Annotated in this window: 44 protein-coding genes and 1 pseudogene; 13 read left to right on the plus strand and 32 right to left on the minus strand. The window is 67.6% G+C overall.

Annotation, left to right across the window (positions count from 1 at the left end; genetic code table 11):
- Positions 1-421 precede the first annotated feature (421 nt).
- Positions 422-1732 (plus strand): MFS transporter, encoded by a 1311-nt coding sequence (locus tag AC3WLN_RS06720; RefSeq protein ID WP_492480281.1) that lies wholly within the window; start codon positions 422-424, stop codon positions 1730-1732.
- An 8-nt stretch (positions 1733-1740) separates the two neighbouring features.
- Here the strand turns inward: AC3WLN_RS06720 and AC3WLN_RS06725 are convergent, their stop codons facing one another.
- The 3 genes from AC3WLN_RS06725 to AC3WLN_RS06735 form a co-directional block, all read right to left on the minus strand.
- Positions 1741-2169, minus strand: coding sequence for an ASCH domain-containing protein (locus AC3WLN_RS06725; protein ID WP_492480282.1), 429 nt, complete (start codon positions 2167-2169; stop codon positions 1741-1743).
- On the minus strand, positions 2147-3190 hold the full coding sequence (locus tag AC3WLN_RS06730; protein WP_492480283.1) for an N-acetyltransferase: 1044 nt from the start codon (positions 3188-3190) through the stop codon (positions 2147-2149). The genes AC3WLN_RS06725 and AC3WLN_RS06730 overlap by 23 nt, the downstream gene beginning before the upstream one ends.
- A gap of 124 nt (positions 3191-3314) precedes the next feature.
- Positions 3315-3743, minus strand: coding sequence for a CoA-binding protein (locus tag AC3WLN_RS06735; protein WP_492480284.1), 429 nt, complete (start codon positions 3741-3743; stop codon positions 3315-3317).
- A gap of 191 nt (positions 3744-3934) precedes the next feature.
- On the opposite strand from AC3WLN_RS06735, the gene AC3WLN_RS06740 reads away from it, so the two are divergent.
- Positions 3935-4387, plus strand: a complete 453-nt coding sequence (locus tag AC3WLN_RS06740) for a PaaI family thioesterase (protein ID WP_492480285.1) — start codon at positions 3935-3937, stop codon at positions 4385-4387.
- Positions 4388-4566: 179 nt separating this feature from the next.
- On the plus strand, positions 4567-5823 hold the full coding sequence (locus AC3WLN_RS06745) for a hemolysin family protein (protein WP_492480341.1): 1257 nt from the start codon (positions 4567-4569) through the stop codon (positions 5821-5823).
- A gap of 184 nt (positions 5824-6007) precedes the next feature.
- Here AC3WLN_RS06745 and AC3WLN_RS06750 read toward each other — a convergent pair whose 3' ends face one another.
- Both AC3WLN_RS06750 and argC read right to left on the minus strand, forming a co-directional pair.
- Complete coding sequence (locus AC3WLN_RS06750; RefSeq protein WP_492480286.1) at positions 6008-6541, minus strand: Ros/MucR family transcriptional regulator; 534 nt, start codon at positions 6539-6541, stop codon at positions 6008-6010.
- A 772-nt stretch (positions 6542-7313) separates the two neighbouring features.
- Positions 7314-8252 carry an N-acetyl-gamma-glutamyl-phosphate reductase gene (gene argC, locus AC3WLN_RS06755; RefSeq protein WP_492480287.1) on the minus strand — a complete coding sequence of 313 codons (939 nt, stop codon included), beginning with the start codon at positions 8250-8252 and terminating at the stop codon, positions 7314-7316.
- A 219-nt stretch (positions 8253-8471) separates the two neighbouring features.
- Here argC and AC3WLN_RS06760 point away from each other — a divergent pair, with 219 nt between their 5' ends.
- The gene (locus AC3WLN_RS06760) at positions 8472-8990 is read left to right on the plus strand and encodes a hypothetical protein (protein WP_492480288.1); all 519 of its coding nucleotides are present in this window, start codon (positions 8472-8474) and stop codon (positions 8988-8990) included.
- Between the two features lie 107 nt (positions 8991-9097).
- Here AC3WLN_RS06760 and AC3WLN_RS06765 read toward each other — a convergent pair whose 3' ends face one another.
- The 5 genes from AC3WLN_RS06765 to AC3WLN_RS06785 form a co-directional block, all read right to left on the minus strand.
- A complete protein-coding gene (locus tag AC3WLN_RS06765) occupies positions 9098-9349 on the minus strand; it encodes a hypothetical protein (RefSeq protein WP_463775820.1) in 252 nt (83 codons plus the stop codon).
- Between the two features lie 80 nt (positions 9350-9429).
- On the minus strand, positions 9430-9909 hold the full coding sequence (rpsI, locus tag AC3WLN_RS06770; RefSeq protein ID WP_056222465.1) for a 30S ribosomal protein S9: 480 nt from the start codon (positions 9907-9909) through the stop codon (positions 9430-9432).
- 2 nt (positions 9910-9911) lie between these two features.
- On the minus strand, positions 9912-10373 hold the full coding sequence (gene rplM / locus AC3WLN_RS06775) for a 50S ribosomal protein L13 (RefSeq protein WP_055952181.1): 462 nt from the start codon (positions 10371-10373) through the stop codon (positions 9912-9914).
- 196 nt (positions 10374-10569) lie between these two features.
- Positions 10570-11079 carry a ferritin-like domain-containing protein gene (locus AC3WLN_RS06780; protein WP_492480289.1) on the minus strand — a complete coding sequence of 170 codons (510 nt, stop codon included), beginning with the start codon at positions 11077-11079 and terminating at the stop codon, positions 10570-10572.
- Between the two features lie 199 nt (positions 11080-11278).
- Positions 11279-11479 (minus strand): hypothetical protein, encoded by a 201-nt coding sequence (locus tag AC3WLN_RS06785; protein ID WP_492480290.1) that lies wholly within the window; start codon positions 11477-11479, stop codon positions 11279-11281.
- 292 nt (positions 11480-11771) lie between these two features.
- Between AC3WLN_RS06785 and AC3WLN_RS06790 the strand changes: the two genes are divergently transcribed.
- Positions 11772-12002, plus strand: a complete 231-nt coding sequence (locus AC3WLN_RS06790; RefSeq protein ID WP_492480291.1) for a hypothetical protein — start codon at positions 11772-11774, stop codon at positions 12000-12002.
- Between the two features lie 42 nt (positions 12003-12044).
- Here the strand turns inward: AC3WLN_RS06790 and AC3WLN_RS06795 are convergent, their stop codons facing one another.
- The 7 genes from AC3WLN_RS06795 to AC3WLN_RS06825 form a co-directional block, all read right to left on the minus strand.
- Positions 12045-12746, minus strand: coding sequence for a response regulator (locus tag AC3WLN_RS06795; RefSeq protein WP_492480292.1), 702 nt, complete (start codon positions 12744-12746; stop codon positions 12045-12047).
- Positions 12747-12756: 10 nt separating this feature from the next.
- Positions 12757-15492: a DUF4118 domain-containing protein gene (locus AC3WLN_RS06800; RefSeq protein WP_492480293.1), complete on the minus strand. Its 2736-nt coding sequence runs from the start codon at positions 15490-15492 to the stop codon at positions 12757-12759.
- Positions 15493-15539: 47 nt separating this feature from the next.
- On the minus strand, positions 15540-16145 hold the full coding sequence (locus AC3WLN_RS06805) for a K(+)-transporting ATPase subunit C (RefSeq protein ID WP_492480294.1): 606 nt from the start codon (positions 16143-16145) through the stop codon (positions 15540-15542).
- A 33-nt stretch (positions 16146-16178) separates the two neighbouring features.
- The gene (kdpB, locus tag AC3WLN_RS06810) at positions 16179-18269 is read right to left on the minus strand and encodes a potassium-transporting ATPase subunit KdpB (RefSeq protein WP_492480295.1); all 2091 of its coding nucleotides are present in this window, start codon (positions 18267-18269) and stop codon (positions 16179-16181) included.
- 65 nt (positions 18270-18334) lie between these two features.
- Positions 18335-18538 (minus strand): hypothetical protein, encoded by a 204-nt coding sequence (locus tag AC3WLN_RS06815; protein WP_492480296.1) that lies wholly within the window; start codon positions 18536-18538, stop codon positions 18335-18337.
- A gap of 3 nt (positions 18539-18541) precedes the next feature.
- A complete protein-coding gene (gene kdpA / locus AC3WLN_RS06820) occupies positions 18542-20257 on the minus strand; it encodes a potassium-transporting ATPase subunit KdpA (protein ID WP_492480297.1) in 1716 nt (571 codons plus the stop codon).
- A 35-nt stretch (positions 20258-20292) separates the two neighbouring features.
- Positions 20293-20382, minus strand: a complete 90-nt coding sequence (locus AC3WLN_RS06825; RefSeq protein ID WP_056184556.1) for a K(+)-transporting ATPase subunit F — start codon at positions 20380-20382, stop codon at positions 20293-20295.
- Here AC3WLN_RS06825 and AC3WLN_RS06830 point away from each other — a divergent pair.
- Positions 20381-20578 carry a hypothetical protein gene (locus AC3WLN_RS06830; RefSeq protein ID WP_492480298.1) on the plus strand — a complete coding sequence of 66 codons (198 nt, stop codon included), beginning with the start codon at positions 20381-20383 and terminating at the stop codon, positions 20576-20578. The genes AC3WLN_RS06825 and AC3WLN_RS06830 overlap by 2 nt on opposite strands.
- 55 nt (positions 20579-20633) lie before the next feature.
- Here the strand turns inward: AC3WLN_RS06830 and AC3WLN_RS06835 are convergent.
- From AC3WLN_RS06835 to AC3WLN_RS06890, 12 genes and pseudogenes are all read right to left on the minus strand, one after another.
- A pseudogene (locus tag AC3WLN_RS06835) lies at positions 20634-21614 on the minus strand (amidohydrolase family protein).
- A 205-nt stretch (positions 21615-21819) separates the two neighbouring features.
- Complete coding sequence (locus tag AC3WLN_RS06840; RefSeq protein ID WP_492480299.1) at positions 21820-23097, minus strand: amidohydrolase; 1278 nt, start codon at positions 23095-23097, stop codon at positions 21820-21822.
- Between the two features lie 469 nt (positions 23098-23566).
- Positions 23567-24238 carry a metallophosphoesterase family protein gene (locus AC3WLN_RS06845; RefSeq protein WP_492480300.1) on the minus strand — a complete coding sequence of 224 codons (672 nt, stop codon included), beginning with the start codon at positions 24236-24238 and terminating at the stop codon, positions 23567-23569.
- 125 nt (positions 24239-24363) lie between these two features.
- Positions 24364-25326: a type II secretion system F family protein gene (locus AC3WLN_RS06850; RefSeq protein ID WP_463775857.1), complete on the minus strand. Its 963-nt coding sequence runs from the start codon at positions 25324-25326 to the stop codon at positions 24364-24366.
- Positions 25327-25391: 65 nt separating this feature from the next.
- Positions 25392-26360, minus strand: coding sequence for a type II secretion system F family protein (locus tag AC3WLN_RS06855; RefSeq protein WP_492480301.1), 969 nt, complete (start codon positions 26358-26360; stop codon positions 25392-25394).
- Positions 26357-27811, minus strand: coding sequence for a TadA family conjugal transfer-associated ATPase (locus AC3WLN_RS06860; protein ID WP_492480302.1), 1455 nt, complete (start codon positions 27809-27811; stop codon positions 26357-26359). Before AC3WLN_RS06860 ends, AC3WLN_RS06855 begins: the two co-directional genes overlap by 4 nt.
- 45 nt (positions 27812-27856) lie before the next feature.
- The gene (locus AC3WLN_RS06865; RefSeq protein ID WP_492480303.1) at positions 27857-29101 is read right to left on the minus strand and encodes a CpaE/TadZ family protein; all 1245 of its coding nucleotides are present in this window, start codon (positions 29099-29101) and stop codon (positions 27857-27859) included.
- Positions 29102-29188: 87 nt separating this feature from the next.
- Entirely contained in the window at positions 29189-29923 is a 735-nt protein-coding gene (locus AC3WLN_RS06870) for a CpaD family pilus assembly protein (protein WP_492480304.1), read from the minus strand.
- A gap of 62 nt (positions 29924-29985) precedes the next feature.
- Complete coding sequence (locus AC3WLN_RS06875; RefSeq protein WP_492480305.1) at positions 29986-31479, minus strand: type II and III secretion system protein family protein; 1494 nt, start codon at positions 31477-31479, stop codon at positions 29986-29988.
- A gap of 34 nt (positions 31480-31513) precedes the next feature.
- A complete protein-coding gene (gene cpaB, locus AC3WLN_RS06880; RefSeq protein ID WP_492480306.1) occupies positions 31514-32311 on the minus strand; it encodes a Flp pilus assembly protein CpaB in 798 nt (265 codons plus the stop codon).
- 124 nt (positions 32312-32435) lie between these two features.
- Positions 32436-32942 (minus strand): A24 family peptidase, encoded by a 507-nt coding sequence (locus tag AC3WLN_RS06885; RefSeq protein WP_492480307.1) that lies wholly within the window; start codon positions 32940-32942, stop codon positions 32436-32438.
- Positions 32943-33217: 275 nt separating this feature from the next.
- Positions 33218-33388: a Flp family type IVb pilin gene (locus AC3WLN_RS06890; protein ID WP_492480308.1), complete on the minus strand. Its 171-nt coding sequence runs from the start codon at positions 33386-33388 to the stop codon at positions 33218-33220.
- A gap of 413 nt (positions 33389-33801) precedes the next feature.
- Here AC3WLN_RS06890 and AC3WLN_RS06895 point away from each other — a divergent pair, with 413 nt between their 5' ends.
- On the plus strand, positions 33802-34314 hold the full coding sequence (locus AC3WLN_RS06895; protein WP_492480309.1) for a pilus assembly protein N-terminal domain-containing protein: 513 nt from the start codon (positions 33802-33804) through the stop codon (positions 34312-34314).
- An 86-nt stretch (positions 34315-34400) separates the two neighbouring features.
- On the opposite strand, the gene AC3WLN_RS06900 is transcribed toward AC3WLN_RS06895, so the two are convergent.
- Together AC3WLN_RS06900 and AC3WLN_RS06905 are read right to left on the minus strand one after the other, a co-directional pair.
- Positions 34401-34856 (minus strand): response regulator, encoded by a 456-nt coding sequence (locus AC3WLN_RS06900; protein ID WP_492480310.1) that lies wholly within the window; start codon positions 34854-34856, stop codon positions 34401-34403.
- The gene (locus tag AC3WLN_RS06905) at positions 34853-36004 is read right to left on the minus strand and encodes a PAS domain-containing protein (RefSeq protein ID WP_492480311.1); all 1152 of its coding nucleotides are present in this window, start codon (positions 36002-36004) and stop codon (positions 34853-34855) included. The genes AC3WLN_RS06900 and AC3WLN_RS06905 overlap by 4 nt, the downstream gene beginning before the upstream one ends.
- Positions 36005-36323: 319 nt before the next feature.
- Between AC3WLN_RS06905 and AC3WLN_RS06910 the strand changes: the two genes are divergently transcribed.
- Positions 36324-37781 carry an AmpG family muropeptide MFS transporter gene (locus AC3WLN_RS06910; RefSeq protein ID WP_492480312.1) on the plus strand — a complete coding sequence of 486 codons (1458 nt, stop codon included), beginning with the start codon at positions 36324-36326 and terminating at the stop codon, positions 37779-37781.
- Between the two features lie 19 nt (positions 37782-37800).
- Positions 37801-38745, plus strand: a complete 945-nt coding sequence (locus AC3WLN_RS06915; protein ID WP_492480342.1) for an EcsC family protein — start codon at positions 37801-37803, stop codon at positions 38743-38745.
- A 30-nt stretch (positions 38746-38775) separates the two neighbouring features.
- Here the strand turns inward: AC3WLN_RS06915 and AC3WLN_RS06920 are convergent, their stop codons facing one another.
- Complete coding sequence (locus AC3WLN_RS06920) at positions 38776-40158, minus strand: leucyl aminopeptidase family protein (protein ID WP_492480313.1); 1383 nt, start codon at positions 40156-40158, stop codon at positions 38776-38778.
- A gap of 130 nt (positions 40159-40288) precedes the next feature.
- Here AC3WLN_RS06920 and AC3WLN_RS06925 point away from each other — a divergent pair, with 130 nt between their 5' ends.
- From AC3WLN_RS06925 to AC3WLN_RS06940, 4 genes are all read left to right on the plus strand, one after another.
- Entirely contained in the window at positions 40289-41143 is an 855-nt protein-coding gene (locus AC3WLN_RS06925; RefSeq protein WP_492480314.1) for a tetratricopeptide repeat protein, read from the plus strand.
- 144 nt (positions 41144-41287) lie between these two features.
- Positions 41288-43024 carry a heparinase II/III family protein gene (locus AC3WLN_RS06930; protein ID WP_492480315.1) on the plus strand — a complete coding sequence of 579 codons (1737 nt, stop codon included), beginning with the start codon at positions 41288-41290 and terminating at the stop codon, positions 43022-43024.
- A gap of 90 nt (positions 43025-43114) precedes the next feature.
- Complete coding sequence (gene purH, locus AC3WLN_RS06935) at positions 43115-44713, plus strand: bifunctional phosphoribosylaminoimidazolecarboxamide formyltransferase/IMP cyclohydrolase (RefSeq protein ID WP_492480316.1); 1599 nt, start codon at positions 43115-43117, stop codon at positions 44711-44713.
- 58 nt (positions 44714-44771) lie between these two features.
- Positions 44772-46148, plus strand: coding sequence for a DUF2252 domain-containing protein (locus AC3WLN_RS06940; RefSeq protein WP_492480317.1), 1377 nt, complete (start codon positions 44772-44774; stop codon positions 46146-46148).
- Positions 46149-46173: the final 25 nt, after the last annotated feature.

A 46173-nucleotide genomic window follows, 5' to 3' on the forward strand; every position in this document is an offset into this window, starting at 1 on the left:
GTGCAGGCGGGCGCGGGGACGGGCGGCGGAGCCCGGGCTCCAGCTCCGCAGGTTTTGCCGAACTTGCCGGCGTCGGCGGTCCTGGAGTGCACGCCTCCGGCGCGCCCCTGCGGGTCCGGGCTCGCCTGCGGCACCCCGGAATGACGGCGAGGTGCCGTCTGCGATCCCTGGCACCCCGTCATCCCGGGGCCGCGCAGCGGAACCCGGGACCCAGATCCGCAGGTAGTGCCGAACCTGATGCCGTCGGCGGCTCTGGATTGCACGCCTCCGGCGCGCCCCTGCGGGTCCGGGCTCGCCTGCGGCGCCCCGGAATGACGGTGTGAGGTCACCCCCACCCCCGACCCACAAGGGGGAGGGGAACCCGCGATCCACCCCGACCCGGCGCTATCCTGCCGGTCTCCGCTACGCTATGGCCGCGGCCATGAGCCAGACAGCCCTCCGCCCCGCGACCCGTCCGACGAATCCCGCCGAGGCCGTGCCGGCGGCGCGCATCCTCATCGCCAGCTTCGTCGGCACCGCGATCGAGTTCTACGACTTCTACGTCTACGCCACCGCCGCCGCCCTGGTGATCGGGCCGATCTTCTTTCCGCCCGGCGATCCGGCGGTGCAGACGCTGGCGGCCTTCGCCACCTTCTCCATCGCCTTCATCGCAAGGCCCCTGGGCGCGGCCTTCTTCGGCCATTTCGGCGACCGGGTCGGGCGGAAGGCCACCCTCGTGGCCTCCCTGATGATCATGGGCCTGTCGACGGTGCTCATCGGCTGCCTGCCCTCCTATGCCACCGCCGGCTGGTGGGCGCCGCTGGCCTTGTGCGTCCTGCGCTTCGGCCAGGGCGTCGGGTTCGGCGGCGAATGGGGCGGGGCGGCCCTGCTGGCGGTGGAGAACGCGCCCCCGGGCCGGCGCGCCCTCTACGGCATCTTCCCGCAGCTCGGGGCGCCGGTGGGCTTCATCACCGCCAATCTCGGCTTCCTGGGGCTCGCCCTGAGCTTAAGCCCCGCCGACTTCCAGGCCTGGGGCTGGCGCATCCCGTTCCTGGCCTCGGCCGCCCTGGTGGGCGTCGGGCTCTATGTCCGGCTGAAACTCACCGAGACCCCGGTCTTCAAGGCCGCCCTGGAGAAGGCGGCCCCCGAGAAGGTGCCGTTGGCGGTGATCTTCACCAAGTACCTCCGCGCGACGCTGCTCGGCACCTTCGCGATGGTGGCCTGCTACGCGGTGTTCTACCTCTCCACCGTCTTCGCCCTGAGCTACGGCGTCTCGACGCTCGGCTTCACCCGGCCGACCTTCCTGCTCTTCGAATGCGTCGCCGTGCTGTTCATGGGCCTCGGCATCCCGCTCTCGGGCTGGGCCGCCGACGCGTACGGCCGCCGCCCCGTCCTCCTCTCCGGCCTCGTCTTCACCGCCAGCCTCGGCCTGCTGATGGGCCCGATGCTCGGCAGCGGCCAGGGCGGCCTCGTCCTCGGCTTCCTGTGCCTCGGACTCTTCGCCATGGGCTGGCTCTTCGGCCCCATGGGCGCCCTGCTGCCCGAACTCTTCCCGACCCGCGTGCGCTACACCGGGGCGAGCGTGACGTACAACCTCGCGGGAATCCTGGGAGCCTCCGCCGCGCCGTATCTGGCGCAGCGGCTGAGCGAGTGGGGTGGTGTGGGTTGGGTGGGGCTTTATTTGGCGGTGGCCGCTGGGGTTAGTTTTGTGGCTGTAGCTTCGATGCAGGAGACAAAAAATGGGACAATTTGATGCGAGTATCAATATACCATTTCGATTTGTCTATTTTCTTCTACGCGATAGGGTAAGGACTCAAGGGGATAATACATGAAAGATTGCGGAGGAGTAAAGGATGGAATTATTGATTTTGGATCTATCGGATTGATGTATTGGGTCACAGATCCAATGCTCAGCGCATGTGCTAATTTTCGACCATCAAAGTACTTATTGTAGTCTTTACGACTGATCCCTGCAAATTTATGTGTTTTATCCCACATTTTATCTGGACTATCTGTCAATATATTATCAATCCGAAACTCTCCGACAATTTTTTGCACAGGTGAAGTCATATACATCACAACTACATTTACATTTCTATTTGAGTGTATAACTCTGCGGAACTCATATCGCTTCTCACCACTCAAAATTTTTACTACAAACTCAGGCTTAATCGACAATAATACTCGCATTTAGTACACCAAGATTTGCAAGTTGTCGGACTTGATCTTCATCGAGTTCTCGCAGGTCCCACCGTGGCTGCTCGGTTATACCGACCTGATCCAACATCTTGTCACGTATAACGCGTTTAGTAAAAGCCGCGTTATACGTCATGCGGGCTATATAGTGTCGCTTTGGGTCAGAATAGATTTTGCGCAATTCTGCAACAGAGAACACACTGTGTGGCACAGAGAATTTTAGGAACTCCGCTAAATTTGCAAAATCTTTTTTACGCTTGATCTCTTCAATTACGCAAATAGAAGTGATCACTGATCGGAATCGCGCCTGTCCAATTCGATCGGTAGTTCTATACATTATGACGACATCACCGCGTTTCATCCGAGTGAGCGGCATTTTTGCGATATAAACTTTATGGATTGTATTTGTATAGCTTATATCTTGAACTAAATTGGCATCCTCGTTGTGCAAAATCGAGTCTGGAAATAGTTTTGTATGATATTCTGGATAAATTGCCCGCAAGAAATAACGGTGTCCGGCCAATGATATATGAGGATAATCCTTGATTATATCACCCGTGTAATTTTTCATCTGCCTTGAAAAAACAACTTCGTCTTCTTTCATTGCGCATTTCGAAAACCCGTATTTTTCGAAGAGCTTGATCAATCCTACATGCTTTGGGAATATTGTCACATAAATTTCACTCACGCCCTCTGCGATGGCAGTATCAAACGCCTTCTTCAAAACTCGTTCGCCAAGCTTCGTCCCATGCGCGATGATCTTGAGTGTGCCGATTTTGAGTCTTTTAGCGGCCGGTAAAATAGGGTCGACATCGGAGACTTCCCCATTCTCTACCTTAAGGTAAAGAAATCCTCGGATACCGGCCTTTGAAATATTATCGACTACGTAGCAATTCTGCTTAAGCTTGCTATTGTACCACTTATCAAATCCTTTATAATCGTCTCTTAGAGAGTCAAAAAAATCGTCTTTTAGATCGATGTCTTCGAACTTCGTCAGGCGTAGATTATTGAGCATCGGGCTTCTCAAAAACTCTGATTCTAAATCTCCTAAGAAAATAAGAATAAAACAGGAACAGGCAATTTCAACCTGAGATTACGTTCTTGCAGCAACTTTTTATCGTGTGAACGGGGAAACGGGCCTAAGTGCGAAATATCTCAATCTTCGGACACCGATCCATCACCACAACACACCCCGCCGCCTCAGCCCGCGAGGCTGCGGACTCATCCCGCACCCCGATCTGCATCCAGATGAAGCGCGGCGGCTGGGGGAGGGCGAGGGCCTCGTCCACCACGCCGCCGGCGGCGTCGGAGCTCCGAAAAATCTCGACCATGTCGACGGGTTCGGCCAAGTCGGCGAGGCGGGCGATGACGGGCTGGCCGAGCAGCGTCTGCCCGGCGAGCCCGGGATTGACCGGGATCACCCGGTAGCCGCGTCCCAGCAGGAAGGCCATGACGTGGTGGCTCGGGCGGCCCGGGTTGGCCGAGGCGCCGACCAGCGCGATGGTCCGGGTCTCGCTGAGCACCCTGCGGATCAGGGCGGGGTCGTAGACGTCGTGATTCTGGCGCATCCCCGATCTTGTCGGACAAGCGGGGGCGTGCTGCAAGGCTTCGCGGAGATCCGGGATTCGGGCGCGTCGCGCGCGGAGCGGGCGCCGCAAGGCTTCGCGGGTCGTCCGCAAGATCTCGTGCGTTCCCCCGAAGTCTTTGCGCGCAGGGCATCGGTCGTTCCGCCCGGCCCGGTGAACCGGAGATCCCGTCCATGTCCGAGACCCCGTCCGACCCGCTGCCCCAGGCTCTCTCCCTGGCGCAGACCGTGGCCTTCCTCGAATCGGCCTTCCCGCAGATGGAGGCCGGGGGCCGGACCTACCACCTGGTCGAGGTCGGCCCCGGCCTCGCCCGGATGCGGATGGACCACCACGAGCGCCACCTGCGCCCCGGCGGCACGGTCTCCGGCCCCTCCATGATGGCGCTCGCCGACTACGCCCTCTACGCGGCGATCCTCGCCAGCCTCGGCCCCGTGGCCCTCGCCGTCACCACCAGCCTCAACTTCAACTTCCTGCGCCGGCCCGGCCCCCACGGGCTCCTCGGCACCGCCCGCCTGCTCAAGCTCGGCCGGCGCCTCGCCGTCGGCGAGGTCGCCATCACCGGGCCGGAGGGCGGTCCGCTCGTCTGCCACGCCACCGGCACCTACGCGATCCCGCCGGAGCGGTGAGCGGCCTCCGATTACGCGCGACCTCGACGCGACCCTCCTCGTATACCGGCGCGTTCGACGCGAACGCGGTGGCCCGCCTCCCGCGTAGCTGTTAGACATCCGCCGCTGACCAAGGGGAGACGACGATTTCCGACGACGCATGGGTGACCGGCTTGGGCCTCGTCGCCGTCTTCGCCCTCGTGCTCGCCAATGGCTTCTTCGTGGCCGCCGAGTTCGCCCTGGTCTCCGTACGCAAGAGCCGGGTCGCCGAACTCGTCTCCGAGCGCCGCACCCACGCCCGCGCCCTCCAGCGCGCCACCGACCAGCTCGACGCCTACCTCGCCGCGACGCAGCTCGGCATCACCATCTCCTCCCTGGCCCTCGGCTGGGTCGGCGAGCCGGCGCTCGCCCACCTCATCATCCCGGCCCTCGGCTTCCTGCCCGATCCCGTCGGCACCACCGCCGCCCACACCATCGCAGTGGTGATCTCCTTCGTCCTCATCACGGCGATGCACATCGTGCTGGGCGAGCTCGCCCCGAAGAGCCTCGCCCTCCAGCGCAGCGAGCGGACGGCGCTGGCGGTGGTGCGGCCGCTCGGCGTCTTCCTGTTCGTCTTCCGCCCGGCGATCCTGTTCCTCAACGGCCTCGGCAACGGCGTGGTGCGGCTGTTCGGCCTCCAGGCGGGCCACGGCGAGGGCGCGCTGCACTCCACCGCGGAGCTCAACCTGCTGGTCCAGGCCAGCCAGGAGGCCGGCCTGATCCGCGAGGCCCAGCAGGAGGCGGTGCAGCGCATCTTCTCCATCGGCGAGCGCCGGGTGCGCGATATCATGACCCCGCGCCACGAGGTCGAATGGGTCGATGCCGACGAGGAGCCGGAGGCGGTCCTCAAATCCGTGCGGGAATGCGACCACGCGCAGCTCGTGGTCAGCCGCAGCGAAGTCGACGAGATCGTCGGCGTCGTGCGCAAGCAGGACCTGCTGAACCAGCTCCTCGACGGCAAGCCGGTGAACGTCCTGGCGGCCACGCAGCCGCCGATCGTGGTGCACGAGAGCATGTCGATCCTGGCCGTGCTCGAGACCTTCCAGGCCAAGCCCGTGCGGATGGCGGTGGTCGTCGACGAGTACGGCAGCCTGGAGGGCATCGTCACCCAGACCGATCTCCTGGAGGCGATCGCCGGCAACATCCCGGAGGTGGGCGACGAGCCGAGCGTGGTGGAGCGCGAGGACGGCTCGCTCCTCATCGACGGCATGATGCCGGCCTCCCAGGCCTTCGACCGCCTCGCCTTCGCGGAACACCCGGATTCCGACGACTTCACCACGCTCGCGGGCTTCGTGATCTTCCGCCTCGGGCGCATCCCCGGCACGGGCGACCACTTCGAGTCCCATGGCTGGCGCTTCGAGGTCGTCGACATGGACGGCCGCCGCATCGACAAGGTCCTGGCGACGCCGCTGTCCTGAGCGGGGACCGGACGCGCCCGCGAGCCGGCAGCGACGCCCTCTCGACGGGGCCTCTGGCCCGACCTCAAGCACAAACGCGGACGAGCCGATCCGAGGCGTCTCGGATCGGCTCGCTGCCGTTGGATCGATCAAGGGGGGGGTGCCCGCCCACGCCGGTGAGGCGCGCGCAGGCTTCTTCAGGCCTTCAGGCGTCGACCTTCTTGCGCGCGGTGCGGCGCTTCTTCTCGGCCGGGGGCGCCTCGGCAGCGGCCTCCTCGGGGGGCGGCGCCGACACGGTCTCGTCCGACGCGCTCTTGGGCACGCCCTTGCGGCGCTGCTGGCCGAGGCCGAGGGCGCGGGCCAGCTCGGAACGCTGCTCGGAGTAGCTCGCCGAGGTCATCGGGTAATCGGGCGCCAGGCCCCACTTGGCCCGGTACTGCTCGGGGGTCAGGCCGCGCAGGGTGAGGTGCCGGCGCAGGGTCTTGTACTGCTTTCCGTCCTCGAAGCTGATCAGGTATTCCGGCGTGATCGAGCGGCGGATCTCCTGGGGCGTCGCCTTCGGCGGCCCGGCTTCGGCGGCCGGCGTGCCGCTGGCGGTCACGCCACGGATCGCCTCGTGCACATCACTGAGCAGCTTAGGAAGCTCCGCGCTCTGTACATGGTTGTTGCTGACGTAGGCCGAGACGATATCGGCTGCCAGGGTGATGAGCCGTGCTGCATCGTTGTCTGTTTCGTTCATGTGGCGTCGCCAATCTGGATGAGTGTTGAAGTTGTCTTCGACCGTAGGCTCAGATCTTCCTGCAAGCAAGATGTTGCATCTGAGAATAAACGTTTTTCCATCGTGGTCGTGTGGATCATTTATCAATTTTTCGCGCATTGCCTGCACGATTGCGGCCAATCGCGCTCCGGTTGCCTGAAAAGACCATGCTCAATCACGCAGACACCGCAGATAAGTGCGGTTCGTCGTGACGATGCTGAAGAATGATCCCGCCAAAGCAGCAAGCTCCGGCGTTATCCGGAGATGATCTCGACCGGTTCGGGATCACCGGGGCGCGCCTGGTCGGCGGATCGACACCTCGCGAGGGGCAAACGGCAGGAGCTCATCGGTCGACACCGACGGTGCCGCGATGAAGTCCGACGAATTCCGGCCCGAACACCAGACCTGATAGTTCGTTCGATAGAACAAATTTCCGACGTCCGCAATCAAGCCAAGAGACGTTGCGCAGCGTCGATGGCAAAAGCTTGGGGAAGGTCGGGATGCCGTTCGCACCCAAGATGATCGGCGGTCGCCCTGCTATGAATTTTTGCCCGGTTGGTGGCGAATCACCTTCGCGACCGGGTCTCCGACCACGCCGCGGTGATCTTCGTGTGTGATGGCAAAGATTTCGGTCGAGCAAAGCGTGGGCAGAACGCCGGCTGATCGATGCCGGGCCGCGGCCGGCGGGCGGGATTCGGCGATCGCGTCGCGTGGCCACCCCCCGCGTGCAGGGGCCGGGGGTGGCCGGTCCGTGTCAGTCGAGACCGAGCATCAGGCCGATGTTCTGCACGGCCGCACCCGAGGCACCTTTGCCGAGATTGTCGAGGCGGGCGACGAGCACGGCCTGGCGGTAGGCCTCGTTGCCGAAGACCCGCAACTCGAGCCGGTCGGTGTCGTTCAAGGCCTCCGGCTCGATCCGCTCGGCGCCCTCCACCGGGATCACCCGCACGAGGTCCTGACCTTCGTAATAGGCCGCCAATGCCCGCTCCAGGTCCGAGACCTGGGGCGCCCCCGGCAGGGTGTCGAGATGGAGCGGTACGCTCACCAGCATGCCCTGCCGGAAATTCCCGACGGAGGGGATGAAGATCGGCCGCCGCGTCAGGCCGGAATAGGCCTGGGTCTCCGGCAGGTGCTTGTGGCCGAGCCCGAGGCCGTAGAGCAGGAAGGGCTCGCCCTGGCCGGCCTCGTAGGCCTCGATCATGCTCCTGCCGCCGCCGCTGTAGCCGCTGACCGCATTGATGCTGATCGGGAAGTTCGACGGGATCAGGCCCGCCTCCAGGAGGGGCCGCAGCAGCGCGATCGCCCCCGTTGGATAGCAGCCGGGATTGGCCACGCGCCAGGCCGCGCGGATCGCCTGCGCCTGGGCGGGTTCGAGCTCGGCGAAGCCGTAGACCCAGGCCGGGTCGACCCGGTGGGCGGTGCTGGCGTCCAGGATGCGCGGCCCCCCGCCCGGCAGGGCGTCGGCCAGGGCGACGGTCTCCTTGGCGGCGGCGTCCGGAAGGCACAGCACGACGAGGTCGACCGCCTGCAGCAGGTCGCGCTTGACCGCGACGTCCTTGCGGCTCTCATGCGGGATGCTCTTGAGGGCGACGCGGCCCTCGCGCTCGAGGCGCTCGCGGATTCCGAGGCCGGTGGTTCCCGCCTCGCCATCGATGAAGACCGTGGGCTTCCGCCCCGCATCGTTCTCGCTCATGGTCGCCTGACATCCTCTTGATCGCGCCGACGAAGACACCTCTCACACCGGCCCGTGCGCGCAGGTGACCGGGACGCTTCGTCAAGTCAACGTCTTCTCGCGAGCACAACAAGGCTTGATGACGCTCGATCAAGCCTGTGTATCGCCGGGAGCGGCCTGGAACGGCGGCATCGAACGGCTGTTATTCGCGGGACGACACACCCGATCGAGGTCGAACCGATGTCAGCCAGCGCGGAAAAGAGTGATCCCAAGCTTTGGGAAAAGGTGAAGAAGCAGGTCACCGAATCCGACAAGGGCGGAAAGCCCGGTCAATGGTCGGCCCGCAAGGCCCAGGCCGCCACGAAGGCCTACAAGGATGCCGGCGGCGGCTACGAAGGCAAGAAGTCCTCCGACAACCACCTGAAGCAGTGGACCGAGGAGGAATGGGACACCAAGTCCGGCAAGAAGAGCGGCGAGACGGGCGAGCGCTACCTGCCGAAGAAGGCCCGCGAGTCGGTCTCGAAGTCGGAATACGACCGGTCCACGAAGAAGAAGCGTGCCGATTCCGCCAAGGGCAAGCAGTTCTCGAAGCAGCCGGCCGACGTCGCCGAGAAGACCGCCGCGGCGCGCAAATCGGCGTCAGGCAAATCGGGATCGAACACGACGAAGGCCGACCTGATGAAGGCGGCGCGCGACAAGAACATTCCCGGCCGCTCGAAGATGTCGAAGGGCGAACTGGAGCACGCGCTCCACGCCTAGAGCATGTTCGGTGATCCCCGGATCACCGAACATGCCCCCTCTTGTTGCGGGCGCGCAGTGTCTTGGCGCGATCCGGCATCCACCTCGCCTGAGAGTGCTTTCACGGCTCAGGCGCTGAGCGTCCCCCAGGACGGCTTCCACAGGTTCCGGGGATCGATCACCACGATCTCGCGCCCGCTCTCGTTGGCCACGTGGACGGCGATGCCGAAGGCCTGGGCGATGGGGAGCACGCCGGTGGTGCTGAATAGGCGCCCATCGGCGAGCTTCACCTCCCCGGTCGTCGCGCCGTCCGTCTCCGCCAGGCAGAGGGTCACGGCGGCGGCATCGGGCGTGGTGACGCGTCGGAAGGGCTTGGCCATGGGAACGGGTCTCTCTGCCGCGGCTCAAAAGGAAAGGGCGGCCGAAGCCGCCCTGTCCGGACATCGATCGAAGGACTGGCTCAGCGCTTCGAGAACTGGAAGCTGCGGCGAGCCTTCTTGCGGCCGTACTTCTTGCGCTCGACCACGCGGCTGTCGCGGGTGAGGAAGCCCTCGCGCTTCAGCGGCGAGCGAAGCTCGGGTTCGTAGTAGGTCAGCGCCTTCGAGAGGCCGTGGCGCACGGCGCCGGCCTGGCCCGAGAGACCGCCGCCATGCACCGAGACGGTGATGTCGTACTGGTCGACGCGGTTGGCGATCTGTAGCGGCTGGCGCAGGATCATGCGCAGCACCGGGCGGGCGAAGTAGGTCTCGACGGCGCGGCCGTTGACGACGACCTTGCCGGTGCCGGGCTTGATCCAGACGCGGGCGACCGCGTCCTTGCGCTTGCCGGTGGCGTAGGCGCGGCCCTGGGCGTCGAGCTTCTGGACGTGGACCGGGGCGGCGTTCTCCGGCGACTCGACGTTCGCGCGGTTCAGGTCGGAGAGGGACTGAAGGGTCGCCATGATCAAGCGCTCACGTTCTTGCGGTTGAGGCTGCCGACGTCGAGCGCCTGCGGCTGCTGGGCGGTGTGGGGATGCTCGGAGCCCTTGTAGACCCGGAGGTTGCCCATGATCTGGCGGAAGAGCGGGCCGCGCGGCAGCATGCGCTCGACGGCCTTCTCCACGACGCGCTCGGGGAAGCGGCCGTCGAGGATGAACTTGGCCGTGCGCTCCTTGATGCCGCCCGGGTAGCCGGTGTGGTGGTAGTACACCTTCTGCTCGCGCTTGCGGCCGGTGAACTTCACCTTCTCGGCGTTGATGACGATGACGTTGTCGCCGCAATCGACGTGGGGCGTGTACGCGGCCTTGTGCTTGCCGCGCAGGCGCATGGCGACGATGGAGGCGAGCCGGCCGACGACCAGGCCCTCCGCATCGACGATGATCCACTTCTTGTCGACGTCGGCGGGCTTCAGAGAAAAGGTCTTCATCCCGTGGCGTTCCGTATGGTGTCTGGACAAAACGATGCGCCGCCGCGTGCGGGACGCGGCGGCGTTGGACGTTCCATTAGGGAGATGCGACGGTTTCGTCAAGCCGCTTTCCGCGCGTTTCGACCCGCACGGAAAGCGAAAAGCGCAATCATTCGAAGCGTTTCAGTCTCACGGTATCCAGATACCGCAATCCCGTTCAGCGATCCGCCTTGTCGCCGCTCGTGGTCAGCTCGATGTAGCGCAGGGTGGTGGGGCGCACGAGTTCGCGCACCTTGCGCGCCATCGCCTCTTCCTCGCGCAGGGATTGCTGGAAGCCCGTGAGCGCCCCCTGCTGGCCCGCCGCCTCGGTGATGGCGAGGAGCGATTCGTAGGCCGCGATCTCGAAGTTCTCGAAGGCGTGGTTGGCGTAGGCGTTCTTCAGGATCTCGTCCTGGGCCGGCGTGTGCCCGAGGGCCATCATGTTGCCGACGAAGCCGAGCACGCCCTCCTTGATGGTCGACGGGCTTTCCGAGACGCCGTGCAGGGCCTCCTCCAGCCGGGTGCGCTGGCCGTGCGTCTCCTCGATGTGCCGGCGCAGGGCCGCCTCCATCTCGGGATAGCGCTGCAGGCGCTCGACCTGCCGTTCCATGATCTGGAGCGCCTGCATTTCCAGCGCATGGGTGTTCTTCAGGGCCGTCACGTAGATTTCGCGCGTGTCGATGGTCACGGGGACGCTCTCCTCATCACTCGCCAAGACGTTGGCTGTCGTCACGAGAAGATGTCCGCGCCGGCCCCTGTTCCGATCGACCCGGGATGTCTTTCGGACGCAGCTCCGCAACGAAGAAGGCACCCGGCGCCTTGAATGGAAATACGCGGATCGACTGCCTCGCTTCATGCCCTCAGAAGATCTCGGCCCTGCGAAACTCTCAGCCCTGCTTCAGCCGCTCCAGCTCCGCCTCGGCGGCCAGGGCCCGCGCTTTCCAGCCGTCGCGATCCGCCTCGGCTTCGCGGGCGACGGTCTCGGCACGCTGGGCCCGCGCCGCCTGAGTCGCGGCCAGGGCCTGTGCCCGTTCGCGGGCGCGGGTCTCGCCCGCCATCTGAACTTTGAGGTCGCGGGGCGTGGCCATCGCGGCAATCCTTAGCTCGGGTCCGATCCGCTGCTGTCCCGCGCGGTCGCGCCGGGGTCAAGCACCGCCGGGGCGGCGCGCGGCGCTCAGGCCGGCGGCGCAGGGGAGACCATGCGGTGAACGCCGAGGGCGATCACGGCGAAGACGGCCGCGCCGAGGCCGGTCGCCACGGGCGCGATCCTGATGAGACCCTTACGAAATCGTGCCCGGTCCCCGCTCGAACCCTCACGCGCCGCGACGCAGATTCCTCCCGCGGTCCGAGACCTGGACCGCGCGAACCCACGAGCGATCCATGTCCAGTCCGACCCCGACCGTTCCCGCCGGCCCGGCTTCCGCATCCGAGACGCCGCACTTCGTCGTCGGCCGGGACGGGCGGGGCTGCTGGGTCGCCGTCGAGATCCACGGCCGGGCCGGCGGCCTGTTCCGCACCTGCCAAGCGGCCCTGCACTATGCCGTGGAGGCGACGGCGCATCGGCCGGACGCCGTCCGGATCGCGGCGGACCGCATCGAATTGCGGATCTGACGGAGAGGCGGATGGCGGGGCCGGCCCCGAACCCTGGCCAATTCAGCGGAACGGACCGCCGTCGTCGTCGGGCGCGCGCAGGCGGTAGCCGACGCCGGTCTCCGTCAGGAGGATCCGGGGACGTTCGGGATCGGCTTCGAGCTTCTGGCGAAGCTGGCGCATGTAGACGCGCAGATATTGCGGATCGGACGAAGTCGAGACTGCGGTCATCAACTGGGCATGGGTCAGGGCCTTGCCGGCGTGCTGCACCAGGACGCGGAGGAAGTCGTATTCCCGCGGCGTCAGCTTCACGTCCGCGCCGCGGACGCGGACGATGCGGCGCACGAGGTCGACGCTGAGGCCGTCGACCTCGAACAGGGCGCGCTCGCCCTGCACCGCCAGCTGGTGGCGCAGGGCCGCGCGCAGGCGTGCCAGGAGTTCACCCATGCCGAAGGGCTTGGTGACGTAGTCGTCCGCACCGAGGTCGAGGGCCTCGACCTTGCCCGGCTCGTCGTCGCGGCTCGACAGCACGACCACCGGCAGGTCGCGATGCTCCTCCCGGATGCGGCGGAGGAGGTCGTGCCCGCGCATGTCGGGCAGGCCGAGATCGAGGATGATCAGGTCGATCGTCTCGCGGGCCAGGATCTCGAGGGCGACCCGCGCGTTGGGCGCCTCGAAGATGGTGTAGCCCTGCGTCGCCAGACCCATCCGCAGGAGCTTGCGGATCGGCGGCTCGTCGTCGACCACGAGGACAGGGAGGCTCATGCGGGGAGGCTCATGCGGCGAGGTCCGACGCGGTGCCGCGCGCCGCGGGCACCGGCAGTAGGAGGGTGAAGACGGCGCCGCTGCGGTCCGACCGGTCGGCTGCCGTCAGCGTGCCCCCCATCGCCTCCACGAAGCCGCGGGCGATGGCAAGGCCGAGGCCGGTCCCGGCGCGGACGCTGTCGCCCTTCCGGGCCCGATAGAACTTGTCGAACACCCGCTCGCGCTCCGATTCCGGCAGGCCTTCGCCCTCGTCGAGCACCTGCAGGCGGAGCCGGGGTGATCCGCCGGGCTGGCCGGAGACGACCCGCGCCGCGATCGTGACGGCGGAGCCCGCCGGGGCGTACTTGGCGGCGTTGTCGAGGAGGTTGACCAGCACCTGCTCGAACAGGACCGGGTCGAGGCGCAAGGGCGGCAGGTCCGGCGCCAGGTCCAGGACGATCCGGTGCTCGCTCAGGATGGCGCCCAGGCGTCGCAGGGCGGTGTCGACGATCTCGGCCACGTCCTGCACGGTGAGGTTCGCCGCCACCGCGCCGGCCTCGAGCCGGGTCATGTCGAGGAGGTTGACGATGAAGCGGTTCAGCCGCTCTGATTCGGCGATGATCGTCGCCAGGAGGTCGCTCTTGGCCTCGCGGCCAAGATCGGCCTCGAGATCGCGCAGGGTGGTGGCGGCTCCAAGGACCGAGGACAGGGGCGTCCGCAGGTCGTGGGAGATCGAGGTCAGCAGGGCCTGGCGCAGCCGGTCGGTCTCGGCGTCGCGCGCGGCGCGCGCCAGATCCTCGACCAGCCGGACCCGCTCGATGGCGAGCGCGCCCATGTCGGCGAGGGCATCGAACAACCGCCGATCCTCCGGCGTGAGGATCGGTCCGGTACCGTCCGCATCGAGGCCGATCACCCCGATGGGGCCGCGACCTGTTCGCGTCGGTATGAAAATACGACGCGCGCCCGGGAGCGTATCGGCGCCGCGTCCCGCCGGCCGATCGTTCGCGAAGGCCCACTGCGCCGCGGCCAGATCGGCCGCGTCGAGGCGATCCTCGGGGGGATAGCCCGCCTTCACCACCACCGAGTCGCCCTCGGGCAGCAGCAGCACGACCCGCACCCGGAGCATCGCGGCGATCTGCGCCGACGTCGCCCAGAGCACGTCGTCGAGCGTACCGCAGGCCGAGAGTTTGCGGCTGAACCCGTAGAGGCGCTCGGTCGCCCGCGCCCGGCGCTGGCTGATCACCGCGACCGTCCTGGCCCGGGCGGCAAGGTTCGACACCAGCACCGCGACGAGCGTGAACAGCAGGAAGGCGGCGACATTGGTCGGGTCGGCGATGGTCAGCGTGTAGACCGGTGGCAGGAAGAAGAAGTTGTAGGCCAGGGAGGCGGCGACCACGGATGCCAGCGCCGGCCCCAGTCCGAAGCGCGCGGCGACCGCCACCACCGCGGTCAACAGGAAGAGATCCGCGTTCTCGACCCCGAGATACGGTTGCAGCCCCAGCGCGAGGCCGAGACCGGCCAGGATCGCGAGGGCCGCGAAACCGTAAGCGGCGCCATCGAGGGCGGGGCGCGCCGGGGCCGTCGCGACGACCTTGTGGGGAGCGGCCGGCGGCAGTGTTTCGCCGGGCACGACATGGATGCTGATGGCACCGCTGCGGCGCACGAGGTCGTGGACGACCGACCCGTTGAAGAGTTCGAACAGCCACGACCGGTTCGCCTTGCCGACGACGACGTGGTTGACGTTGGCGCTCCGGGCATAGGCAAGGAGGTCGTCGGCCACGCGGCGGCTTCCCGGTAAGGTCACGGCATCGCCGCCGAGCCGATCGGCGAGGCGCAGGGCGTCCGCGATCCGGTCACGGTCCGCTTCGCTGAGGCCGACGCTGCGCGTCCCCTCCACCGTGACGGCGGTCCACGGCGCGTGCAGCCGATCGGCGAGGCGCTTGGCGTAGCGGACGAGCCCGGCCGAGCGGGGGTCCTCGCTGACGCAGACCATCACCCGCTCGCCCGCACTCCAGGGACCCGCGATGGCATGCGCCTGCATGTGACTGAGGAGTTCGTCGTCGACCCGGTCGGCCGTACGCCGCAGAGCGAGTTCGCGCAGGGCAGTCAGGTTGCCGCGCGAGAAGTAGTGGCGCAGGGCGCGCTCCGCATTGGCGGGCACGTAGACCTTGCCGGCCTTCAGCCGCTCGATCAGATCGTCGGGGTTGAGATCCACCACTTCAATGTCGTCGGCCCTGTCGAGGATGCCGTCCGGCACCGTCTCCCGCACACGGATGCGGGTGATCTGCGCGACGACATCGTTCAGGCTCTCGACGTGCTGGATGTTGAGAGTCGTGTGGACGTCGATGCCGGCATCCAGCAGTTCCTCGACGTCCTGGTAGCGCTTGGGATGGCGCGAGCCCGGCGCGTTGGTGTGGGCGAGTTCGTCGACCAGGGCCAGGACGGGACGTCGCGCGAGCAGGGCGTCGAGGTCCATCTCCTCGATCGTGCCGTCACGGTACGGGACCGTCCGGCGCGGAACGATTTCGAAGCCCTCGACCAGGGCTTCGGTCTCGCGGCGCCCATGGGTCTCGACGACGCCGATCACCACATCGGCCCCGGCCTTGAGCCGCGCGCGGCCGATGGTGAGCATCTCGTAAGTCTTGCCGACCCCGGGAGCCGCCCCGAGGAAGACTTTGAGGCGGCCGCGTCCCGCTTCGTCCCGGCGCGCCCGGTCGAGCAGAGCCTCGGGCGAAGGACGCAGGCGCTCGCGGCCGTCCTCGGTCATCGGAATCCTTTCATCCCGTGGTTCCTGTGATGGTTCCTTGGGTCCGATTATTGCCGGAGCCGCGCGTCCAAGGCGAGGTTCAATCCCAGCACGTTCACGCGCGGCTCGCCGAGAAGCCCCGCCGTCCGGCCTTCGACTTGCGCGATGACGAGGTCGCGGACCTGGTCTTCGCCGACGCCGCGCGCCCGCGCCACGCGCGGCACTTGGAAGAGGGCAGCCTCCGGCGACAGATCCGGATCGAGCCCGGATCCGCTCGAGGTGACGAGATCGACCGGAACCGTCGCACCGGGATTCTCAGCTTTCAAGGCATCGAGGTCGCCCTTCACGCGCTCCACCAGGGTGGCGCTCGTGGGGCCGAGATTGGAGCCGGCCGAGTTCGAGGCATTGTAGGGCGACGGAACGGTCTTGGCGGCGTCGGCCGGATCGGCGGCGACGGTCGCAGACGGGCGTCCGTGGAAGTAGCGCGGGCTGGTGAAGGCCTGGCCGATGAGGCTGGAGCCGACGATCGTGCCATCGCGGCTGATCAGGCTGCCGGCGGCCTTGGCGGGAAAGATCGTGGTGGCGAGGCCGGTCATGGCGAGGGGGTAGGCGAGGCCGGTGATCGCCGTGAGTGCGACGAACAGGACGAGCGCGGGACGCAGGATAACGAGCATGGGAGCAACTCTGGTTCGGAAGGGGGGAGGGGTTCAGGCGAGGTGCAGGGCGTTCACCGCGAGATCGATGGCCTTGATGCCGATGAACGGCACGAGGATGCCGCCGAGCCCGTAGATCAGCAGGTTGCGCCGCAGGAGCGCGGCGGCGCCGACAGCCCGGTACGAGACGCCGCGCAGAGCGAGCGGAACCAGCGCAATGATGATGAGGGCATTGAAGATGATCGCCGACAGGATCGCGCTCTGGGGCGAGGCGAGCCCCATGACGTTCAGGGCCTGGAGCTGCGGGTAGAGGGTCAGGAACATCGCCGGGATGATGGCGAAGTATTTGGCCACGTCATTGGCGATGGAGAACGTCGTCAGGGCACCGCGGGTCATCAGCAGTTGCTTGCCGATCCCGACGATCTCGATGAGCTTGGTCGGATCGGAATCGAGGTCGACCATGTTGCCGGCCTCGCGGGCCGCCACCGTTCCGGTGTTCATGGCCACGCCCACATCGGCCTGGGCGAGCGCCGGAGCGTCGTTGGTGCCGTCGCCGCACATGGCCACGAGCTTGCCCTGGGATTGCTCCTTGCGGATGAGGGCAAGCTTGTCCTCCGGCGTCGCCTGCGCGAGGAAATCGTCGACGCCGGCTTCGGCCGCGATGGCGGCGGCCGTCATGGGATTGTCTCCTGTGATCATCACCGTGCGGATGCCCATCTGACGCAATTCGGCGAAGCGTTCGCGGATGCCGCCCTTCACGATGTCCTTCAGATTGACGACGCCGAGGAGCTGTCCGTCGCGGGCGACCGCCAGGGGGGTGCCGCCGGCCTTCGCGATCTCCTCGGCAATGGCCTGAATTTCCTGGACGGTCTCGGAGGCGGTGACGGGGCTGTAGGCCAGCGCCGCATTGGAGCCCCGCGTGGCAACGGGCTGCTGCCTCACCGCCGCGATGATGGAATCGACGGCGCCCTTGCGAATGGAGGTCCCGTCCAGGTCGACGCCGCTCATCCGGGTCTGCGCGGTGAAGGGCACGAAGGTCGCGTTGAGGCGTCCCATGTCGCGGGCGCGGATGCCGTAGCGGTCCTTGGCCAGCACCACGATCGAGCGGCCCTCGGGCGTTTCGTCCGCCAGCGACGCCAACTGGGCGGCATCGGCCAGATCCTGCTCGGAGATGCCCCGTACGGGGCGGAACTCCGTGGCCTGGCGGTTCCCCAGCGTGATGGTGCCGGTCTTGTCGAGAAGGAGGGTGTCGACGTCGCCGGCGGCCTCGACCGCGCGGCCCGACATGGCGAGCACGTTGAAGCGAACGAGGCGATCCATGCCGGCGATGCCGATCGCCGACAGGAGCGCGCCGATGGTGGTGGGGATGAGGGTCACGAACAGGGCGACCAGCACGATGAGGGGAATGGAGCCACCGGCGTAGCTCGCGAAGCTCGGGATCGAGGCCACCGCGAAGACGAAGATGATGGTGAGACCCGCGAGCAGGATGTTGAGGGCGATCTCGTTCGGGGTCTTCTGCCGGGAGGCACCCTCGACCAGCGCGATCATCCGATCGACGAAGGTCGAGCCGGCGGCCGCCGTGATGCGCACCCGGATCTCGTCGGACAGCACCTGTGTCCCACCCGTCACCGCAGACCTGTCCCCGCCGGATTCCCGGATCACCGGTGCGGATTCACCGGTGATGGCCGCCTCGTTGACCGAGGCGACGCCCGCGATGACTTCGCCGTCGGACGGGATCAGGTCGCCGGCTTCCACCAGCACCACGTCACCGACCTTCAGGGCGGTGCCCGGCACGGTCTCGTACTCGTGACCCAGCCCAGTGAGGCGCTTGGCCTGCATCTCGGTGCGCGTCCGGCGCAGGCTATCGGCCTGAGCCTTTCCGCGCCCCTCGGCAACGGCTTCGGCGAAGTTGGCGAAGATCAGGGTGAACCAGAGCCAGAGGATGATCTGACCGGAGAAGCCGAGCCCCGGCGCGCCGGTCGCGAGATCGCGGACGAACAGCACAGTGGTCAGGGTCGCCACCACCTCGACCACGAACATCACGGGGTTTCGGATCATGATCCGAGGATCGAGCTTCCGGATCGAACTGACGAGCGACGGGCCGACGAGGGCGGCGCTGAAGAGGGATGAGGATGGGCGAGACATGTGAGGGATTTCCACGAAGTGGCGCGGGAAAGGCGAAGCGCGGGGCACCGGGCCCATGAGGCGGATCAGGGCGTGAGGACGCGGCTCGCGAGTTCGGCGACGATCACCAGGGCAAGAGCACCCAGGAGGGTGACCCCGAGCAGAGCCAGGATCAGGTCAGAGAGCCGAATGGGCCGGGCTCCGGAGACCGGAACGGTCTGGCGGGTACCGACACGGGAGCCATGCAGGTGATGGCGCCGGCCCCGGCGGGATGGGACGGCGGACCTCATCGCTCAGCCGCCCGTCGAGAAGGTCTGGCCTGCCGTCCCCGCGAGGTGCTCGACGATCGGTCCGAGCGCCAGGGACGGGAAGAAGGTCAGGCCGCCCACGATCAGGATGACACCGACCAGCATGCCGATGAACAGACCGCCGTGGGTCGGCAGCGTTCCGGCCGAGGCCGGCACGGTCTTCTTCGCGGCAAGGGCGCCGGCGATCGCCAGGGCGGGGATGATCACGAAGAACCGGCCCACCAGCATGCCGACGGCCAGGGTCGTGTTGTAAAAGGCGGTGTTTCCGCTGAGGCCGCCGAAGGCCGAGCCGTTGTTCGCCGCCGCAGAGGTGAACGCGTAGAGGATTTCCGAAAACCCGTGTGGTCCGGCATTGGCGGGGCCGGCGAGACCCGCCGCGACCACCGTGGCGAGGGCGGTGAAACCCAGCATCATCAGCGGCAGGCAGAGGATGGCGAGCATGGCCATCTTCACCTCTCGGGCCTCGATCTTCTTGCCCAGATACTCGGGGGTCCGGCCGACCATGAGCCCGGCGACGAAGATCGCGACGATGACGAAGACGAGCATGCCGTAGAGGCCCGCGCCGACGCCGCCGACGATGATCTCACCGAGCTGCATGTTGATCATCGGGATCAGGCCGCCGAGGGCTGTGAAGCTGTCGTGCATCGCGTTGACCGCGCCGCACGACGCGGCCGTGGTCACCACCGCAAAGAGCGCTGAGGCGACGATGCCGAACCGGACTTCCTTACCCTCCATGTTGCCGCCCGTGAGCCCGAGGCCATTCAGGACGGAGCTGCCCGCGGCCTCGCTGGCATAGGTGACGAGGACGCCGGCGAGGAACAGCACGCCCATGGCCCCGAGGATCGCCCATCCCTTCCGCTCGTCGCCGACCATGCGGCCGAACACGTTGGTCATCGCCGCGCCGAGGACGAAGATCGAGAGAATCTGGATGAAGTTCGACAGCGCGGTCGGATTCTCAAAAGGATGAGCGGCATTGGCGTTGAAGAACCCGCCACCGTTTGTGCCGAGCATCTTGATCGCGACCTGGCTCGCAACCGGCCCGACCGCGATCGTCTGGGTGGCTCCCTCCAGCGTCGTCGCCTCGATGGAGGCGCCCAGAGTCTGGGGGATGCCCTGCGAGACCAGGAACAGCGTATAGATCACGCAGATCGGCAGCAGGACGTAGAGGGTGCAACGCGTGAGATCGACCCAGAACGAACCCACTGTCCTCGCCGAGGCCCGCGAGAAGCCCCGGATCAGGGCGACGGCGAGGGCGATGCCGGTGGCGGCCGAAAGGAAGTTCTGGTGAGTCAGGCCCAGCATCTGCGACAGGTAAGACAGGGTGCTCTCGCCCCCGTAGTTCTGCCAGTTGGTATTGGTGACGAAGCTCGCTGCGGTGTTGAAGGCGAGATCCGGCGCCACGGCCGATTGCCCAGCCGGATTGAAGGGTAGGACATCCTGCAGGCGCAGGAGACCGTAGAGGGCGAGGAAGCCGAGGGCGTGGAACGCCAGCATGGCGAGCCCGTAGGCGAGCCAGCTCTGCTCGCTTCGGGCATCAATGCCGGCAAGGCGATAGAGCCCGGTTTCGACGGGGCCGAGAATGGGCGTGAGGAGCGTACGTTCGCCCTGGAAGACGCGCGTCATGTACCCGCCGAGCGGCCTGACGAGTACCAGCACGGTCGCACAGAACAGCGCGACCTGAAGCCAGCCGTTGATGGTCATGGAGGCAGTCCTTGGGAGTTTGGCTGGAGGGTTGGTCAGAACCGCTCGGGACGCACGAGAGCGTAGGCGAGGTAGCCGAGCAGCCCCAGGGTCACGAGGGCGCCGAGGGTCAGGTCGAGGGTCATGATGCGGGAACTCCTGACAGCAGGCTCAGAGCCGTTCGCAGAGCAGGGCGTAGCCGGCGGCAATGCCGAAGAAGGCGAGGCCCGCGGCGAGGAAGGCGATATCGAGCATGGTGCGTCCGATCCGGTGCGGCCGATCGGGTTCGAAATGTCACGACCGATCGCGCCTCGCCCGAAGCATGGACGGAAAGCGCATTAGGGTTCGAGAGGCCGCCCGGCGCGATTCCATAAGGATCGCATGAGGATCGGGTTGTTCAGGGCAGCAAGCCGGCCCGATCGATCGTGTCGGCGAGGCGTGGATACATCTTAAAGACATTGCCCATGTAGATCCCGGCCCTGTCCGCATCGGAAATCGCAGCCGCGTCCACGTATCGCTTGGTGTCGTCGTAGGCGTGGCCGGTCTCGGGATCGATCCCGTTCACTGCGCCGACCATTTTAGACGCGAAGAGCACGTTGCCCGCGGGTACGACCTTCAGAAGCAGGTCGATGCCGGGCTGATGGTAGACGCAGGTGTCCAAGAAGACGTTGCGCAGCAGGTCCGTGAGGGGCGAGCGCTTCAAGTCCTGCGCCAGAGCGCGATACCGCCCCCAATGGTAGGGAACCGCGCCACCCCCGTGCGGGATGATCAGGCGCAGAGTCGGGAAATCCTTGAACAGATCCGAGGTGACGAACTGCATGAAAGCGGTGGTTCGCCATTCATGTAAGGTGCGCCGGTCGCGTGGAAGTTTCGATTGGCCTAGGCGCTCACGTGAACCATGCCCGGGACATCGAGTTCGACCATCTTCTCCCAAAGGGGGTACCAGAAGCGGTCCGTGAGGGGCGGATCGGTCCAATACCCGCCGGACGGGGCCGGATTCACGTTGCAGCCGACGAAGCCGCGTTGCGTCGCGCAGCGACCGAGTTCGGCGATGCAATTCTTGAGCGAGACACCGGGGGTTTGCCGCAGCCGACAGACGCCCACGAAGTACGCGGCATCAGCGTGGCGACCGGATGGATCATGTCGTTGAAGACGATCGACCAGTCGAGGCTGGTTCGGGCATTGCCGACATGGTGTCCCGTGCCGCCGGCGCGCGGCGAGAAGAGGGCGAGGGAGATGCCGCGCTCGGTCTGCAGTTGACCTGGCGTCCGGTGACGCTCGCGCGGACTTCGTCGTCGCTGACGGACAGCGCGGAGGGTGAGGGGGACTGGGCGGGATCGTTGATGGCGTCAATCTGGCGCTTGCGCCAGGCCAGCATGGCCGGCGGCTCAGTGGTGTAGTGACCGTGACAATCGATGACGAGGCCGCGATAGAGTGCGCGATCCACCGGCTGCCCTACCGCCTGCGATCCCGCCGCACAGTGCCGGGGCCAGGGCTGCCATGGCCCCATGAAACCGCGGTGCGGCAGGCAGTAGGCGCAGGTCTCCTGGGTGCAGGCGTCCGATGCGGCGATCATGACGGCCTCACCGAACCGAGAAGGGAAGTTGGTATGGGCGGCCGAAGGGGACGCCGTTGTTGATCGTCAGAACGGGCGAGAGAAAACCCGTCCCGTCGCGACGGTTGTTGCGGGTATCGACCATGGACACTGGGCGCTCGATCCATTCCATCACCGAGACGTCGCCCGGCGCTCCGACCTGCAGCGTTCCGAGCTTTACGTCACGGTCGATGACGCGGGCGGGTGCCGCGGTCGCCATCGCGATGACCTGGTCCAGGCTGAAGCCGAGGGGCAGGAACTTGCTCATGACCAGCGGCAGGAACGGCATGCCCGGCGTGTTGCCGGAGACGACGTGCAGGTCCGACGAGATCGTATCGGGCGGGGCTCCCTGCGCGATGGCCGCCTCCGCCACGGTGAAGTCGAAGGAGCCGCCGCCATGGCCGATGTCGAAGACGACGCCGCGCTGCTTGGCGGCGAGGGCCGCCGGAAGAAGCTTGCCGTCCTGGACGATGTTGGTGAACTGGCCGGCTATGTTAGGCGCGCCGGAGTAGCAGTGCGTGAGGATGTCGCCGGGCCGCAGCAGATCCAGGATTCGGCTCATCAGGTCAGGCGTTTCGACGCCGCCGATATGCGCCATCACTTTGGCAGGCCGCCCCGACATCTCGCAGGCCTGGATCGCCCGACGCAGGGGTTCGGCGCCATGCCTGAAGATGACGTTCTCCGACATCCGAACCTTCGCACCGAGAACGAAGTCCGGGTTCTCGGCGATGGCGCGCGCGCAGGCTTCCACCTGGGCGTTGTCGATGTTGTAGAGTTCCGCGACGGGGAAGGCCGACAACCCGTTGTTCGCGATGTGCACGAAGGCGAACATCCGCGTCCGGGTCTGCGCAGCGATGTGCCGGCGCAGGGCGGCGATGTTGTTAGCGCCCGCATCACCGGCGGACACCACCGTCGTCACGCCAGAGAACGGCACCGTCTCGTCGGCCGGAATGCCGATTGCCGACCCGTACGGGAAGGTGTGGGCATGAAGGTCGACGAGGCCAGGTAGGACGAGCTTGCCCGATGCGTCGACCGTCTGCTTTGCCTGCGCGATCGGAAGCTCCGGTGCGAGGGCGGCGATGCGGCCATAGCGGATTCCGAGATCGCGCCTTGCCCGCAGGGACTGGCTCGGATCGATCACCTCGCCGCCCCGTATGACGAGATCGAAGGGACCGTTCGGGTCCGATTCTGCGCGTACGCCAGAACCGGCCAAGAGGCCGGACGCAATGGCTCCTCCAAGCCAGGCACGGCGTGTCACCTCATCCATGGCAACACTCCTCGACGCGGTTTCGGTGGTTGAACGCCGGAGCGATGGAAGACACCGGGTCCGTCCTGGCAGCGAGAGGGACGCGCGGGATCTTCGCGACGCTATGGTCGAGGGTCGCTCCCCCGGACGGAAGACAGGCGGGCGCGGAAAACCCTGATATCGAGCGGAGGACGGATGCGGCGATCGACATCGCTTCGACTCCCTGGCTTGGGCGCTCGTCGTTCGGCGCGAGTTACCGGGGAGACTACGGGTCGACCGCTATGATCGGCAATGACTTTTAGAGATCAGCCCAGGTGATCGAGGGATCTTTTTCATCGGGCTGTAGGCTTTGCGCGCTTCGAAATGCCGAAGAACGCAAACCGCGCTGCTCCATTCCAATCTCGAATGCAGCGATCCCTGAGGCTCATCGCGAAATCCAGCGATACACCCTGATCAGGAGACATGAGTTTCGAACGGGAAGCCTTGCGAACTAATTGTCTCGATCGACCTGAAGGAATCCGATCGGTCCGTTCTGAGTCTCATCGAAGATTCCGGCGGTGAGCGGTCCGCCGTAGACGCATCCGGTGTCGAGGTTCGTGCGATAAGGCTGCTGATCCGGGACGCCGTTCGTTTGCGGCGTATGCCCATGAACGACATGCTTCCCGAAATCGAACGCCGCACTGAGGAACGGCTCTCGGATCCACAGACGCGCCGCTACGTCTGGATCGATGCCGGGGCGCCCAGGTCGAAACCCCGCATGAACGTAATAGCGCAAGGCGTCTTCATAGACGGTGGGCAGGAGCGAGAGCCAGGTCAGAACATCGTGCGGAAAGGCCTCCGGATCGGTGATTCCGAAAGACCGCAAAGTCTCGTTGCCTCCATTGGTCAACCAAACCGTCGCCCCGAGGGCGTCACGGTAGGCATCCAGCATCATCTGCTCATGGTTGCCCAAGAGGCACGTGATGGCATTCGGGGCGTTGTGCTGGAGGTGCCTCAAGATCTCGATCACGCGCGCGCTCTCCGGCCCGCGATCAACATAGTCGCCCAGGAAGACGATCCGGGCAGCCCGCTCGCCTCGATGCACGTTGATCCGACCGAGAAGCCTCAGCAACGCATCGGCGCAGCCGTGGATATCTCCGATCGCGTAGGTCAGAGGGGTCATTCTGAGTTCTGTATCAGGGTCGGACATGTCCCTCGCATGGCAGGATTCCGAGGTGTCGAACATCCATAGGCCACGCACGTCTGCGTGCTGGAGCCATCGGACCGGATTTATCCGCGGACGCCGGCCTACCGGAAGATCTGGATCATCGCCGGGGTCAGAATCACCACGAACAGGACGGGCAGGAAGAACAGGATCATCGGCACGGTCAGCTTCGGCGGGAGAGCAGCGGCCTTCTTCTCAGCTTCGGTCATGCGCATGTCGCGACTCTCCTGCGACAGGACCCGCAATGCCTGGCCTACGGGAGTGCCGTAGCGCTCTGCCTGGATCAGTGCGGTCGTGACCGCCTTGATCTGGTCGAGGCCGATGCGGTTGGCCAAGTTCTCGAAGGCGATCCGCCGATCGGGGAGATAGGAGAGTTCCGCGGTCAGAACCGCGAGTTCCTCGGCGAGTACGATGGACTGTCCCACGACCTCGGTACTGACGCGCCGGAACGCGTGCTCCACGGACATGCCGGACTCCACGCAGATCAGCGTCAGATCGAGAGCGTCCGGCCAAGCCGCCCGGATCTCGGTCTGCCGTTTGCTCGCGCGGTTGTGGAGATAGAGTTCGGGCGCCTTGATGCCCAGCAACAGGACCGCGATGACGATCATCGCCCGGATGGCAAAGGGCTGATCGAGGACTCCCAGCACGAACACGTAGAAAATCGCCACGATGGCAAGAAGGATCGGCGTCACGAGACGGAAGAACAGGAAGCCGGTCTCGGCACCGGGAGAACGGTACCCGGCCATCATCAATTGCTTCCGGGAGGTCTCGGTCCCGAGCCAGCGATTGAGATTGAACTGCTCCACCACCCGCTTCATGTAAGCCTTGGGCGCGACGCGCAGGGTCGCCTTTGAACTCATGCGCTCGCGCTCGCGGCGGCGGATCTCCTCGCGCTCCTCTCCGATCAGTTTGATGCGCTTGTCCAGGCGATCCGGTTCCAGGATCGGCTGCAACAGGGCGAACGCCGTCGCCGCCGCGGCGACCGCCGCCAGGGCAGTGCCGAGGAAGCGAGGTTCGGTGACCTTGGCGGCGATGAGATCCAGCATGCGGTGTCTCCGTACGAACCGACCGGACGAGGATTCTTGGCGATAGGGCGATGGGGCAGCGGTAATCAGACGTCGAAATTGATCATCTTCTTCATCGTGAAGACCCCGAGCGACATCCAGATGGCGGAAGCTACCAGGGCGAGCTTGCCGATATCGGTCCGCCAGAGGAGCGAGATGTAATCCGGGCTCGACAGGTAGGTCAGGAAAGCGACGATGAACGGAAGCGCAGCGATGATTCCGCCTGAGGCCTTCGCCTCCATGCTCATCGCCTGGACCTTCCCAGCCATCTTCTTGCGCTCACGGAGCACGCGAGACAGGTTGGCCAATGCCTCAGAGAGATTACCGCCGGATTTCGCCTGGATGCTGATGACGATCGCAAAGAAGTTCACATCCGAGACGGGCACCCGCTCGTGCATCTTCATCAGCGCTTCGCCGAGTGAGAGGCCGAGGGTCTGAGATTCGACGACCTGCCGGAATTCGCTGCGGATCGGTTCCTCCGCTTCCCGTGAGATGATCCGGAAGCAGTCTCCGACTGGAATACCGGCACGCACGCCGCGGGTGATGATGTCGATTGCGGTCGGCAACTCGTTGATGAAGGCCTTGATCCGGCGCTTGCGCAGGTAGCTGACCAACCAAAGTGGCAGGCCGAAGCCGCCCGCGAAGAGGGCCCCGAGCGCGGCGAGGGGATTCGCGGTCAGGATCAGGATCGCGAGACCGAACACGATCGCCATCACCGCGGAGACCATGAAGAATTGGTTCCGGGACCAGGACAGCCCGGCACGGGCAAGCTTGAGTTCGAGCGTTACCTTGGCGCCCTCGCGCTTCGCCTCGACTTCCTTGAGACTCTTGGCGACCTGCTCGCGGCGATTCACCGCCACGTTGCGGCTCCCCGGTGCCGCGACGACGCTGACGGTTCGGCGCCGTTCGGCGGAGCGCTTCTCACCGGACAGGTAAGGGAACACGAAGACGTAGGCGAGTCCACCGGCCGTGAGCGCGAGCAGTCCGGACGCGAGGGCGAGTCCGTTGGCGTTCACAGCGCACTTCCACCAGCGCTGGCCGCGTCGAGGGCGGCTGCGAGGGCCTCGTCCTCGCCATAGTAGCGCGCGCGCTCCCAGAAGCGCGGCCGACCAATTCCCGTAGAGCGGTGGCGCCCGATCAGCTTGCCGTTCGCATCCTCTCCGAGCACATCATAGAGGAACAGGTCCTGGGTGATGATGACGTCGCCCTCGAGCCCCATCACCTCGGTGATGTGGGTGATCCGGCGTGAGCCGTCGCGAAGGCGGGTCGCCTGTACGATCACGTCGATGGAGCCGCAGATCATTTCGCGCAGCGTGCGCGAGGGCAGGCTGAAGCCACCCATGGTGATCATCGATTCGATACGCGCCAGGGCTTCGCGCGGCGAGTTGGCGTGCAGCGTTCCCATCGAGCCGTCGTGGCCCGTGTTCATCGCCTGGAGAAGGTCGAAAGCCTCGGGGCCGCGAACCTCGCCGACGATGATCCGCTCGGGTCGCATGCGCAGACAATTCTTCACGAGGTCGCGCATGGTGACCTGTCCTGACCCCTCCATGTTGGCGGGCCGCGTCTCCAGCCGCACCACGTGCGCCTGCTGCAGTTGCAGTTCCGCCGCGTCCTCGCAGGTGATGATGCGCTCGTCCTCGTCGATGTACCGGGTCAGACAGTTCAGGAGCGTGGTCTTGCCCGAACCGGTACCGCCCGAAATCACCACGTTGCAGCGGACGCGCCCGATGATCTGCAGGATGCGGGCGCCTTCCGGCGAGATCGCCCCAAAGGTCACGAGTTGGTCGAGGGTCAGCTTGTCCTTCTTGAACTTGCGGATGGTCAGGACGGGCCCGTCGATCGCCAGGGGCGGTGCGATGATGTTGACGCGCGAGCCGTCCGGGAGGCGGGCGTCGCAGATCGGCGACGCTTCATCGACGCGCCGGCCGACCTGACTGACGATCCGCTGGCAGATGTTCATCAGCTGCTGGTTGTCGCGGAAGCGGACGTTGGTGAGCTGGATCTTGCCACCCACCTCGATGAAGGCGCGGCTGGCCCCGTTGACCATGATGTCGGCGATGTCGTCACGAGCGAGCAGCGGTTCGAGCGGGCCGTAGCCGAGCACGTCGTTGCAGATGTCGTCGAGCAGTTCCTCCTGCTCGGCGATCGACAGGACAATGTTCTTGAGGCCGATGATCTCCGAGACGATGTCGCGGATTTCCTCGCGCGCCGACTCCGCATCGAGGCGGGAGAGCTGCGACAGGTCGATGGCCTCGATCAGTGCACCGAAGATCATGCTCTTGGTGCGGAAGTAGTCCTCCGACTTCACCGTCTCCATGACGACTACGGGCTCGGGACGGCGCGGCGCCTCCACCTTCGGGCGAAGAGCCGAGTCGTCATGGACCGGCAGGGAGATCTGCGGCTTGGCGACGACGGCCGCAGGGCGTGGCGCCACGACGGCCGCACTGCCGGATCGTCTACCGAACATGGCGCTGCCTCCTGGCGTTCAGGTGATACGGAACCGGATGGCGCATCACGAGGCCTTGCGACGGGCAAGCTTGGCGAGCAGAGGCTCGAACAGGTTCGGGCGGGCACGGCGAAGCTCGGCGCGGCCGGTGATCGAGGCTGCGAGGGAAGAGAAGATCTCGGCGGCCTTCGCGCCGGATTGCACTTCGCCGATCATCTGACCGTTGTTCGCAGCCGTTCCGAACAGGGCGGCGTCGAAGGGAATCGCGGCTGCGATCGTGGTGTCGAGGGATTTCGCGAATTCGGCCGAAGCGATTTCGGGCCGTTTCGGCACGCCGACCCCATTGAGGATGACCCGCGGCTTACGGTCGTTCGGACGGTTCTGCTGAAGCAAAGTCAGAAGATTCTTCGTGTTGCGCAGAGCAGCGAGTTCCGGGCTCGCGACGATGAGAATTTCATCGGCGCTGATCATCAGCCGGCGCGACCAGGCGGTCCATTGGTGCGGCACGTCGAGAACGACGCATGGCACCGCGGCGCGTAGGAGATCCAGCAGGTGGTCGAAGGCGGGCTCGGCGAGATCCGTCGTGCGATCGAGGGTGGCCGGAGCGGCGAGCAGGGAGAGATTGTCGCTGCACTTTGACAGGAGGCGGTCGAGGAGATTCGAATCGAGTCGGTCCGGCGCGAAGACGGCCTCGGCGATCCCCTGGGGCGGATCCTGGTTGAAGTTCAGGCTCGCGGTTCCGAAGGCGATGTCGAGATCAGCGATGACGGTGGCGGTGTCCTGCTCCCGTGCGATCGTCCAGGCGAGGTTGTGGGCCAGGGTGGAGACGCCGACGCCGCCCTTCGCACCGACGACGGCGATGGTCCGACCGACAGGTTTCGCGCCCGGCGCGGTGAAGAGGTCCGAGATCGCCTGGATGAGGTCGATCGGGCGTACCGGCGCCATCAGGTATTCGCTGACACCACGCTGGATGAACTGCCGATAGAGCGCGACATCGTTCACGTGACCGATGACGACGACCTTCGTTCCCTCGTCACAAACCTCTGCGAGCGCGTCGAGGAATTCGAGGGGACGCGACTTAGCGCCCTGGGTCTCGATGACGATGACGTTCGGGGTCGGGGCGTGCCGATAGGCTTCGACGGCGGCCGCGCCACCGCCCATCTGCACCTTGATGTGAGCCTTCTGCATCCGCCGGTCGGCGCCGACGGATTCGATCAGGGCCGCACTCTCCTGCGTCTCGCAAAACGCCTGAATCGTGATCCGCGGCACGGGAGCGATGATCCGCTCGGACGTCTCGTTCAGATCCGCCATGAGGAGAATTCCGGTTCAGGTTGCCGCCGATGCGGGAGGCGAGGACTGGTTGCGTCGCGGGTGCTTCGGGGCACCCGGCCGGGGCGTTCACTCGGAGATCTGCGCCTTGACGGAGGTCTTCCCATCCTGGCGCCATTGGATTGACGGATCCTTGCCGTCCCGGATCTTCCCGATGTCGTTGGTGCGCCGGATGGTATCGATCCGGCCCTCGGGTCGGGCCCGGACAAGATCAACGGGATCAGAGACTTGCGCGGCGAAGTTCGACTGCGATGCGCAACCGAAATTCCAGTAGACCTCGTTACGGCCGTTGAAGGCGGGATCGCCCACCCCAAGATCCTGCGGCCAGGTTCCGCACTGGCTCGCCACCTTGGCCTCCATGCGCTGGAAGCTCAGGCGCAGGGGCGCGGCCAGGCTCGGATTGGCCACCGGGTAGCGGGCGACCACGACCTGCCGGTCCGGCACGCCGCCGTCGAGGCTGAGGCGGTGCAGGGCGGCCGCCGTCCGCTCGACGGCCGCGGCCGTCCGCGGGGTGCCACCGGCGGGGACGTCGAGGGCCAGCGTTCCGCGTCCGTAGCGTCTGTATTCCAAGAGGAACGCGTCGACGTCGGCGGCCTGACGCGGATCGATATGCCCCGTGCCGGTCACGAAGACGTCGAGCGTGCGCACGCCTTCGGTGAGGGCCACGGGATGGCGGGCGCGGTAATCCGCCGGATAGAGCGATCCGGTGGTGGCGACGGGCTCGGCACGGCAGGCTCCGAGCAGGGCGGCGACGCCGGTCAGGGCGGCCAGAGCCAGCGGGGTGCGAAGGGAGGGAAGGGACATCGGAGAAGGGTCCTGATGATGCCGGGGCCGCGGCGCCTTGATCGATTCGGGAACGCGTCGGACTAGTCGGTGATGAAGCCGACGCGGCCGCGATAGGCGCTGCCGAGCGGGCTGGCGCCGGCCACGCCGTAGAGGCGGTTGAAGCGCCCGAGCAGGATGGCCTGCGCATCCTGCGCATCGACGAAGCCGTCATCGGGCCGGGCGACCTTGCGCGGCTCCATCGGCTTGGCGATGTAGGGCGTGACCATGATCATCAGTTCCGTCTCCTGCCGCTGGTAGTCGCGCGAGCGGAAGAGGGCTCCGATGATGGGAAGGTTCACGAGCCCCGGCAGCCCGGTGATGGCCGCCTTGTTGCGCTGCTGGATCAGGCCGGCTGTCATCATGGTGGCGCCGGAGGCGAGTTCGATGGTGGTGTCGGATTTGCGGACGGTGAAGCCCGGCACGGCCGTGGTGGTGCCGGTGAAGTTCAGGTTGAGGGCGTTCTGCTGGTCGATCTCGGTGACCTGCGTGCCCACACGCACCGAGATCTTGTTCTCGGCCAGGACCACCGGCGTGAAGTTCAGACTGACGCCGTAATCCTTGTAGCTCACGCTCGGGACGCAGGTCTGGATCGTGCTTGTCCCGACGGAGGTGCAGCTCAGGTTCGAGGGCACCGGGATCTGACCGCCGGCCGTGAAGGTCGCGGATTCCCCCGAGATCGCCGTGAGGGTCGGCTCCGCCAGCACTCGGGACACGCCGGCCTGCTCGAAGGCCCTCAGGGTCGCCGTCAGGCTCGCTCCGCCCGGGCCGTTGATCGTCCCCGACAGCAGGTTGCCGGACGGGAATGCGCCGCCGTTGAGGGCGAGCGGGGTGGTGTTGACGAGGTTGAGGCCCGACCAGCCCCCGCCGAGATTGACGCCGAACTGCTTGAGGACCGTGCGCGACACCTCCACGACGGTGACCCGCAGCATCACCTGATCCTTGCCGCGGATCGTGAGGTTGTTGATCACGGCGCCGCGGGCGGTGGGATTGGCGGCGGAGACGCCCACGAAGGCGTTGGCGATGTCCAGGGCCTGGGCCGCCTCGGAGGCGGAGTTCACCGTGCCGGTGAGAACCACCGAATCCCCGGCGGCGCGGGCATCGAAATGGCCACCGGCGATGCTCTGGTTCAGGGTCTGGCGCAGGACGTTGAGATCGCGCGCCACGGTGACGTCGAGGGCTGTGATCTGGCGGCCCTCGCCATCCATGATGAAGATCGAGGTCGCACCGTTCTCCATGCCGATGATGAACACCTTGCGGGTGGAACGGACCACCGCGTTGGCCACCTTCGGGTTGGCGACGAAGACTTCCTTGGCGTCGCGCGGCAGGTCGACCACCAGGGACCGCCCCATCGTGAGGTCGATCCGTCGGGAGGTCGCCGTCTCGTCGGTGCCCACCGAAAGCACGGGCGCCGCCGTCAGACCGCCGCGGGCCTGCCCGAACCCGGGGGTCGCTCCGGAGACGGTCAGCAGGATACCGGCCAGGAAGCAGGCGAGCCGCGGAGTCCGGCGCGGGGCCGGGCAGGGAGGGAGGGTCATCGACGCGTTCTCTGTCATCGTGGGGGCGCCGGTCTCAGCGTCGCGATTGCTGCTTCGCGACGCCGAACCGCACCACCGTCAGGCCGGTCTCGGGACGTACGTCGAGGGTCGGGTCGGCGCTGCGTCCGCTGTCGACGAGGCTGCGCAGCGAGAGCGAGAGCTGCCCGACCTTCTGAGCGAGGGTGACGATCTCGGCCTGGGCCGGCGTCAGCGCGAGGGTCGCCGTCTGGCCGGTGACGACGGTGTTGCCGTTCTTTTCCTGGACCACCTGACCGATGGCGAGGACGCGAACGTCCTGGAGCAGGGTCTCGGAGACCTGGACATCGGCGTTTCCGCGCCCGGATTCCTCATCCCGGTAGGTCCGGATCACGTCGACGTGGTCGTTCGGCAGGATGAAGCCGCCCGCGGTGTTGCTGCCGGCGGCGTCGATGTTGATCGCCACGGCGCGCAGGCCGGAGGGCAGGATCGCGGCCATGAACCCGCCGTCGGACCGGGCGAGCTTCTGCGGCCGGATGGGCTCCCCGGCGAGGAAGCCGGAGCGGGCGATCGAACCGACGATCTCCTCCATGCCCTTCGGCGAGTTGGTGCGGGTGATGTAGCCGGTCGTGACGGCGTCGTTCGGCCAGGGCTGCCAGCGGAGGTCGGGCGCCTGGATGTTCTGGCCCATCGGCAGTTCGGCGGCGGCCACCAGCACGTCGGTCATCGGAACGACGGGGGGCGGAACGACGGCGGCCGGCTGCACCACCGGCGCGTCCTCCCCACTGATCAACAACGCCGCGCCACCACCTGCCACGAGGGCTATGGCTAGGACGGCCAGTCTGGCTGGTTTCATCGCCGAACTCGAACCTGCGACGGCACATCGCCGTGTCGGTCGAGGATGGCCCGGCATTCCTCAAATTACGGTTAACAAGGTGTAATCGATCCGAGGGAACGAAGGAACGAACCGCGATTCAAGATCAGGCCGTGACCAGCCGAAGCCAGATGGTCGTCTCCGGCAGGACGACGAGGGCCGCGAGCGCGAGGGCGATGCCGTAGGGGACGCCGGTGCGGGCGTCGTGCAGGTGGAGGGCGAAGGGAAGCCGCGCGAACGGGGAGGGGAGCGGCTGCGAGCGCAGGGCCAGGATCAGCATGGTGAGCGCCCCGCCCGCGAGGGATGCCACGATTAGATAGCCCGCCAACTGGTCGAAACCGATCCACAGGGCCGTCGCAGCGGCGAGCTTGGCATCGCCGCCGCCGATGAAGCCGAATGCGAAGAGCGTGAAGGTGACGGCGAGCGTGGCCGCACCCGCCCCGAGATGCCCGGCAAGGTCGTTCCAGCCGAGGCCGCCGGCGACGGCGAACACCGCGAAGGCGGCCACCAGGGCGATCGACACCGTGTTGGGGATCAGCATCGTCAGGAGGTCCCTGGCGGCCGCATAGGCCATCAGGAAGGGGAACACCACGAGGAGACTGACGCTGGCCATGGCGCTTTGGGTCCTGCCGCTCGATGGAGGTGCGGGGTGGGAGAGGTCGACGATCCGGTTCGGCCGGACCTCGCTCGCGGAGGCACCAGGCGTGTCTCCAGGGGGGATTCAATTCCGAAAGGCCGCCGACGCGCGACACCCCGTCGCGAACGGAGCGAGGAGCATTGCGGGACACCCGCAATGCTCCTCGAAACCGGCAGGCCGGAAGGTCCGTCGCGCCCTGCCACGCCGCCTCGACGGAGGATGCAGGAGCCTTCCGCTGACGCCGCGCGGGCTTAGGAGCTCTTCAGGTTGTTCGCCACGGTGGTCAGGGTACCCTTCAGGTTGCTGCCGACGGTGCCGAGAATGGTGACGACGGCGACGGCGATCAGCGAGGCGATCAGGCCGTACTCGATGGCGGTGGCGCCGGACTCGTCGGCCGCGAAACGCTTGAACATGGTGGTCATGGCAGAATCCCCAGGAAGTGAATGTGCCGGTCACGCTCTGCGCGTCTCAATCGGCGACGGGTCCAATCTGCCCCGAGCCTCTTGCCAACGGGTTAAATCGGTCTTCGAAACGGGCGCCTGTCCGAGAGCTTCGAGATGTGGTGAAGCCGTCGTTAAAGACCGCAAGGCATCGCGAGGCCAGGTGAGCCGGGAAGACTTTCCGTCGATTGCCTCCGTCCTGGTCGTCCGGTGCATCCGGGCGGCGGGCGGCGTCTTGGCGGCGACCGCGAGACCACTTCCGCAAATGGAGAATTATCGCTTCGTTTACCCTGCTCGTGTTTCCTGACGCTCAAGCCTCGGCACGAGGGGGGCGTCCCCGAGGGCCGAGATCGATCACGATTTGCGTCGTGCCGTCCGGTCCGAGTGAGCGTCCGATGCAGCCCCCATCCCATCTGTCCAACATCCCGCTCCGGGTCGCGACGGCCCTGCTGCTCGCGGGTTACGCCGCCTTCGGCGGATGCGGCTCCGCGCGCGCTCAGGCCACCGACGCACCTCCGGCCATCGTGGCGGTGACGGTCGACAACGCCAAGGTCATGCGCCTGCCCGAGAAGACCCAGACCGTGATCGTCGGAAACCCGATGATCGCAGACGTGGCGCTGCAGCGGAACGGCATCCTCATCCTGACCGGCAAGAGCTTCGGCAGCACGAACCTGATCGCGCTCGACGCCACGGGGCAGATGCTGGCGGAATCGACGATCAGCGTGCAGGCGCCGCAGGCCGCCGTGATCACGGTCCAGCGCGGGCTGGAGCGGGAATCCTATTCCTGCACGCCGAATTGCCAGCCCTCGATCCAGCTCGGCGATGCCAACAAGTTCTACGGCGAGGCCAGCAGCCAGGCCGAAGCCCGCCGCGCCATGGCGACGGGCGGCGCCGCCCCGAGCCGCTAGGCCGTCCCGAACCCGAACATGCTCTCTCCGATCGCGCGGTCGCATTGTCTTCACGCGAGCCGGCATCCACCTCGCTCGAAAAGGCTCTAGCGGGTCGCCGGGTGCCGGTGATCCGCGGGGTCCCCGGCCGCCAGGCGAAACCCGTCGAGCCCCTCCACCGTGGCGTCAAGCCCCGCCCGCCTGTCGGCGACGTAGCGGAGTGCGCCGGCCACCACCCGCTCCGAATAGGGCTTGGCGATCACCCCGACGGCGCCGGCGAAATCATCGGGGATGCGCTTGGCGTTCGCGGTCATGAACACCACGGTGGTGTGTGGGTCGGCGCTGAGGGCGCGGGCCACGTCGACGCCGGTCGGGCCGTCGATCAGGTGGATGTCGACGAAGGCCACGTCCGGTACCGTCGACCGGCCGAGAGCGATCGCCTCGGCGGAACTGCCAGCGACGCCCACCGTGATGTGCCCGAGGTCGTCGAGCAGGCATTCGAGTTCGAGGGCGATCAGAACCTCATCCTCGACCACGAGGATCCGCAGCGGCGTCCCGCTCATGGCGCAGCCCATTCGGCGCCGGCGGCCCGCTCGGTGATGGCGCTCTGGAGCGAGATCGCGTCGAGGGGGACCACGATCTCGACGCGCGTTCCCGGCGAGACGTCGCTCCAGGCGATCACGCCGCGAAGCTGGCGCACCACCATCTCCACCAGGGAGCGGCCGAAGCCCGCCGGGTTCGGCGTGCCTCCGGCCAGACCCACTCCGTCATCCTCGATCAGCATGCGCAGGCCGTCCGCGCTGCGCTGCGCGGTGATCGTGATGCGGCCGGGCCGGCTGTCCGGGAAGGCGTGACGGACCGCATTGGTGGCGAGTTCGTGCATCATCAGCGCCAAGGGGGCGGCCATCGCGGCGGAGACGGCGATCGAATCGATCTCCGCGCTGACGGCGGTCCGCTCGGTGTCGAGCCCGGCCACCAGTTCGGACACGAAGTCCTCGGCGAATTCCCGCAGGTCGAAGCGGGTCACGTCGCCGGTGGAATAGAGCATCCGGTGAACGGTGGAGAGCGCGCCGATCCGCTCGGCCATGCCCTGCAGGGCATCCCGGGCCTCCCCGCGCGGGGTCCGGCGCGCTTTCAGCAGCATCAGAGACGAGATGACCTGAAGGTTGTTCTTGACCCGATGATCGACCTCGTGGAGCAGCGCGGTCTTCTGCTCGAGCGCGGCCCGCAGGTCCGCCGTCTGCTCGCTGACCCGGCGCTCGAGTTCTTCGTTGGCATCCTTCATCGCTACTTCGTGACGATACTTGCCGGTCATGTCGGCCTGAGCCGAGTAGAAATGCACGATCCGCCCGGTCTCGTCGTGCACCGGCGCCACCGTCATGCCGTTCCAGAAGGACGTGCCGTCCTTGCGGTAATTGACGAGTTCGATCTCGATCGGCCGTCCCGCAATCACTGCCTCGCGCAACCGGCGCACGGCACGCGGATCGGTCTCCGGCCCCTGCAGCATCCGGCAGTTCCGTCCGGAGACGTCCTCCCAGCCGTAGCCGGTCATCTTCAGGAAGGCATCGTTGGCCCAGACGATCGGATTGTCGCCCTGGCGCGGGTCGGTCAGGATCATCGGCGTCGGGCTCGTGGTGAAGGCCGACACGAAGGCGCTCGCATCGACACCAAGACCCCGCGCTCTGGTCGCCGGCGTTTCCCTATGCGTCATGATCGGCTTCAGCCAAGACGAGATGCCCGCATTGTCGACCTCGAGATCGGCCGGCCGCCTCTTCCATCGGGCGCGAACACAGATTTGAACTGCCGGGAGCGCCCGCCGTCAACACCTGGATCGTGGTCCCTCGTGGGGGCGGTCGAGCCGCTAACAGGAAGATGCGAGACCTCGCGTTAAGATTTCGGAAGGCATGCTGTCGGTGGTAATCGATGCACCACGGCATGCAGTCCGAACGACCGACCCCGTCCAGGGTCGGTGCCGAGGCCTGCCATGGCGTGCGGGCATCAAGCCTCTCGGCCCCCAGGAGTTCCATGCCATGGCCCAAAGCGACGCGCTGGACATCCCGAGCCGCCGCCTCCGCCTGAAGGACATCGTCGAGGATCCCCGCATCCTGCTGATGCTGGCCCTGGGCTTTTCCTCGGGTCTGCCGCTGCTTCTGGTGCTCGGCACCTTCTCGACCCGGCTCGCCTACTCGGACGTCGACATCAAGTCGATCGGCCTGTTCAGCTACTTGGCGCTGCCCTACACCCTGAAGTTCTTCTGGGCCCCGATCATCGACCGGTTCGACGTCCCGGTGCTCAGCCGCGCGCTCGGCCGGCGCCGGGCCTGGATGATCGCCACCCAATGCGCGGTCGCCCTGTCTCTCACGCTGATGGCCTTCGCCGATCCCGGCACCAGCCTCGCGCTGCTCGGTCTGGGCGCCTTCCTGGTCGCCTTCTGCGCCGCGACGCAGGACGTGGTGATCGACGGGTGGCGCATCGACGCGGCCGGCACGGACCTCCAGGGCGTGATGGCCGCGACCTCGAACCTCGGCTACCGCCTGGCCCTGATGTCGGCGGGCGCCGGCGCGCTGTTCATCGCCAGCGCCTATGGCTGGAGCGTCGCCTACCTGTCGATGGCGGCCCTGATGGGCGTCGGCATGATCGCCGCGCTGCTCGCCCCGGCCTTCGACCGCGCGATCACCGCGGCCGAGTCCGCCGCGCCGCCCCGGACCTGGACGTTCCGGAGCGCCGTCCTGGAGCCCCTGACCGAACTGCACACCCGGCTTGGAGCGGGCCTGTGGGCGATCCTGCTCCTCGTCGCCCTCTATCGCCTGCCCGACTTCATCTCGGGCGTGATGGCGAGCCCGCTCTACCGGGAGGTGGGCTTCAGCTTGGTCGAGATCGGCGCCGTGTCGAAGCTCTACGGCATCTGGGTCGGCATCGCGGGCGCCTTCGTGGGCGGATGGGCGATGACGCGCTTCGGCCTGTTCCCCACCCTCGTGGTCGGGGCCTTCCTGGGCGCGGCCTCGAACCTCGCCTTCTCGTGGCTGTCCTTCGGCGGACCGGAGGTCTGGCGCCTCACCGCGGCGATCTCCATCGACAATTTCTGCGGCTCCTTCGCCGGAATGGCGCTGATCGCCTACATGTCGAGCCTGACCGCGCCGGGCTTCGCCGCGACGCAGTACGCCCTGTTCTCCTCGCTCTATGCCCTGCCGGGCAAGCTCGTGGCCGGAACCTCCGGGTTCATCGTCGCGGCCTACGGCTACCCCGTGTTCTTCGCCTTCACGGCGGCCGTCGGCATTCCGGTCGTGATCCTCTGCCTGTTCGTCGGCCGGGCCGGCGAGCGCAAGGCGAGCGCGGCGCAGGCCATTGCGGCGGACCCGGTCCGCCCGGAGGCCGCCGCCGGCGACGAGATCGGGGGGAACCATTCGCGGGGCCCCGGGCTTGCTTCCACCGGCAGCGACCACCCCGGGGCAGGCCGGACCGGACGCCCCCACCCGGCACACGGATGAGACCGCAGACGTGAGCAACATCAAACTCGTCGACGACACCACCACCACCCCGGCCGTCAGCCCCGGCGCGCCGGACCTCAGCGAGGCCGACCGGGCCGCGCTCCGACGGGCCGTCGAGGCCCTGGAGAAGCCGGGCCTCGCCGCGCGGCTCTCGGCGGTGGCCGGCGCGCCCCTCGACATGATCGGCCGTGCCCTGCCGGCGCCCGTGACCGAGGCGGTGTCGCAGGCGACCGAGAGCGCCATGCGCGCCTCCCTGAAGGTCGCCCTGGCGACGCTGCCGGCCGGCCGCGAGATCCCCGTGCCGGCGCCGGGCGATCCGCTCCTCGCCGGTCCCGTCGAGACGGACTCCGCCACCGTGCGCAGGGTGACGCGCCTGGCGAAGTACCTGCCGTCCAGCGCCTTCGGCCACAAGGCGATGGCGGCCGTCTCGGGCGCTCTCGGGGGCGCCTTCGGCCTCGCGACCCTCGCGGTCGAATTGCCGGTCTCCACCACGCTGATGCTGCGTTCGATCGCGCAGATCGCCCGGGAGGAGGGCGAGGATCTCGGCGATCCCGAGAACGCCCTCGCCTGCGTGCAGGTCTTCGCCCTCGGCGGCCGCGAGGCGGCGGGAAGCGCCCTGACCGAGAGCGGCTACTTCGCCGTGCGCGCGGCGCTGGCCAAGACCATGGTCGAGGCGGCGCGCTATGCCGGCAACCGGGCGCTCCTCGACGAGGCGGCCCCCGCCCTGATCCGCTTCTCGACGCAGATCGCGGCGCGCTTCGGCCTCGTGGTCTCGCAGAAGGTGGCGGCGCAGGCCGTGCCGATCCTCGGGGCCGTGGGCGGCGCCGCGGTGAACGCCGCCTTCATGGACCATTTCCAGTCCACCGCGCGGGCGCACTTCACCGTGCGGCGGCTGGAGCGGACCTACGGCGCGGCCCCGGTGCGCGCGGCCTACGAGTCCGAGAAGGCGATGCTCGGCCTCTGACGGCGGACCGGGTCGGGCCTTCGGACCGGGTCAGGCCTTGGGATAGCGCCGCGTCAGGAGAGCGTGGACGAGGCGGGCGGTCTGGACCTCGCCCCCCTCCGGCCGGCCCGGCTTGGTCGAGGGATTCCAGCCGTAGAGGTCGAAATGCCCGTGCGCCCGCGTGTTGGGCGCGAAGCGGCGCAGGAACAGGGCCGCCGTGATCGCCCCCGCGAAGGGACCGCCCGAGACGTTGTTGAGATCCGCGATCTTCGAATCGAGCAGGCTCGCATAGGGCTTGTGCAGGGGCAGGCGCCAGATCGGATCGGCGACGGCGATCCCGGCCTCCGAGACCGAAGCGGCCAGCCCCTCGTCCTCTGTGAAGAAGGCCGGGAGGTCGGGGCCGAGGGCGACCCGCGCCGCGCCGGTCAGGGTCGCGAAGTCGAGGAGCAGCTCCGGCGCGTCGGCATCCGCCAGCGCGAGGGCGTCGGCGAGGATCAGCCGTCCCTCGGCATCGGTGTTGCCGATCTCGACCGTGAGACCGGCCCGGCTGCGGATGACGTCACCCGGGCGGAAGGCGCTGCCCGAGATCGCGTTCTCCACGGCGGGCACGATCAGGCGCAGGCGCAGGTGGAGGCCCGAGCCCATCACCATGTCGGCCGCCGCGAGGGCGGCCGCGGCGCCCCCCATGTCCTTCTTCATCAGGAGCATGCCGCTCGACGGCTTGATGTCGAGCCCCCCGGTGTCGAAGGCGACGCCCTTGCCGACGAGGGTCACCCGCGGTGCATCGGCCGGCCCCCAGGACAGGTCGATGAGACGCGGCGCCCGAGGGGAGGCGGCGCCCACCGTGTGGACCAGGGGAAACGCCTGCGCGAGCGCGTCTCCGGCGACGACCGTCACGACGGCGCCGTGGCGCTCGGCGACGGCACGGATGGCGGCCTCGATCTCCGCCGGGCCGAGGTCGTTGGCCGGGGTGTTCACGAGGTCGCGGCCCCGCGCCACCGCCTCGGCGATCCGGGTCACGGCCTCGCTGTCGACCTCCTCGGGGACTACGAGGGCCGGGCGTTCGGAGCCCGCGTCACGGTAGCGCCCGAAGCGGTAGCTCCCGAGGAGCCACGCGAGGGTCGCCGCACCGGCGTCGAACCCCTCCGCCGGTGCGAGGCGATAGGTTCCCGGCGGGAGCGCGCCGGGCAGCTTGCCGGCGATCATCGGGTCGCTGCCGTCGCCCAGGCCGAACAGCACCTGGCCCAGTCGACCGTCGGGGGCTGGGAGGAGGGCGATCCGCCCGGCCTTCGGCGCGAAGTCCGTCGCGCGGGCATAGGCGGCCTGGGGGGCGGGCAGGGACGCCTCCACTCGGGGCCAGGTATCCGGTGTGACGCAGGTGATCGGGACGGAGTCGCCCGGTTCGGCGACGAGGCGGGACAGGGACTGGGTCATGGGTCTCGCGAGGGCAGGGGCGGGCAATTAACGGCGGGTTAGGGTTAACGCTCTATCACCGGCCGAACGGGAGCGCGAAGCGTCCGCCCGAGCAAATCCTGGGCCCTGCCGGCCCGTCGCGGAGCGCGTCATGGTCACGCCGCTGTTCACGTTCTCTCGGATCCGTCCGCGGCCCCTCCTGGCGGCGACGCTCGTGGCGGCCCTCGCGGCCGGCTGCCAGTCCCGGTCTCCGGAAACGACCGGTTCCATCGGCGGCCTCTCGCTGCCGGGCTTCGGCCGTCCCCAGGGTCCCGCGGTGGTCAGCCGGCGGGATGTCGAGGCTCTGGGCGAGAAGTACGGCGCCGATCCGAACGACGTGTCCCTGGCGCTGCGATACGCGCAGGCGCTCCGCGCCACGAACCAGAAGCCGCAGGCCGTCGCGGTCCTGCAGCAGGTTGCCCTGCGCAACCCGAAGAACAACACCGTGCTCGCCGCCTACGGCAAGAGCCTGTCCGAGGTGGGCCGCTTCCAGGAGGCGGCCGATGTCCTCCAGAACGCGCACACGCCGGCCCGGCCGGACTGGCGCGTGCTGTCGGCCCAGGGCGCGGTCGCCGACCAGCTCGGCGACCACGACCGGGCCCAGGGCTTTTACGAGGCGGCGCTGAAGATCCAGCCGGACGATCCCGTCATCCTCTCGAATCTCGGGCTCTCCTACGCCCTCGGCCGGCAATTGCCGCAGGCGGAGGCGACCCTGCGGCGAGCCGCCGAGCAGCCGCGCGCCGATGCCCGCGTGCGCCAGAATCTCGCGCTGGTGCTCGGCCTCCAGGGCAAGTTCTCCGATGCCGAGGCGGTCTCGCGCCAAGACCTCTCGCCGGAGGAGGCCGCGGCCAACACCGCCGCCCTCCGCGCCTTCGTGGCCCAACCGAACAGCTGGAAGGCCCTGAAGGCCGCCGATGCCCGGGGGGCCCGTCCGGTCCGCCAGGTCGCCGAGCGGCCGGCCGAGTGAGGGGGTCTCGTACCGATGGGGCGGGTGACTTGAGGTTAACCGCAGGTTAAGGCCCACGGCCTAGTCAAGACCGGACCGAGTGAAGAACGGCGCCGACGCCGCGCGCCGACGGCTCGCGGCCCTGCAGCCGAAAGAGGAGAAGGCGTGCGTTGGGGGGCTGATCGCTGGCGCTTCTATCGGTTGATCGGACGCGAGATCGCGCGCTCCGTGCGCGATACCTATGCGCGGGTGACCGGTCGGCCGGATATTCTTGCCCGCGCCCGCGTGACGGCCCTCGTGATCGCGCCGCACGACCTGCGGACCAGCGACGCCACCTTCGCCGACGACATCTATGCCGGGCTGTTCGTCTTCGCGGGGCGCTCCCTGTCGGTCAGCGGCCGCTCGCCCTTCGACTATGCGCCGCCCTCGCCGGAATGGGCCGACATCCTCTACGGCTTCGGGTGGCTGCGCCACCTGCGAGCGGCCGATACGGCCCTGGCCCGAGCCAATGCCCGCGCCTTCGTGGCCGACTTCGTCGCCGGCCGTGGCGACGCGGCGCTCGCGCGGCCGACGCCGGTGGCGGCCCGCCGGCTGATCTCCTTCCTGTGCCAGTCGCCGCTGGTGCTGGAGGGCGCGGACCACGCCTTCTACCAGGCCTTCCTCAAGGCCCTCGGCAAGACGGCCCGCGACCTCGAAGGTGACCTGCGCCGGGGCATCTCACCCCAGAGCCGCCTGCTCGCGGCGGTGGCGCTCTGCTACGCCGGACTCTGCTGCGAGGGCATCCAGCCGATCCTGCGCCGCTCCACCCGCATCCTGGTGCGGGAACTCGACCGGCAGATCCTGCGCGACGGCGGCCATCGCAGCCGCGACCCGCGCTTCGCCATGGAACTGCTCCTCGACCTCCTGCCTCTGCGCCAGACCTTCCTCTCGCGCAGCGTCGACCCGCCGGAAGCCCTCCTGCACGCCATCGACCGGATGCTGCCGCTCCTGCGCCTGCTTCGGCATCCGGACGCCTCACTCAGCCATTTCAACGGCATGGGCGCGACGGCGGCGGACCACCTCGCCACCCTGCTGGTCTATGACGGCGCCCTGGCCCAGCCGATGATGCACGCCCCGAATTCGGGCTACGAGCGCCTGGAGGGCGGTCGCGTCCTCGTCGTCGCCGATGTCGGGGCGCCGCCCCCCCTGGCCGATTCGATCAATGCGGGCGCCGGCTGCCTGTCCTTCGAGATGTCGAGCGGGCCGCAGCGCATCGTCGTCAATTGTGGGCTGCCCGCGAGCGGCCCGGAACTGCGGCGCCTCGCCCGCAGCACGGCCGCCCATTCCACCGCCACGGTGGGCGACACCTCGTCCTGCCGCTTCCTCGTGGGCGGGGGCGCCTGGTACGAGCGCTGGGCCGTGACCTGGCTCTCGCACAGGATCGGCCCCGTGATCCTGCGCGGCCCGCGCGACGTGAAATCCGAGCGCACGACGGAGGAGGGTGCCACCGTCCTGGCGGCCCGCCACGACGGCTATGCCCGCGACTGCGGCCTCGTCCACGAGCGGCGCTGGCGCCTTTCCGGCAACGGCAACCTCCTCGCGGGCGAGGATGCCTTCGTCCGTCCGCCGGCGGCCAAGCGGGGCAAGACCCGCCACCGGCCGCAGGAGGTGGCGGTGCGCTTCCACCTGCACCCGGCCATCGCGGCGCGCGGCCTCGAGGACGGGCGCATCGAACTGATCTCGCCCATCGGCGAGGTCTGGCATTTCGGCGCCGAAGGGGCATCGGTCGCCCTGGAGGAGAGCGTCTACTTCGCGGGGCTCACCGGCGCCCGGCGCACGGACCAGATCGTGCTGCACCTGTCGGTGGCGGAGGATACCCGCATTCGATGGGGCTTCGCCCGGGCGCAGCTGCGGCAGGATTGACGTCGCGGCCGACGGCGCGGCTGGCCGCAGCGCACAATTTTGTGGTAGGCGCCGGTCAGTTCCTCGTCGCTTGCCTTCGGACGCAACGCCATGTCGCATGACCAGGTGCGGGTCACCCGCGCTCTCCTCTCCGTCTCGGACAAGGAAGGCGTCGTCGCGTTCGCCACCGCCCTCGACCGCCTCGGCATCGAGCTCGTCTCCACCGGCGGCACCCACAAGGCCTTGCGGGCGGCGGGGCTCGCCGTCACCGAGGTCGCCGACCTGACGGGCTTCCCCGAGATGATGGACGGGCGGGTGAAGACTCTGCATCCCGGCGTCCATGGCGGACTGCTCGCGGTGCGCGACAACCCCGAGCACCAGGCGGCCCTCGCGGCGCACGGGATCCGCGCCATCGATCTCCTCGTGGTCAACCTCTACCCCTTCGAGGCGACGGTGGCGCAGGGCGCCTCCTACGACGCGTGCGTCGAGAACATCGACATCGGCGGCCCGGCGATGATTCGTGCCGCCTCGAAGAACCATGCCGACGTCGCGGTCGTGGTCGATGTGGCGGACTATGCCGATCTCCTGGCCGAGCTCGAGGCGAATGCCGGCAGCCTGCACGAGCGGACCCGGCGGCGCCTCGCCCAGAAGGCCTATGCCCGCACGGCGACCTACGACGCGGCCATCGCCAACTGGCTCGCGGGACAGATCGAGAGCGAGGCGACGCCGGCCTACCGTGCCTTCGGCGGCACGCTGGCCCAGCCCCTGCGCTACGGCGAGAATCCCCACCAGAGCGCGGCCTTCTACCGGTCTGCGGGCCTGAGGCGGCCCGGCGTGGCCACGGCGCGCCAGCTCCAGGGCAAGGAGCTGTCCTACAACAACCTCAACGACACCGATGCGGCCTACGAGTGCGTGGCGGAGTTCGACCCGGCCCGCGCCGCCGCCGTGGCGATCATCAAGCACGCCAATCCCTGCGGCGTGGCCGAGGGCACCGACCTCCTCGAAGCCTACGAGCGTGCCCTGAGCTGCGATCCGACCTCGGCCTTCGGCGGGATCGTCGCCCTGAACCGTCCGCTGGATGCCGAGGCCGCGCGCAGGATCGTCGAGATCTTCACCGAGGTGATCATCGCCCCGGACGCCACGCCCGAGGCGATCGCGATCGTGGCGGGCAAGAAGAACCTGCGCCTGCTCCTGGCCGACGGCCTGCCCGACCCGCGCGGGGCCGGCGAGACCGTGAAGACGCTGGCGGGCGGCCTGCTGGTCCAGGCCCGCGACGCAGCGGTGGTCGACGACATGCCCCTGACGGTCGTCACGCAGCGGGCGCCCACGGAGCGCGAATATGCCGACCTGCGCTTCGCCTACCGGGTCGCCAAGCACGTCAAGTCGAACGCCATCGTGTATGCGCGCGACGGCGCCACGGTGGGCATCGGCGCCGGGCAGATGTCGCGGGTCGATTCCTCGCGCATCGCCGCCTGGAAGGCGGCCGAAGGCGCCCGGCGCCTCGGCGCCGCCGAGAGCCTCGCCAAGGGCTCGGTGGTCGCCTCCGACGCCTTCTTCCCCTTCGCCGACGGGCTGATCGCGGCGGCGGAGGCCGGGGCCACGGCGGTGATCCAGCCGGGCGGCTCGATGCGCGACGCCGACGTGATCAAGGCCGCCGACGAGGCCGGCCTCGCCATGGTGTTCACCGGCCACCGCCATTTCCGGCACTGACTTTCTACCCGGGCCGCCGGGAACGGCTCTGCGTCCCGGACCTAAGAGGCCCCACGCCATGACGCACACGCAACATTCCACCCGCCGCGAGGAACGCCGAGCGGCGGGCAAGCGCCTGCGCGAGCAGGTCTCGCGGGAATCGCATGCCGAGTGGCAGGCCTCGCCGCAGCGCGATCCCCTGGCGATCCTTCAGGCCGCCGAGGCGAGCCGGCTGGCCGAGCTCGTCCCGCTCCGGCGGGAGCGGATGCGGGCCGATCCCTTCGCCTTCCTGCGCGGGGCCGCCGCCGTCATGGCGGCCGATCTCGAGGGCGTGCCGGTCCCGGGCATTCCGGTCCAGGCCTGCGGCGACTGCCACATCGGCAACTTCGGCGTCTACCGCAGCCCCGAGGGGCAGACGCTGTTCGACATCAACGACTTCGACGAGACCCTGTGGAACGTCGACTTCACCGTCGACGTGAAGCGGCTCGCCGCCAGCATTGCGGTGGCCGCCCTTCCGCGCGGCGAGGACAAGGCGCGCCGCGCGGCGCGGGCCGGGGTCCGGGCCTATCGCGAGCACATGCGCGAGCTCTCGACGCTGTCGCCCCTGGCGATCTGGCACAGCCGCATCGACCTCGAGCACGAGGTCGGGCGCCTGGGCGACGACGACCTGTGCCGGCGTCTCCTCTCCGAGGCCGCCACCGAGAACGCGGACGGGCTCGCCCGCGGCGACGTCCCGACCCTCGCGGTGGCTCCGGACCAGACCGACCCGGCGGATTGGACCATCGCCGATAAGGCGCCGACGATCTTCCATCGGGGTCCCGGCGGCCTGACCGAGGCGGTGCAGGACGCCGCGCAGGCGCTGCTGGCCTATCCGCACAGCCTCACGGCCGATCGCTGGACCCTGCTCTCCCGCTACGCCCAGCGCGACGTCGCCTTCAAGGTCGTCGGCGTCGGATCGGTCGGGCTCGTCAGCGCCGTCGGGATCTACACGGATGCGGACGGAGCGCCGCTGTTCCTGCAGATCAAGGAGGCTCGCCCCTCGGTGATCGGCCAGCTCGCGCTCAAGCCCTTCAGCGTCGTCTCCGAGGGCCAGCGAGTGATCGACGGCCAGCGGATCATGCAGGCGGCGAGCGACCTCTTCCTCGGCACCGCGTTCTCCGAAGCCAGCGGGCGCTCCTTCTACGTGCGCCAGCTCAAGAATCGGAAACTATCGGCCGTGGCCGAGATCCTGGCCGAGAGCGGCGCCAAGGCCTACGCTCAGCTCTGCGGCACGACCCTGGCCCGCGCCCATGCCCGCTCGGGCGACGCGGCGATGATCGCCGGCTATCTCGGCAAGGGCTCCGCCTTCGACGAGGCGGTCGCGGACTTCGGGATGCGCTACGCCCGCCAGAGCGTCGCCGACCACGCCCTGATGGTCACCGACTTCCTGACGACGCCCGAGCCCGAGGCCCGTTGAATCGAAAAGGGGCCCCCCTCGCGGC

This window comes from Methylobacterium sp. FW306-05-D (genome assembly GCF_058782155.1).

Coding starts and splice junctions, on each gene's coding strand:
- AC3WLN_RS06760 (WP_492480288.1), top strand. CDS start 8,472: ATGTCAGCCAGCGCGGAAAAGAGTGATCCCAAGCTTTGGGAAAAGGTG.
- AC3WLN_RS06840 (WP_492480299.1), bottom strand. CDS start 23,097: ATGGATGAGGTGACACGCCGTGCCTGGCTTGGAGGAGCCATTGCGTCC.
- AC3WLN_RS06875 (WP_492480305.1), bottom strand. CDS start 31,479: ATGACCCTCCCTCCCTGCCCGGCCCCGCGCCGGACTCCGCGGCTCGCC.
- AC3WLN_RS06795 (WP_492480292.1), bottom strand. CDS start 12,746: ATGAGCCTCCCTGTCCTCGTGGTCGACGACGAGCCGCCGATCCGCAAG.
- AC3WLN_RS06845 (WP_492480300.1), bottom strand. CDS start 24,238: ATGACCCCTCTGACCTACGCGATCGGAGATATCCACGGCTGCGCCGAT.
- cpaB (WP_492480306.1), bottom strand. CDS start 32,311: ATGAAACCAGCCAGACTGGCCGTCCTAGCCATAGCCCTCGTGGCAGGT.
- AC3WLN_RS06785 (WP_492480290.1), bottom strand. CDS start 11,479: ATGGCCACGCCCCGCGACCTCAAAGTTCAGATGGCGGGCGAGACCCGC.
- kdpA (WP_492480297.1), bottom strand. CDS start 20,257: ATGACCATCAACGGCTGGCTTCAGGTCGCGCTGTTCTGTGCGACCGTG.
- AC3WLN_RS06800 (WP_492480293.1), bottom strand. CDS start 15,492: ATGACCGAGGACGGCCGCGAGCGCCTGCGTCCTTCGCCCGAGGCTCTG.
- AC3WLN_RS06730 (WP_492480283.1), bottom strand. CDS start 3,190: ATGCTCAATAATCTACGCCTGACGAAGTTCGAAGACATCGATCTAAAA.
- AC3WLN_RS06870 (WP_492480304.1), bottom strand. CDS start 29,923: ATGTCCCTTCCCTCCCTTCGCACCCCGCTGGCTCTGGCCGCCCTGACC.
- AC3WLN_RS06750 (WP_492480286.1), bottom strand. CDS start 6,541: ATGAACGAAACAGACAACGATGCAGCACGGCTCATCACCCTGGCAGCC.
- AC3WLN_RS06725 (WP_492480282.1), bottom strand. CDS start 2,169: ATGCGAGTATTATTGTCGATTAAGCCTGAGTTTGTAGTAAAAATTTTG.
- AC3WLN_RS06895 (WP_492480309.1), top strand. CDS start 33,802: ATGCAGCCCCCATCCCATCTGTCCAACATCCCGCTCCGGGTCGCGACG.
- AC3WLN_RS06910 (WP_492480312.1), top strand. CDS start 36,324: ATGGCCCAAAGCGACGCGCTGGACATCCCGAGCCGCCGCCTCCGCCTG.
- AC3WLN_RS06815 (WP_492480296.1), bottom strand. CDS start 18,538: ATGAGGTCCGCCGTCCCATCCCGCCGGGGCCGGCGCCATCACCTGCAT.
- AC3WLN_RS06900 (WP_492480310.1), bottom strand. CDS start 34,856: ATGAGCGGGACGCCGCTGCGGATCCTCGTGGTCGAGGATGAGGTTCTG.
- AC3WLN_RS06920 (WP_492480313.1), bottom strand. CDS start 40,158: ATGACCCAGTCCCTGTCCCGCCTCGTCGCCGAACCGGGCGACTCCGTC.
- AC3WLN_RS06830 (WP_492480298.1), top strand. CDS start 20,381: ATGATGCGGGAACTCCTGACAGCAGGCTCAGAGCCGTTCGCAGAGCAG.
- AC3WLN_RS06735 (WP_492480284.1), bottom strand. CDS start 3,743: ATGCGCCAGAATCACGACGTCTACGACCCCGCCCTGATCCGCAGGGTG.
- rplM (WP_055952181.1), bottom strand. CDS start 10,373: ATGAAGACCTTTTCTCTGAAGCCCGCCGACGTCGACAAGAAGTGGATC.
- AC3WLN_RS06765 (WP_463775820.1), bottom strand. CDS start 9,349: ATGGCCAAGCCCTTCCGACGCGTCACCACGCCCGATGCCGCCGCCGTG.
- AC3WLN_RS06850 (WP_463775857.1), bottom strand. CDS start 25,326: ATGCTGGATCTCATCGCCGCCAAGGTCACCGAACCTCGCTTCCTCGGC.
- AC3WLN_RS06790 (WP_492480291.1), top strand. CDS start 11,772: ATGTCCAGTCCGACCCCGACCGTTCCCGCCGGCCCGGCTTCCGCATCC.
- AC3WLN_RS06925 (WP_492480314.1), top strand. CDS start 40,289: ATGGTCACGCCGCTGTTCACGTTCTCTCGGATCCGTCCGCGGCCCCTC.
- AC3WLN_RS06905 (WP_492480311.1), bottom strand. CDS start 36,004: ATGACGCATAGGGAAACGCCGGCGACCAGAGCGCGGGGTCTTGGTGTC.
- AC3WLN_RS06740 (WP_492480285.1), top strand. CDS start 3,935: ATGTCCGAGACCCCGTCCGACCCGCTGCCCCAGGCTCTCTCCCTGGCG.
- AC3WLN_RS06720 (WP_492480281.1), top strand. CDS start 422: ATGAGCCAGACAGCCCTCCGCCCCGCGACCCGTCCGACGAATCCCGCC.
- AC3WLN_RS06860 (WP_492480302.1), bottom strand. CDS start 27,811: ATGTTCGGTAGACGATCCGGCAGTGCGGCCGTCGTGGCGCCACGCCCT.
- argC (WP_492480287.1), bottom strand. CDS start 8,252: ATGAGCGAGAACGATGCGGGGCGGAAGCCCACGGTCTTCATCGATGGC.
- kdpB (WP_492480295.1), bottom strand. CDS start 18,269: ATGTCTCGCCCATCCTCATCCCTCTTCAGCGCCGCCCTCGTCGGCCCG.
- AC3WLN_RS06885 (WP_492480307.1), bottom strand. CDS start 32,942: ATGGCCAGCGTCAGTCTCCTCGTGGTGTTCCCCTTCCTGATGGCCTAT.
- AC3WLN_RS06940 (WP_492480317.1), top strand. CDS start 44,772: ATGACGCACACGCAACATTCCACCCGCCGCGAGGAACGCCGAGCGGCG.
- AC3WLN_RS06865 (WP_492480303.1), bottom strand. CDS start 29,101: ATGGCGGATCTGAACGAGACGTCCGAGCGGATCATCGCTCCCGTGCCG.
- purH (WP_492480316.1), top strand. CDS start 43,115: ATGTCGCATGACCAGGTGCGGGTCACCCGCGCTCTCCTCTCCGTCTCG.
- rpsI (WP_056222465.1), bottom strand. CDS start 9,909: ATGGCGACCCTTCAGTCCCTCTCCGACCTGAACCGCGCGAACGTCGAG.
- AC3WLN_RS06805 (WP_492480294.1), bottom strand. CDS start 16,145: ATGCTCGTTATCCTGCGTCCCGCGCTCGTCCTGTTCGTCGCACTCACG.
- AC3WLN_RS06890 (WP_492480308.1), bottom strand. CDS start 33,388: ATGACCACCATGTTCAAGCGTTTCGCGGCCGACGAGTCCGGCGCCACC.
- AC3WLN_RS06825 (WP_056184556.1), bottom strand. CDS start 20,382: ATGACCCTCGACCTGACCCTCGGCGCCCTCGTGACCCTGGGGCTGCTC.